Source organism: Rhizobium sp. MHM7A (assembly GCF_005862215.1).
GTDB lineage: Bacteria > Pseudomonadota > Alphaproteobacteria > Rhizobiales > Rhizobiaceae > Rhizobium > Rhizobium bangladeshense.
This window is the reverse complement of sequence record NZ_VCHT01000016.1, coordinates 57672-112919: the sequence shown is the minus strand read 5'-3', so window position 1 is coordinate 112919 and position 55248 is coordinate 57672. Positions and strand designations below refer to the sequence as shown.

At 61.4% G+C, this 55248-nt stretch carries 60 protein-coding genes (1 of these 60 cut by a window edge); 37 read left to right on the top strand and 23 right to left on the bottom strand.

From position 1 onward, the window contains the following. The 5 genes from dapF to FFR93_RS33705 form a co-directional block, all read left to right on the top strand. Window positions 1–862, top strand: the 3' portion of a protein-coding gene (gene dapF, locus FFR93_RS33725) for a diaminopimelate epimerase (protein ID WP_138396378.1). 44 nt of this gene lie to the left of the window's left edge; the window shows 862 of its 906 coding nt (coding positions 45–906); its start codon lies off the left edge, out of view; the stop codon is at window positions 860–862. Then, window positions 859–2130: a tRNA (N(6)-L-threonylcarbamoyladenosine(37)-C(2))-methylthiotransferase MtaB gene (gene mtaB / locus FFR93_RS33720; protein WP_138396377.1), complete on the top strand. Its 1272-nt coding sequence runs from the start codon at window positions 859–861 to the stop codon at window positions 2128–2130. Before dapF ends, mtaB begins: the two co-directional genes overlap by 4 nt. A 16-nt stretch (window positions 2131–2146) precedes the next feature. Beyond that, window positions 2147–3736 carry a signal recognition particle-docking protein FtsY gene (ftsY, locus tag FFR93_RS33715; RefSeq protein ID WP_138396376.1) on the top strand — a complete coding sequence of 530 codons (1590 nt, stop codon included), beginning with the start codon at window positions 2147–2149 and terminating at the stop codon, window positions 3734–3736. A 78-nt stretch (window positions 3737–3814) separates the two neighbouring features. Next, complete coding sequence (locus tag FFR93_RS33710) at window positions 3815–4459, top strand: septation protein A (protein ID WP_138396375.1); 645 nt, start codon at window positions 3815–3817, stop codon at window positions 4457–4459. Next, window positions 4456–5043 (top strand): DUF2585 domain-containing protein, encoded by a 588-nt coding sequence (locus tag FFR93_RS33705; protein ID WP_138396374.1) that lies wholly within the window; start codon window positions 4456–4458, stop codon window positions 5041–5043. The genes FFR93_RS33710 and FFR93_RS33705 overlap by 4 nt, the downstream gene beginning before the upstream one ends. Before the next feature lie 32 nt (window positions 5044–5075). Here the strand turns inward: FFR93_RS33705 and FFR93_RS33700 are convergent, their stop codons facing one another. The 5 genes from FFR93_RS33700 to ccmA are packed head-to-tail and all read right to left on the bottom strand — an operon-like array spanning window position 5076 to window position 8011. Next, window positions 5076–5684: a DsbE family thiol:disulfide interchange protein gene (locus tag FFR93_RS33700; protein ID WP_064708019.1), complete on the bottom strand. Its 609-nt coding sequence runs from the start codon at window positions 5682–5684 to the stop codon at window positions 5076–5078. After that, the gene (gene ccmD / locus FFR93_RS33695) at window positions 5681–5848 is read right to left on the bottom strand and encodes a heme exporter protein CcmD (protein ID WP_138396373.1); all 168 of its coding nucleotides are present in this window, start codon (window positions 5846–5848) and stop codon (window positions 5681–5683) included. The genes FFR93_RS33700 and ccmD overlap by 4 nt, the downstream gene beginning before the upstream one ends. Window positions 5849–5851: 3 nt before the next feature. Then, complete coding sequence (locus FFR93_RS33690; RefSeq protein WP_064708017.1) at window positions 5852–6613, bottom strand: heme ABC transporter permease; 762 nt, start codon at window positions 6611–6613, stop codon at window positions 5852–5854. A gap of 47 nt (window positions 6614–6660) precedes the next feature. After that, complete coding sequence (gene ccmB, locus FFR93_RS33685) at window positions 6661–7320, bottom strand: heme exporter protein CcmB (RefSeq protein ID WP_138396372.1); 660 nt, start codon at window positions 7318–7320, stop codon at window positions 6661–6663. Window positions 7321–7366: 46 nt separating this feature from the next. Then, window positions 7367–8011 carry a heme ABC exporter ATP-binding protein CcmA gene (ccmA, locus tag FFR93_RS33680; RefSeq protein ID WP_138396371.1) on the bottom strand — a complete coding sequence of 215 codons (645 nt, stop codon included), beginning with the start codon at window positions 8009–8011 and terminating at the stop codon, window positions 7367–7369. Window positions 8012–8272: 261 nt separating this feature from the next. On the opposite strand from ccmA, the gene acnA reads away from it, so the two are divergent. The 3 genes from acnA to FFR93_RS33665 all read left to right on the top strand — a co-directional run bounded on the left by acnA (window position 8273) and on the right by FFR93_RS33665 (window position 12653). Next, window positions 8273–10963 carry an aconitate hydratase AcnA gene (gene acnA / locus FFR93_RS33675; RefSeq protein WP_138396370.1) on the top strand — a complete coding sequence of 897 codons (2691 nt, stop codon included), beginning with the start codon at window positions 8273–8275 and terminating at the stop codon, window positions 10961–10963. A gap of 235 nt (window positions 10964–11198) precedes the next feature. Further along, window positions 11199–11939 carry a thioredoxin family protein gene (locus FFR93_RS33670; protein ID WP_064712536.1) on the top strand — a complete coding sequence of 247 codons (741 nt, stop codon included), beginning with the start codon at window positions 11199–11201 and terminating at the stop codon, window positions 11937–11939. A 312-nt stretch (window positions 11940–12251) separates the two neighbouring features. Beyond that, a complete protein-coding gene (locus FFR93_RS33665; RefSeq protein WP_064708012.1) occupies window positions 12252–12653 on the top strand; it encodes a DUF2794 domain-containing protein in 402 nt (133 codons plus the stop codon). A 5-nt stretch (window positions 12654–12658) separates the two neighbouring features. Here FFR93_RS33665 and FFR93_RS33660 read toward each other — a convergent pair whose 3' ends face one another. From FFR93_RS33660 to FFR93_RS33645, 4 genes are all read right to left on the bottom strand, one after another. Further along, entirely contained in the window at window positions 12659–13216 is a 558-nt protein-coding gene (locus tag FFR93_RS33660; RefSeq protein WP_138396369.1) for a GNAT family N-acetyltransferase, read from the bottom strand. Window positions 13217–13320: 104 nt separating this feature from the next. After that, complete coding sequence (locus FFR93_RS33655; RefSeq protein ID WP_064708010.1) at window positions 13321–14049, bottom strand: Bax inhibitor-1/YccA family protein; 729 nt, start codon at window positions 14047–14049, stop codon at window positions 13321–13323. A 179-nt stretch (window positions 14050–14228) separates the two neighbouring features. Further along, a complete protein-coding gene (locus FFR93_RS33650; protein WP_138396368.1) occupies window positions 14229–16772 on the bottom strand; it encodes an ABC transporter permease in 2544 nt (847 codons plus the stop codon). Then, window positions 16769–17476: an ABC transporter ATP-binding protein gene (locus FFR93_RS33645; RefSeq protein WP_088677533.1), complete on the bottom strand. Its 708-nt coding sequence runs from the start codon at window positions 17474–17476 to the stop codon at window positions 16769–16771. Before FFR93_RS33645 ends, FFR93_RS33650 begins: the two co-directional genes overlap by 4 nt. Before the next feature lie 72 nt (window positions 17477–17548). On the opposite strand from FFR93_RS33645, the gene FFR93_RS33640 reads away from it, so the two are divergent. Then, complete coding sequence (locus FFR93_RS33640) at window positions 17549–18193, top strand: arylesterase (RefSeq protein WP_138396367.1); 645 nt, start codon at window positions 17549–17551, stop codon at window positions 18191–18193. Between the two features lie 68 nt (window positions 18194–18261). After that, window positions 18262–18855, top strand: coding sequence for an RNA 2',3'-cyclic phosphodiesterase (thpR, locus tag FFR93_RS33635; protein WP_138396366.1), 594 nt, complete (start codon window positions 18262–18264; stop codon window positions 18853–18855). On the opposite strand, the gene FFR93_RS33630 is transcribed toward thpR, so the two are convergent. Further along, window positions 18762–19262 carry a low molecular weight protein-tyrosine-phosphatase gene (locus tag FFR93_RS33630; RefSeq protein WP_138396365.1) on the bottom strand — a complete coding sequence of 167 codons (501 nt, stop codon included), beginning with the start codon at window positions 19260–19262 and terminating at the stop codon, window positions 18762–18764. The genes thpR and FFR93_RS33630 overlap by 94 nt on opposite strands. Before the next feature lie 35 nt (window positions 19263–19297). Between FFR93_RS33630 and FFR93_RS33625 the strand changes: the two genes are divergently transcribed. Beyond that, entirely contained in the window at window positions 19298–19603 is a 306-nt protein-coding gene (locus tag FFR93_RS33625; RefSeq protein WP_138396364.1) for a 4a-hydroxytetrahydrobiopterin dehydratase, read from the top strand. Window positions 19604–19653: 50 nt separating this feature from the next. Next, the gene (locus tag FFR93_RS33620) at window positions 19654–20046 is read left to right on the top strand and encodes a YkvA family protein (protein ID WP_064708004.1); all 393 of its coding nucleotides are present in this window, start codon (window positions 19654–19656) and stop codon (window positions 20044–20046) included. Window positions 20047–20048: 2 nt separating this feature from the next. On the opposite strand, the gene FFR93_RS33615 is transcribed toward FFR93_RS33620, so the two are convergent. Beyond that, window positions 20049–20603: a sigma-70 family RNA polymerase sigma factor gene (locus FFR93_RS33615; RefSeq protein WP_138396363.1), complete on the bottom strand. Its 555-nt coding sequence runs from the start codon at window positions 20601–20603 to the stop codon at window positions 20049–20051. Window positions 20604–20938: 335 nt separating this feature from the next. Here FFR93_RS33615 and FFR93_RS33610 point away from each other — a divergent pair, with 335 nt between their 5' ends. From FFR93_RS33610 to FFR93_RS33590, 5 genes are all read left to right on the top strand, one after another. Continuing rightward, window positions 20939–21448, top strand: a complete 510-nt coding sequence (locus FFR93_RS33610; RefSeq protein ID WP_064708002.1) for an invasion associated locus B family protein — start codon at window positions 20939–20941, stop codon at window positions 21446–21448. 251 nt (window positions 21449–21699) lie between these two features. Next, a complete protein-coding gene (rlmN, locus tag FFR93_RS33605) occupies window positions 21700–22929 on the top strand; it encodes a 23S rRNA (adenine(2503)-C(2))-methyltransferase RlmN (protein WP_064708001.1) in 1230 nt (409 codons plus the stop codon). A gap of 93 nt (window positions 22930–23022) precedes the next feature. Beyond that, window positions 23023–23976 carry an ABC transporter substrate-binding protein gene (locus tag FFR93_RS33600; protein ID WP_138396362.1) on the top strand — a complete coding sequence of 318 codons (954 nt, stop codon included), beginning with the start codon at window positions 23023–23025 and terminating at the stop codon, window positions 23974–23976. Between the two features lie 120 nt (window positions 23977–24096). After that, window positions 24097–24975, top strand: coding sequence for an ABC transporter permease (locus FFR93_RS33595; RefSeq protein ID WP_138396361.1), 879 nt, complete (start codon window positions 24097–24099; stop codon window positions 24973–24975). Then, on the top strand, window positions 24972–25766 hold the full coding sequence (locus tag FFR93_RS33590) for an ABC transporter ATP-binding protein (protein ID WP_064712543.1): 795 nt from the start codon (window positions 24972–24974) through the stop codon (window positions 25764–25766). Before FFR93_RS33595 ends, FFR93_RS33590 begins: the two co-directional genes overlap by 4 nt. Before the next feature lie 60 nt (window positions 25767–25826). On the opposite strand, the gene FFR93_RS33585 is transcribed toward FFR93_RS33590, so the two are convergent. Both FFR93_RS33585 and FFR93_RS33580 read right to left on the bottom strand, forming a co-directional pair. Then, window positions 25827–26468 carry a LysE family translocator gene (locus FFR93_RS33585; protein WP_064712544.1) on the bottom strand — a complete coding sequence of 214 codons (642 nt, stop codon included), beginning with the start codon at window positions 26466–26468 and terminating at the stop codon, window positions 25827–25829. Window positions 26469–26650: 182 nt separating this feature from the next. Continuing rightward, window positions 26651–27502 (bottom strand): SDR family NAD(P)-dependent oxidoreductase, encoded by an 852-nt coding sequence (locus tag FFR93_RS33580; RefSeq protein WP_138396360.1) that lies wholly within the window; start codon window positions 27500–27502, stop codon window positions 26651–26653. A 179-nt stretch (window positions 27503–27681) separates the two neighbouring features. Here FFR93_RS33580 and FFR93_RS33575 point away from each other — a divergent pair, with 179 nt between their 5' ends. The 4 genes from FFR93_RS33575 (at window position 27682) to FFR93_RS33560 (ending at window position 31182) form a co-directional block, all read left to right on the top strand. Further along, the gene (locus FFR93_RS33575) at window positions 27682–28905 is read left to right on the top strand and encodes an argininosuccinate synthase (RefSeq protein WP_138396359.1); all 1224 of its coding nucleotides are present in this window, start codon (window positions 27682–27684) and stop codon (window positions 28903–28905) included. A gap of 275 nt (window positions 28906–29180) precedes the next feature. After that, window positions 29181–29783, top strand: a complete 603-nt coding sequence (locus tag FFR93_RS33570) for a TetR/AcrR family transcriptional regulator (protein ID WP_138396358.1) — start codon at window positions 29181–29183, stop codon at window positions 29781–29783. Between the two features lie 44 nt (window positions 29784–29827). Next, window positions 29828–30286: a cupin domain-containing protein gene (locus FFR93_RS33565; protein ID WP_138396357.1), complete on the top strand. Its 459-nt coding sequence runs from the start codon at window positions 29828–29830 to the stop codon at window positions 30284–30286. Between the two features lie 254 nt (window positions 30287–30540). After that, window positions 30541–31182, top strand: coding sequence for a LysE family translocator (locus FFR93_RS33560; protein ID WP_138396356.1), 642 nt, complete (start codon window positions 30541–30543; stop codon window positions 31180–31182). A gap of 68 nt (window positions 31183–31250) precedes the next feature. On the opposite strand, the gene FFR93_RS33555 is transcribed toward FFR93_RS33560, so the two are convergent. Next, window positions 31251–31682, bottom strand: coding sequence for a hypothetical protein (locus FFR93_RS33555; protein ID WP_138396355.1), 432 nt, complete (start codon window positions 31680–31682; stop codon window positions 31251–31253). 223 nt (window positions 31683–31905) lie between these two features. On the opposite strand from FFR93_RS33555, the gene FFR93_RS33550 reads away from it, so the two are divergent. The 4 genes from FFR93_RS33550 to ppa all read left to right on the top strand — a co-directional run bounded on the left by FFR93_RS33550 (window position 31906) and on the right by ppa (window position 37368). Beyond that, window positions 31906–33993 (top strand): M3 family metallopeptidase, encoded by a 2088-nt coding sequence (locus FFR93_RS33550; RefSeq protein ID WP_138396354.1) that lies wholly within the window; start codon window positions 31906–31908, stop codon window positions 33991–33993. A 159-nt stretch (window positions 33994–34152) separates the two neighbouring features. Beyond that, complete coding sequence (typA, locus tag FFR93_RS33545) at window positions 34153–35973, top strand: translational GTPase TypA (protein ID WP_064707992.1); 1821 nt, start codon at window positions 34153–34155, stop codon at window positions 35971–35973. Between the two features lie 199 nt (window positions 35974–36172). Continuing rightward, window positions 36173–36679 carry a GNAT family N-acetyltransferase gene (locus FFR93_RS33540; protein ID WP_064707991.1) on the top strand — a complete coding sequence of 169 codons (507 nt, stop codon included), beginning with the start codon at window positions 36173–36175 and terminating at the stop codon, window positions 36677–36679. Between the two features lie 152 nt (window positions 36680–36831). Continuing rightward, the gene (gene ppa / locus FFR93_RS33535) at window positions 36832–37368 is read left to right on the top strand and encodes an inorganic diphosphatase (RefSeq protein ID WP_064707990.1); all 537 of its coding nucleotides are present in this window, start codon (window positions 36832–36834) and stop codon (window positions 37366–37368) included. A 4-nt stretch (window positions 37369–37372) separates the two neighbouring features. Here ppa and FFR93_RS33530 read toward each other — a convergent pair whose 3' ends face one another. Further along, on the bottom strand, window positions 37373–37684 hold the full coding sequence (locus tag FFR93_RS33530; RefSeq protein ID WP_064712551.1) for a DUF167 domain-containing protein: 312 nt from the start codon (window positions 37682–37684) through the stop codon (window positions 37373–37375). Next, window positions 37681–37971, bottom strand: coding sequence for a YggT family protein (locus FFR93_RS33525; protein ID WP_011427104.1), 291 nt, complete (start codon window positions 37969–37971; stop codon window positions 37681–37683). The genes FFR93_RS33530 and FFR93_RS33525 overlap by 4 nt, the downstream gene beginning before the upstream one ends. Before the next feature lie 139 nt (window positions 37972–38110). Here FFR93_RS33525 and FFR93_RS33520 point away from each other — a divergent pair, with 139 nt between their 5' ends. Continuing rightward, window positions 38111–39343: an MFS transporter gene (locus tag FFR93_RS33520; RefSeq protein ID WP_064712552.1), complete on the top strand. Its 1233-nt coding sequence runs from the start codon at window positions 38111–38113 to the stop codon at window positions 39341–39343. A 21-nt stretch (window positions 39344–39364) separates the two neighbouring features. Here FFR93_RS33520 and FFR93_RS33515 read toward each other — a convergent pair whose 3' ends face one another. The 6 genes from FFR93_RS33515 to hemC all read right to left on the bottom strand — a co-directional run bounded on the left by FFR93_RS33515 (window position 39365) and on the right by hemC (window position 45244). Beyond that, window positions 39365–40138, bottom strand: coding sequence for a glutamine amidotransferase (locus FFR93_RS33515; RefSeq protein WP_138396353.1), 774 nt, complete (start codon window positions 40136–40138; stop codon window positions 39365–39367). Next, the gene (locus tag FFR93_RS33510; protein ID WP_064707987.1) at window positions 40107–40592 is read right to left on the bottom strand and encodes a TerB family tellurite resistance protein; all 486 of its coding nucleotides are present in this window, start codon (window positions 40590–40592) and stop codon (window positions 40107–40109) included. Before FFR93_RS33510 ends, FFR93_RS33515 begins: the two co-directional genes overlap by 32 nt. Window positions 40593–40609: 17 nt before the next feature. Beyond that, window positions 40610–42214, bottom strand: coding sequence for a heme biosynthesis protein HemY (locus tag FFR93_RS33505; RefSeq protein ID WP_064712589.1), 1605 nt, complete (start codon window positions 42212–42214; stop codon window positions 40610–40612). A 1-nt stretch (window position 42215) separates the two neighbouring features. Further along, on the bottom strand, window positions 42216–43484 hold the full coding sequence (locus FFR93_RS33500; RefSeq protein WP_171049296.1) for a COG4223 family protein: 1269 nt from the start codon (window positions 43482–43484) through the stop codon (window positions 42216–42218). A 115-nt stretch (window positions 43485–43599) separates the two neighbouring features. Continuing rightward, complete coding sequence (locus tag FFR93_RS33495; protein ID WP_138396351.1) at window positions 43600–44307, bottom strand: uroporphyrinogen-III synthase; 708 nt, start codon at window positions 44305–44307, stop codon at window positions 43600–43602. Window positions 44308–44314: 7 nt separating this feature from the next. Further along, window positions 44315–45244, bottom strand: coding sequence for a hydroxymethylbilane synthase (gene hemC, locus FFR93_RS33490; protein WP_138396350.1), 930 nt, complete (start codon window positions 45242–45244; stop codon window positions 44315–44317). A 72-nt stretch (window positions 45245–45316) separates the two neighbouring features. Between hemC and tsaD the strand changes: the two genes are divergently transcribed. The 5 genes from tsaD to FFR93_RS33465 are packed head-to-tail and all read left to right on the top strand — an operon-like array spanning window position 45317 to window position 48788. After that, window positions 45317–46414, top strand: a complete 1098-nt coding sequence (gene tsaD / locus FFR93_RS33485; RefSeq protein ID WP_138396349.1) for a tRNA (adenosine(37)-N6)-threonylcarbamoyltransferase complex transferase subunit TsaD — start codon at window positions 45317–45319, stop codon at window positions 46412–46414. Next, on the top strand, window positions 46411–47394 hold the full coding sequence (locus FFR93_RS33480; protein ID WP_138396348.1) for an NAD(P)H-dependent glycerol-3-phosphate dehydrogenase: 984 nt from the start codon (window positions 46411–46413) through the stop codon (window positions 47392–47394). The genes tsaD and FFR93_RS33480 overlap by 4 nt, the downstream gene beginning before the upstream one ends. 10 nt (window positions 47395–47404) lie before the next feature. Then, window positions 47405–47698 (top strand): YciI-like protein, encoded by a 294-nt coding sequence (locus FFR93_RS33475; protein WP_064707981.1) that lies wholly within the window; start codon window positions 47405–47407, stop codon window positions 47696–47698. 2 nt (window positions 47699–47700) lie between these two features. Beyond that, window positions 47701–48132 carry an EVE domain-containing protein gene (locus FFR93_RS33470; RefSeq protein WP_138396347.1) on the top strand — a complete coding sequence of 144 codons (432 nt, stop codon included), beginning with the start codon at window positions 47701–47703 and terminating at the stop codon, window positions 48130–48132. Window positions 48133–48137: 5 nt separating this feature from the next. Further along, complete coding sequence (locus FFR93_RS33465; protein WP_138396346.1) at window positions 48138–48788, top strand: methyltransferase; 651 nt, start codon at window positions 48138–48140, stop codon at window positions 48786–48788. A 39-nt stretch (window positions 48789–48827) separates the two neighbouring features. On the opposite strand, the gene FFR93_RS33460 is transcribed toward FFR93_RS33465, so the two are convergent. Beyond that, window positions 48828–49322 carry a hypothetical protein gene (locus FFR93_RS33460; protein WP_138396345.1) on the bottom strand — a complete coding sequence of 165 codons (495 nt, stop codon included), beginning with the start codon at window positions 49320–49322 and terminating at the stop codon, window positions 48828–48830. A 314-nt stretch (window positions 49323–49636) separates the two neighbouring features. Here FFR93_RS33460 and sdhC point away from each other — a divergent pair, with 314 nt between their 5' ends. From sdhC to zapE, 6 genes are all read left to right on the top strand, one after another. Then, a complete protein-coding gene (gene sdhC, locus FFR93_RS33455; protein ID WP_064707977.1) occupies window positions 49637–50032 on the top strand; it encodes a succinate dehydrogenase, cytochrome b556 subunit in 396 nt (131 codons plus the stop codon). A gap of 10 nt (window positions 50033–50042) precedes the next feature. Next, window positions 50043–50423 (top strand): succinate dehydrogenase, hydrophobic membrane anchor protein, encoded by a 381-nt coding sequence (gene sdhD, locus FFR93_RS33450; protein ID WP_020922476.1) that lies wholly within the window; start codon window positions 50043–50045, stop codon window positions 50421–50423. A 7-nt stretch (window positions 50424–50430) separates the two neighbouring features. Beyond that, window positions 50431–52272: a succinate dehydrogenase flavoprotein subunit gene (sdhA, locus tag FFR93_RS33445; RefSeq protein ID WP_138396344.1), complete on the top strand. Its 1842-nt coding sequence runs from the start codon at window positions 50431–50433 to the stop codon at window positions 52270–52272. Window positions 52273–52290: 18 nt separating this feature from the next. Then, the gene (locus tag FFR93_RS33440) at window positions 52291–53070 is read left to right on the top strand and encodes a succinate dehydrogenase iron-sulfur subunit (protein WP_004679254.1); all 780 of its coding nucleotides are present in this window, start codon (window positions 52291–52293) and stop codon (window positions 53068–53070) included. Window positions 53071–53304: 234 nt separating this feature from the next. Next, complete coding sequence (locus tag FFR93_RS33435; RefSeq protein ID WP_138396343.1) at window positions 53305–53820, top strand: protease inhibitor Inh/omp19 family protein; 516 nt, start codon at window positions 53305–53307, stop codon at window positions 53818–53820. A 97-nt stretch (window positions 53821–53917) separates the two neighbouring features. After that, window positions 53918–55081, top strand: a complete 1164-nt coding sequence (zapE, locus tag FFR93_RS33430) for a cell division protein ZapE (RefSeq protein WP_138396342.1) — start codon at window positions 53918–53920, stop codon at window positions 55079–55081. Window positions 55082–55248 lie beyond the last annotated feature (167 nt).

The following is a 55248-nucleotide window of genomic DNA, read 5'->3' as shown; positions in this document are numbered from 1 at the left end:
CAAGATCCTGGTCGTCGACATGCGCGGCCGGCCTGACAAGGTGACGCCCGCAGCGGCGGTGGCGCTCAATGCCGATCCGCAGACCGAGTTCGATCAGATCATGGCAATCCATGATCCGAAGGCCGAAGGTACCGATGCCTTCATCGATATCTTGAATTCCGACGGTTCGAAGGCGCAGGCCTGCGGCAACGGCACGCGTTGCGTCGTGCAGGCGCTCGCTGCTGAGACCGGCCGGAAGGCTTTCACCTTCCAGACGGTCGCCGGCATTCTCTATGCCGTCGAGCACGACGACGGGACGATCTCCGTCGATATGGGCAAGCCGGTCTTCGAATGGAACCGGATCCCGCTGGCGGAGGAATTCCACGACACCAGCCGTATCGAACTGCAGATTGGCCCGATCGACAACCCCGTCCTGCATTCGCCTTCCGCGATGTCGATGGGCAATCCGCATGCGATCTTTTGGGTGGACAAGGACGTGATGTCCTATGATCTCGCCCGCTTCGGGCCGCTGCTCGAAAATCACCCGATGTTTCCCGAACGCGCCAATATCACGCTTGCGCAGGTGACGTCGCCGACATCCTTGACGACGCGCACCTGGGAGCGTGGCGCGGGGTTGACGCTTGCCTGCGGCTCGGCCGCCTGTTCCGCCGCCGTCAGCGCCGCGCGTACCGGCCGTACCGGCCGCAAGGTGACGATCAACGTGGCGAGCGCCAAGCCGTCGGCGACACTTTCGATCGAATGGCGCGAGCGCGACGATCACGTCATCATGACGGGTCCTGCCGAATGGGAATGGTCGGGCCGGCTTGATCCCTCGACAGGCCTCTGGTCGCGTGATGGAACCCAAGAGGTCGAGGCGCAGTGAGCGGCATCGAGGTCATTTCCTTCGGCTGCCGCCTCAACACATATGAATCCGAAGTGATGAAGGTGCAGGCCGAGAAGGCGGGGCTCAACAACGCCATCCTGGTCAATACCTGTGCCGTGACCGGCGAGGCCGTGCGCCAGGCACGCCAGGCGATCCGTCGGGCGCGGCGCGATAATCCGCATGCCCGGATCATCGTCACCGGCTGCGCCGCGCAGACGGAAAAAGAGACCTTCGCCGCCATGGCGGAGGTCGACGCGGTGCTCGGTAACGAGGAAAAGCTTGCGAGCGCCTCATATCGCAGCCTGCCGGATTTCGGCGTTTCGGCCGAAGAGAAGCTCCGTGTCAACGATATCATGAGCGTCAAGGCGACGGCGCCGCAGATGGTCAGGCATATCGACGGCCATGTACGCGGCTTCATCCAGGTGCAGAACGGCTGTGACCATCGCTGCACTTTCTGCATCATTCCCTATGGCCGCGGTAATTCCCGCTCGGTGCCGATGGGCGCAGTCGTCGATCAGGCCAGCAAGCTGGTCGACAGCGGTTATCGCGAAATCGTACTGACCGGAGTCGATGCCACCAGCTATGGCGGCGATTTGCCCGGCGCGCCGACCCTCGGGCTTCTCGCGAAGACGCTGCTGAAGCAGATTCCGCATATCCGCCGTCTCAGGCTTTCCTCGATCGACAGCATCGAGGCCGACGCTCATCTGATGGACCTCATTGCCGACGAGCCCCGCTTCATGCCGCATCTGCATCTGTCGCTGCAGCATGGCGACGACATGATCCTGAAGCGCATGAAGCGCCGGCATTCGCGCGCCGATGCGCTGCGGTTCATAGAGGACGCGCGGCGGCTCCGCCCGGACATGAGCTTCGGCGCCGATATGATCGCCGGTTTTCCGACGGAAACGGAAGAGATGTTCGCCAATTCCGTGCGGCTTGCCGAAGAGGCCGGCATCGCGCATCTGCACGTTTTCCCCTACAGCCCGCGTCCCGGCACGCCGGCCGCCAGAATGCCGCAGCTCGACCGGTCGCTGGTCAAGGATCGCGCCGCCCGGCTGCGCGCCACTGGACATAGGCTGCACCAATCCCATCTCGATCGCATGGTCGGAACCCGGCAGTGGCTGCTTGTCGAAAACAATGGCCTGGCGCATACGGAGAATTTCACGCTGGTCGCAGCCCCCGGCCTTCGCCCCGGCGAGCTTGTGCCGGCGACGATCACCGGCCACAATGACAAGCATCTCGACATGCAATTGACGGCCGCAGCGGCCTGACTTTCACGGAATCCCCATGGCGCTCAGTTTCATCAAAAAGGTCTTCACCTTCGGCAAGCCGGCTGAAGAGCGCGTGCCCGAGGCTGTGGAGCGGGAACTTGAACCGCGCTCGCGCGACGAAGACCTACCGATCGCGGAAGACCCTGTTCGTCCCGAGGAGATGGATACGGCAGGCGGGCCGGCCGCCGATGTCGGCGAGGGCGGGGCCGAGGAGCCTGTTGGGGCCGAAACGGAAGTTCTGCTGCCGGCCGATCATTTGGGTGACATGGGTGTCGTGCCGCTTTCATTGCTGGAAGCTGAGGCGGTAGCGGAGGTGCAGGGCGAAATCCAGGCGCCTGTCGAAACCGTTGGGGAAACACCCCCCTCTGTCCCTCCGGGACATTTCCCCAACAAGGGGGGAGATCATTTGGAGCCTGACGCGCCGATTTCGGCTGAAAAAGTCGAGGAAGCCGCAGAAACGCCTCCAGAGGAGATTTCGCCTGAGATCGATGAGATACCAAACATCTCCGTTCAGCCGATCTCTCCCCTTGTGGGGGAGATAACCGGCAGGGCAGAGGGGGGTATCACACCCGCCGAACCCGTCGATGCGCTCCCAGAACAGCCGAAGCTTGAATCTCCCATCCTCCCCAAAGGCTTCGCCACCGGCCCGAAGGTTGCCGAACCCGAACCCGTTCTCCCCCAACCGAAGCTCAGCTGGTTCCAGCGCCTGCGCAACGGTCTCGCGCGCACCTCCTCGCAGCTCACCGGTCAGATCACCGCGCTCTTCACCAAGCGCAAACTCGATGACGAGACGTTGCAGGATCTCGAGGACTTGCTGATCCAGGCCGATCTCGGCGTCGAGACGGCAATGCGCGTCACCGATACGCTCGCTTCCGAACGCTACGGCAAGGATGTGACGGGCGAGGATGTCAGCCGCATCATGGCATCCGAAATCGCCAAGGTGTTGAAGCCCGTCGCCAAGCCGCTGCAGCTCGACCTCTCGCACAAGCCGCACGTCATCCTCGTCGTTGGCGTCAACGGCACCGGCAAGACGACGACAATCGGCAAGCTCGCGGCGAAACTTTCGGGCGCCGGGCTGAAGGTGATGCTGGCTGCCGGCGATACATTCCGCGCGGCGGCGATCGAGCAGCTGAAGATCTGGGCCGAGCGGACAAATTCCGAATTCATCGGCACCAAGCTCGGCGCGGATGCCGCCGGCCTCGCCTATGACGCCTTCGAACAGGCCAAGGCGAAAAAATGCGACGTGCTGATCGTCGATACAGCCGGTCGCCTGCAGAACAAGGCCGAACTGATGGCCGAACTCGAGAAGATCGTGCGCGTGCTCGGCAAACTCGATCCCGATGCGCCGCATACCGTGCTGCAGACGCTGGATGCCACGACGGGACAGAATGCGCTGAGCCAGGTTGAGATCTTCCGCAATGTCGCCGGCGTCAACGGGCTGATCATGACCAAGCTCGACGGCACTGCGCGCGGCGGCATTCTCGTCGCGATCTCTGCCAAGCACAAGCTGCCGGTCTATTTCATCGGCGTCGGCGAGGGTGTGGACGATTTGGAGCCGTTCGAGGCCGAGGATTTTGCTCACGCCATTGCCGGGCTTCCCCAATGATGCCACAGATATGCCGCCGAAAGCCTGCAAGGGACGGTCGGGAAACAGGTTTTCAGCAATAGCAGGTTTGAAGAGCGCATGACTACCGAAAGCGATATCACCCCGAGCGCGGCCGACCGCCATCATCCGATGCTGAAACTGGCGCTGGAACTCGGGCCGCTGATGATTTTCTTCTTTGCCAATCTTCGCGGTCAGTGGCTGGTGGAGAGATTTCCTGCTCTTTCGGAGCTGGGCGGTCCTCTGTTCGTCGCGACCGCTCTTTTCATGGCGGCGACGGTCATTTCGCTGACCGTATCGAAGATCGTGCTCGGCCATTTGCCGATCATGCCCTTTGTCTCTGGCATCGTCGTGGTCATCTTCGGCTCGCTGTCGATCTGGCTGCAGAATGAGACGTTCATCAAGATGAAGCCGACCATCGTCAATACGCTCTTCGGAGTGGCGCTCCTCGGCGGGCTTGCCTTCGGCCGGTCGCTGCTCGGCTATGTATTCAATGCGGCCTTCCAGCTCGATGCCGCGGGGTGGCGCAAGCTTACCATCCGCTGGGGCGTCTTCTTCCTGTTTCTGGCCGTGCTGAACGAAGTCGTCTGGCGCAATTTTTCAAACGATACCTGGGTCGCCTTCAAGGTCTGGGGCACGATGCCGATCACCATCATCTTCACGCTGGCGCAGATGCCGCTGGTGCTGAAACATAGCGTCAATCTGGAAACGGACGGCGAGACGTGAGCGCAGCAGACGCCGAATATCGAGCAAGACATCAGACCTTCTGGTTCGTCGCCTGCCTCGCGGTCCTGGTCGCCCAGGTCGTCGCCGAATATCTGATCGGCCGCGTACCGATCTGCGCCTGCGGCTATGTCAAGCTGTGGGAGGGCGGGGTCAATACCAGCGGCAATTCGCAGCATCTGTCTGACTGGTACACGCCGTCGCACATCATCCACGGCTTCCTGTTCTACGGGCTCGCTCACCTGGTCCTGCGCGGCAAGCCGCTTGCGGCAAGGCTGCTGCTGGCGCTGTTCATCGAATCCGCCTGGGAACTGTTGGAAAATTCGCCTCTTATCATCGACCGCTACCGCACGGCGACGATCGCGCTCGATTATTACGGCGACAGCATCCTGAATTCGGCGATGGACACCGTCTTCATGTGCCTCGGCTTCTTCTTCGCCTGGCGCGCGCCGGTCGCGCTGACGGTGGCGATCGCCATCTTCTTCGAGGTTTTCACCGGCTATGTGATACGCGACAACCTGACGCTCAATGTGCTGATGCTGATCTGGCCCGTCGAGGCTATCAGGGTATGGCAGGGTGGGGGTTAATTCCGGTTTGCGGGAGCCGCTCTCCAAAAAAACTACGACGCCTGCTTGCCCAGCGCCTTTTCCATCGCCGGAAACAGCCCTTCCTTCAGGCTGATATCGTCGAAGGGACCGACCCGCTTGTATAGGATGGTGCCGTCGGGGCCGACCAGATAGCTTTCCGGAATGCCGTAGACGCCCCAATCGATCGCCGCCTTGCCGTTCGGATCGACGCCGATCGCCTTATAGGGATTGCCGAGTTCGCCAAGGAAGCGCAGCGCGTTCTCGTTCTTGTCCTTGTAATTGATGGCGACGATGTTCAGCCGGCCGTCTTTCGCGAGTTCCTTCAGGATAGGGTGCTCGTCACGGCAGGGGATGCACCAGGAGGCGAAGACGTTCACGAGGGTCAGCTTGCCGACGATCGCGGCGTCGGTCAGCGGGGGCAGGTTGGCGCCTTCGAGCGGTGGAAGGTTCAGCGACGGCGCCTTGGTGCCGATCAGGGCGGAAGGAATTTCGGCGATGTTCTTGCCATGGAAATCCTGATCGTAGAGCATCTTCGCAGCCGTCGCGGCAATGCCGCCGAATACGATCAGCGGCAGAAGCGCCAGCGCGTAGCGGCCAAATCCGCGCGGCTTGGCAGTTCTGGTTTCGGGTGTCTCGGTCATTCGCCGTCCTTCGGCCGCGCCGAGCGGCGGCGGATACCGGCGGCCTCGAGCGCTGCAAGCTCGCGGCGGCACGCCCTGCCGTCGGCCCAGGTCCACAGGATGATGGCGGTCGTCACCAATGCGGCGGCGCCATAGGATGCATAGACATAGAAGGCGTGGGTCAAGGCCTATTCCTCCCGGCTGGCCATGCGGGCGGCGAGACGGCGCTGGGCGGCGACGCGGCGGCGCCAGATCTCGTTTCTCATTGCCATGATGTGCAGCGTGAAGAAGAGCAGCGTGAAGGCGATGGCCATGACGAGGAGCGGGCGCAGAAATTCCGGATCGATCGCAGGGCCGTCGAGGCGCATCACGCTTGCCGGCTGGTGCAGCGTGTTCCACCAGTCGACCGAGAACTTTATGATCGGGATGTTGACGAAGCCGACCAGGATGAGCACGGCGGAGACGCGCGCCGCTCTGGATGGGTCATCGATGGCGCGGCTCAACGCAATGAGGCCAAGGTACATCAGGAAGAGAATGAAGACGGAGGTGAGCCTCGCATCCCAGACCCACCAGGTGCCCCACATCGGTTTGCCCCAGAGCGAACCGGTGACGAGCGCGAGCAGCGTAAAGGCTGCACCGAGCGGAGCAGCTGCCTTGGCGGAGACGTCGGCCAACGGGTGGCGCCAGACGAGCGTACCGATCGCCGAGACGCTCATGATCGTGTAGCACATCATCGAAAGCCAGGCCGAGGGCACATGGATATACATGATGCGTACCGTCTCGCCCTGCTGGTAATCGCCTTCGGTGGCGAAGCTCAGATAAAGGCCGATCGCAAAACAGACGGCGGTGATGCCGGCCATCCAGGGAACGACTCGGGCCGCCAGCGCCAGAAACCGCGTCGGGTTGGCGAGATCGCTGATTTTGCTGATGGCAAGGCTGGTTTGGCTCATGCCCGCTTCCTTACCTTGATCCGGCCATTCCCGCAATCGAATGGCATTCAATCCGACGTGTTTCGCAGCGCCAAGGCGGCGGCGGCCGGACCGATGACCGCGAAGAAGAGCGTCAGTGCGATCAATATGAGGAAGGGCGGCAGGAATGGCGCCGGCTCCTCGACTGCGGCATAGGTGGCGCTGACGCCGAAGATCAGCACGGGGATGGTCAGCGGCAGCACGAGGATCGAGACCAGCAAGCCGCCGCGGGGCAGGGCGACGGCGACGGCAGCGCCGACGGCGCCGATGAAGGTGATCGCGGGCGATCCGACGAAGAGCGTCAGCATGGTGGCGCCGATCGACGTCTCGTTCATGTTCATGAAGAGGCCGAGCAGCGGCGAGGCGATGACCAGCGGCAGGCTGGTGGCGGTCCAGTGGGCGAAGCATTTGACCAGCACGGTGAGCACGAGCGGCGTTTCCTGCATCAGCATCAGATCGAGCGATCCGTCATCACGCTCGGCCTGGAACAGGCGGTCGAGACCGAGAAGGGCGGCGAGCAACGCGCCGATCCAGACGATGGCGGGGCCGATGCGTGAAAGCAGCTTGAGATCCGGCCCGACGCCGAAGGGGATGACGGCGACGACGGTCAGGAAGAACAGCACGCCGATCAGTGCGCCGCCGCCGGCGCGGATCGAGAGTTTGAGGTCGCGGAGGAAGAGGGCGGTCATGCGGGGCGGCTCTCTGCAGGTACGCAGGACGGGGCATCGACAAGCATCATCCCCATACCCTCTGATCCATGCCAGCAAAGCCCGTCATCTTCATCTCATGCACATTCTTCAATCCCAGAGGCTGATGCGTCGCCGCGAGCACGATTCCACCCTTGGCAAGATGGGTTTCGATCAATCCTGCAAACAGCCGGTCGGCGCTGGCGTCCAATGCCGCCGTGGGTTCATCGAGGATCCAGACGGGGCGGTGGGCGACGAGCAGCTTGGCGAAGGCGAAGCGACGCTGCTGGCCGGCGGAGAGATAACCGAAGGGAACGTGGGTGATTCCCGAGAGGCCGACTGCTTCGGCGGCGTCTTCGAGAGGGAGGACGGCGGCGGCAGGATGGCCAAGGAAGGACTGCCAGAATTCCAAATTCTCCGCAACCGTGAGCTCATCCTTCATCGCATTTCGGTGGCCGAGGTAGTGGCTGACCTCGCCGGGATGCCGGCCTTGCGGGCTCTCTTCATCGCGGAAGATGACAGTCCCTTTTTCGGGCTTGAGAAGACCGGCGGCAACGCGCAGCAAAGTGGATTTTCCCGATCCATTTTTGCCAGTCAGGACAAGCGTTTCTCCTGCCGTCAAGTGGAAGGAAACGTTTACGAAAATGAGATCCTCACCGCGTCTTGCAGCCAGATTTTCGGCGGTGAGTTGCATGCGTCGGTTCTTTCTTCGTTGCGGCTTTCGGAAGGCTCAAAAAATGTCTGGTTTTGGCAGTGCTCGGGTATGGCAAGTTTTTAGGAAATTATCTATAAGACCGGCAACCACGCCAGCGGTCGGCGTGAATTTCATCCTTGCGCCGAACTTGGAGCGTCTCCTCCACGTGCGGACAGCGGAAATGGCCGCACCCGCATCCTGATGTGCATTAAGTGCATAGGCGTTCGCACGACTGTGTTGGCTATCAGAACGGGGTCTCTCGTGTCTAAATCTCTTGACAGTTTCAATTGTCGTTCCACGCTTTCCGTGAACGGGAAGGACTATGTCTATTACAGCCTGCCCAAGGCTGAGGCAAACGGTCTGGCCGGCGTATCGAAGCTTCCCTATTCGATGAAGGTGCTGCTCGAAAACCTGCTGCGCTTCGAAGACGGCCAGTCGGTCACCAAGGAGCACATCCTCGCCGTCGCGGAGTGGCTGAACAACAAGGGTGCGGTCGAAAATGAAATCGCCTATCGCCCGGCGCGCGTGCTGATGCAGGACTTCACCGGCGTTCCCGCCGTCGTCGACCTTGCCGCGATGCGCGACGCGATGGTGTCGCTGGGCGGCGATCCCGAGAAGATCAACCCGCTCGTTCCCGTCGATCTCGTCATCGACCACTCGGTCATCGTCGACGAATTCGGCACGCCGCAGGCCTTCGCCAAGAACGTCGAGCTGGAATATCAGCGCAACGGCGAACGCTACCGCTTCCTGAAATGGGGCCAGCAGGCGTTCAAGAATTTCCGGGTCGTTCCTCCGGGCACCGGCATCTGTCACCAGGTCAATCTCGAATATCTCGGCCAGACCGTCTGGACCAAGGAAGAGGACGGCGAGACCATCGCCTATCCCGACACCTGCGTCGGCACGGACAGCCACACGACGATGATCAACGGTCTCGGCGTTCTCGGCTGGGGCGTGGGCGGTATCGAGGCTGAAGCCGCGATGCTCGGCCAGCCGGTTTCGATGCTGCTGCCGGAAGTCATCGGCTTCAAGCTTACCGGTAAGCTCAAGGAAGGTGTCACGGCAACTGACCTCGTTTTGACCGTCGTGCAGATGCTGCGCAAGAAGGGCGTCGTCTCGAAGTTCGTCGAGTTCTTCGGTCCAGGCATGGACAACATGCCGCTCGCCGACCGTGCGACGATCGGCAATATGGGGCCGGAATACGGCGCGACCTGCGGCTTCTTCCCGGTCGATGGCGAAACCATCAACTACCTCACCATGTCCGGCCGCACGCATGACCGGATCGCCCTTGTCGAAGCCTATTCAAAGGCCCAGGGCATGTGGCGCGAAGGCGATGGTTCGGATCTCGTCTTCACTGACACACTGGAACTCGACCTCGGCGACGTCGTACCGTCGATGGCCGGCCCGAAGCGTCCGGAAGGCCGCATCGCGCTCGAAAACATCGCTTCAGGTTTCGCGACGTCGATGGAAGCCGACTACAAGAAGCCGGGGCAGCTCAACAACCGCTACGCTGTCGAGGGCACCGATTTCGATCTCGGCCATGGTGACGTTGCGATTGCCGCCATCACCTCCTGCACCAACACCTCCAACCCGTCGGTGCTGATCGCTGCCGGCCTTCTCGCCCGCAACGCCGTCGCCAAGGGCCTGAAGACCAAGCCGTGGGTCAAGACCTCGCTCGCGCCCGGATCGCAGGTCGTCGGCGAATATCTTGCCAAATCCGGCCTGCAGGCCGACCTCGACAAACTCGGCTTCAACCTCGTCGGCTTCGGCTGCACCACCTGCATCGGCAATTCCGGTCCGTTGCCGGCGCCGATTTCCAAGACGATCAACGACAAGGGCCTGATCGTATCCGGCGTGCTGTCCGGCAACCGTAACTTCGAGGGCCGTATTTCGCCTGATGTCCAGGCGAACTACCTCGCTTCGCCGCCGCTCGTCGTCGCCTACGCTCTCGCTGGCACGGTTCAGAAGGACCTGACCAAGGAGCCGATCGGCGAAGACCAGAACGGCAACCCGGTCTATCTCAAGGATATCTGGCCGACTTCGCACGAGGTGCAGCAGTTCATCCAGAAGTACGTGACACGCGAACTCTACGAAACCAAATATGCCGATGTCTTCAAGGGTGACGTCAACTGGCAGGCCGTTCAGGTTCCGCCGGGCCAGACCTATGCCTGGGACGACAACTCGACCTATGTCCAGAACCCGCCCTATTTCGTCGGCATGGGCAAGAAGGGCACCGGCGTCTCAGACATCAAGGGCGCTCGCGTCCTCGGCCTGTTCGGCGACAAGATCACCACCGACCACATTTCTCCGGCCGGTTCGATCAAGGCGGCATCGCCGGCCGGCGCCTATCTCATCGGCCATGACGTCGCCGTTGCCGACTTCAACCAATACGGCACGCGGCGCGGCAACCATGAAGTGATGATGCGCGGCACCTTTGCCAATATCCGCATCCGCAACCACATGCTTGGCCCGAACGGCAAGGAAGGCGGCTACACCATCCACTATCCGTCGAAGGAAGAGACCTCGATCTACGACGCCGCCATGCAGTACAAGGCCGAAGGCGTGCCGCTCGTCATCTTCGCCGGTGTCGAATATGGCAATGGCTCTTCGCGCGACTGGGCTGCCAAGGGCACCAACCTGCTCGGCGTCAAGGCCGTGATCGCCCAGTCCTTCGAGCGCATCCATCGTTCGAACCTGGTCGGCATGGGCGTCATCCCCTTCGTCTTCGAGGAGGGCACGACCTGGCAGAGTCTCGGCCTCAAGGGCGACGAGCTCGTCACAATCGAGGGGCTTGATAAGATCAAGCCACGCGAGAGGAAGATCGCCAAGATCAGCTATAGCGACGGCTCCGTGAAGGAAGTTCCGCTGCTGTCGCGCGTTGATACGCTCGACGAGGTGATCTACCTCAACAATGGCGGCATTCTGCAGACGGTTCTGCGCGATCTCGCTGCCTGATTTTTAAGAGACCTGACTGATAATGGCCGCCGGGAAGCAGTTTCCGGCGGCTTTTTCTTTGCGGCGACAGTCTTTTCCGGAGGCTCACGATGATTTGTCTCAGGCGCGTTCCGGCCGGGTTGCGGTCTCACCCGTTCGTGATTTTTCGTTTGGAGCCGGAAGGATTATTCGTACGTTCATATCTCAGAGCCTTCGGTTCCAAACGCCGTCGGCGCTGAAAAAGAGGTGCAGGTGAATGTCCCCCCGTTTCTTGATTCCGCTGATCGCCGGTGTTGCTCTTGCAGGCTCGTTGCATGCCGAAGACGGCAAGCGCAGAGGCGTTGTCGAACTTTTCACGTCACAGGGTTGCTCCTCCTGTCCTCCCGCTGATGCCGCCTTCCGGAAACTGGTGAACCAGGGCGATGTCATCGCCCTCGCCTACCACATCGACTACTGGAATTACCTCGGCTGGGCCGATACGCTGAGCTCCAAGGAAAATACCGAGCGGCAGTACGGCTATGCCAGGACGATGGGCCGCAGCAACGTTTATACGCCGCAGGTCATCGTCAACGGACGCGGCCATCTGGCCGGCGCCGATCTGAACGGCATCAACAGCCGGATCGACAGCTACAGCAGCGAAGGCAACGGTCTGACCGTTCCGATCAGCGCGGCGATGCGCGGCGACGAGTTGGAGATCAAGATCGGCGCCGGACAGGGCAAGGCCAATGTCGTTATGGTCTATTTCGACAAGGAAAAGACGATCAACGTCGAAAAGGGCGAAAATAGCGGAAAGAAGATCTCCTATCTGCACAGCGTCACCAATGTCGAAACCGTTGGGATGTGGGACGGCAAGGCGACCAGTCTGACGCTGCCGGCGAGCGTCCTGCAGCGTCCGCAGCTCGAAGGTTGCGCTATCCTGCTGCAGACAGCGACGGCGGACGGCGACCCGGCGGCGATCCTCGGTGCGACCGTGGTGATGGCGGGAAAAAACATCTGACTTTCACCCGTTTACGGGTGGAATGCCGGGCGGCCCGGCCGAGCGTATTCGGGGCTGGGGTTAAGGTCGATACGCTCCGCCGGGCCCTTTGGCGCGCTGGCGCCAAACCGGGATGCATAAATCCCCCGCAAATGAGGCGCTGTTTTGACTGAAATGCGGCAGTGCGGAGAAAGCGTCCTTTCTCCCCAGGCCATCGTACCCGCCTGCATGGCGCCGCAGTGCGGCCTAAAGTGACAGGCCGCGCTCTTGCAATTTGCGGCGGCTCGGGCAAACTGTCACTCTCCTGTCACAAGCGGAGGCCTTGGAGACCTGATGACAGATCAGCCGGATTTGCGACACGGCGAAAGCCGCTCCGTCGACAATGGTTCCTCGGTCGTCGTCGATCTCAGGGAATACAAACAAAGCAAGGACCCGCTTCCGGTGACCTTCCACCGGCGCGAGCTGGATGCAATCCTCTGGATCTACGGCCGTATGGTCGGCGAGGGAGAATGGCGCGATTACGCCATCGATCATCTGAGGGACAGGGCGGTTTTTTCAGTCTTCAAGCGCTCCGGCGAGATGCCGCTCTTTCGGATCGAGAAGAACCCGAAGCTTGCCGCCAAGCAGGGCGCCTATTCCGTGATTAATATCAACGGCATGATCCTGAAGCGCGGTCACGAGTTGAACCAGGTGTTGAAGGTGTTCGACAAGGCCCTGAAGCTCGTCGACAAGTAGGCTTATCAACCCGCAAATAATGTGCCGGGATAGGCGGCCGCATCCGGATTGGTCGTCATGCCCTCGCCGAGGGCGCGCTGCATGAACATCGTGTCCAGCCAGCGCCCGTGTTTATATCCGGTGCCCCTCATCAGACCGACCTCCTCAAAGCCGGCTCCGCGATGAAGCGCGATCGAGGCGGGGCTGGCGCCGCCGATGACGGCAGCCATCTGTCGAAAGCCGAGCACGGTGCAGCGTTCGATCAGTTCGGTAAGGAGGGCCTTGCCGATACCTCGGCCGCGGGCTTCAGGCGCCAGATAGATCGAATCCTCCACCAGCCAGCGATAGGCGGGGCGCGTGCGAAAAGCCGAGGCATAGGCGTAGCCGAGCAGTATCCCGTCTCCATTTACGGCGGCGATATAGGGATAGTGCTGGCTGACGATCGCGGAGAAACGCTGGGCCATCTCGGCTTCGGACGGCGGTGCAATCTCGTAGCTCGCAACGCCATTTAGGACGGCTTCGCGATAAATACCGGCAATAGCGGAGATATCGGCTTCGGAGGCATCGCGCAACAGGAAGGACATTCGGCAACAAATCCATCGAGGGAGGTCTTTCAAACCACTCCGCTGAAGCCAGCGCAATAAAAAAGGCGGCCCGGAGCCGCCTTTTTCGATCGTGATAGACCTGCTTATTTACGGTTGCCCATGAACTGCAGCAGGAACATGAAGAGGTTGATGAAGTCGAGATAGAGTGTCAGCGCACCCATGATCGCCTTGCGGCCGGCAACAGCGACGTCATCAGCTTCGTAGTAGAGTTCCTTGATCCGCTGCGTGTCGTAGGCGGTGAGGCCTGCGAAGATCAGCACGCCGATTACCGAGATCGCGAACTGCAGCGCGGACGAAGCCAGGAAGATGTTGACGAGCGACGCGATGATCAGACCGAACAGGCCCATGATCAGGAACGAGCCTATCGCCGACAGGTCACGCTTCGTCGTGTAGCCGTAAAGCGACAGCGCGCCAAAGGAGGCGGCGGTCACAAAGAAGGTCTGCGTGATGCTTGACTGGGTGTAGACCAGAAAGATCGATGACAGGGACAGACCCACCAGCGCGGCATAGACCCAGAAGGTGGTCTGCGCGGCGGCCACGCTCATCCGGTGAATGCGGAAGCTCAGGAAGAAGACAGCCGCAAGAGGCGCAAGAATCACGACCCAGCGCAAGGGCGACTGGAACAGAAGCACGCCGAATTGGGTGAGCTGGCCGTCCTGGACCGCGAAGTTGAACCCAAGATATGCGGCCACGCCCGTGATCGCCAGGCCCAGCGCCATCAGGTTGTAGACCTTGAGCATATATGCGCGCAGGCCTTGATCAATCATCTCGCCGGTCTGGACGCGGCTTTGATAGTTACGAAGATCAGCCATAGTTTCCTCTTACAAGCTCCGATGGAGATACGGTGTCGGGTTTTCGACCCGGGCGCCGCTGCGGAGCTCCAGCATGCCTGCAGACAATATGAGGCCTTCACCCATCGCAAACAAGGGGCTTGCGGGGCTGCGCCGGTTAAATCGGCGTAAGGTGAAGGCTTTTCGGCCGCGCTATCTACCTAAAGCTCGCGCAGTACGGGCGCCGCCTTCTGTCCGAGGATGCGCCAGGTGCCGATGAGGCCGATGCCGACGGTGAGCACCAGTGCGGTGACGAGCGTCAGTCCCGCCACATCGGGCAGGAAGGTGGACGGCAGGCGCATGATGCGGGCGACGATGAACCAGGCAGCGGCGGCGCCGGCGATCAGCGAGAAAATCGCGGTCGCGAGCCCGAGGATCAGATATTCGTAGCTGAAGGCGCGGATCAGCATGGCGCGGGTGGCGCCGAGCGTCTTCAACACCACGGCGTCGTGGGTGCGCGCCCGATTTCCCGCGGCGAGCGCACCGGCAAGGACGAGGACCGAGGCGACGAGGGCCACGGAGGCTGCGGCACGGATCGCGGTCGCAAGCTGCGCTACCAGCCGATTGACGATATCGATCGCGTCCTTGACGCGAACGCTGGTGATCGTCGGGTAGGCGTTGGTGACGGATTTCAGGATCGCTGCATCCTCGGCCGGCGTCGAGGAGGGATCTGTCAGCGTCGCCAGCCAGGCGTGCGGGGCGCCGCGGAAGGTATTGGGCGAGAAGACCATGACGAAATTGATCGACAGCGATTCCCATTCGACACGGCGCAGATTGGCGATCTTCGCCGTGATGTTACGTCCGAGGACGTTGACGGTGACGGTGTCGCCGATCTTGAGGCCAAGCTCGTGCGCCTCTTCCGAGGAGAAGGATACAAGCGGCTCGCCGCTGTAATCCCTGTCCCACCAGCTGCCTTCGCTGAGGGCGGCATTTTCCGGAAGCGCGTCGGCGTATGTGATACCGCGATCACCGTTCAGCACCCAGCGACCGGCGGCCGGCACGTTCATCTTGGTGACGTCTTCGCCGTTGAAGGCGACGATCCGGCCGCGCAGCATCGGCACTTCCATCAGCTTGCCCTTCGGCGCCTGCGCCTGGACGAGATTGCGGAAGGCGTCGACCTCGGCGCTCTGTATATCGACGAAGAAGAAGTTGGGTGCACCCTCGTTCATGCGGCCGGTCAATTGCTGGCGAAGGTTGCCGTCGATCAGCGTCAGCGTCACCAGCAATGCCAGCCCGAGGCCGAGCGAAAGCACCACCGAGGGGGTAAGTGCGCCGGGGCGGTGGATATTGCCGATAGCAAGCCTGAGGGCCGGCGAACTGACGCGCGGGCTGCGGCGCGCGAGCCAGGCGATTAAGGCGGCGACGAGGCGCAGGACGACGAAGGCGAAGACGATCGCACCGACGAAGACGACGGCGATGAAACGATCATAGGCGGTGAGGATGGCGAGGCCGGCAAGGCCCACCATGAAGAGGGCGGCCAGCAAGATATAGGGCCAGGACGGCAGACGGCGGGTCTCGAAGCCCTGCTCGCGGAACAGTGCGGTCGCCGGCACTTCGCGGGCATGGCCGAGCGGCAGAATGGCGAAAGCCAGCGTCGTCAGGATGCCGAAGAGCGTCGCAAGCACCAGCGCACCGGGATAGAGGGTCGGCGCGGTCGAGACCGGCAGGAATTGCGCCAGGAACTGCGCCGCAAAGATCGGCGACAGGGCGCCGATGACGAGGCCGGTCACGATGCCGCCAAGGGAGATGATAGCGATCTGAAAGAGATAGATCAGAACGACGACAACTGCCGGAGCGCCGAGACATTTGAAGGTGGCGATTGTCGTGCGCTTGGAGTCGAGGAAAGCACGCACTGCATTGGCGACGCCGACGCCACCGACAACCAGCGCGGTGAGGCCGACCAGCGTCAGGAATTGCGAGAAACGGGTGATGTTTTCGGTGAGCGACGGTGCTGCGCGGTCGCTGGTACGGATCGCCCAGCCGGCGGAGGGAAACTCCCTGGATGCACGCACCTGGATGCCCGACATCGTGCTCCTGTCTTCCAATCGGATCTTGTAGGCATGTTCGACCAAGCTTCCGGTCTGGATCAGCCCCGAGGATTCGAGCGCCTGCCGGCTGACCAGCAGACGCGGCGCAAAGCCGAAGCCTTCAGACAGCGCGTCCGGCTCGGTCTTCACCGTCCCGGTGATACTGAGTTTGACGTTGCCGAGCAGCAATTCGTCGCCAACCGCAAGGCCAAGCCGATCGAGAAGCAGAGGCGCTGCCAACGCGCCGTAAGTGCCACCTTGGCCGGAAAGCAGGGCTGCAAGCGGATAGTCCGGCTCTGCCTCGAACCGGCCGTAGAGCGGATAGGCGTCGTCGACGGCCTTAACCTCGACCAGCGCCTGGTCCGAACCGTCGGGCTTGCGGGCCATAGAGCGCAGGCCCGTTGAAACCGAAACTGTCCCCAGGCCTTCGAGGAAGCTCATTTCCTGAGGCGTCGCCTCGCGGTTGTTGAGTTCGAAACGCACGTCGCCGGCCAGCAGCTCCTGGCCCTGAGAGGCGATCGTGTCGGTAATCGACTGTGAAACGGAATTGACTGCGGCGATCGCCCCCGTGCCGAGCGCGATACACGCGAGGAAGATGTAGAAGCCGCGAATGCCGCCGCGTAGCTCGCGGAGCGCCAGGCGAAAAGCGAGCGAAACACGCGGTGTAAGGATACTCATGCGAATGCCGCCTCGCTGTGGCGGGCGGCGCTGTCGCCTTCGATCCTTCCGGAGCGGACGCGGATCTGGCGCGAGCAGCGGTTGGCAAGCGAGACGTCGTGGGTGACGAGAAGCAGGGTCATGCCGCGTTCGGCCTGCTTGGCAAACAGCAGGTCGGCGATCTGGCGGCCGGTCTCGGTATCGAGATTTCCGGTCGGTTCATCGGCAATCAGCAAAGCGGGCGAGGGGGCGAGCGCCCTGGCGATAGCCACACGCTGCTGTTCGCCGCCGGAAAGCTGGCCGGGATAATGGTTCAGCCTCTGTCCGAGGCCGACCGAATTCAGCTCGCGATGAGCGATGTCGAAAGCATTGGGAACATTGGCGAGTTCCAGCGGCACGGCGACGTTTTCCAGCGCCGTCATATTGGCGATCAGGTGGAAGGATTGAAAGACGATACCGATATTGCGGCCGCGGAAATCGGCGACCTGATCCTCACTCAGGCTATGGAGCGGCGTGTCATTGATATTGATTTCGCCGCTGTCGAGCTTCTCCAGTCCGGCGAGCACCATCAGCAGGGTGGACTTTCCGGAACCGGAGGGACCGACGATGCCGACGGATTCTCCGGCGGCGATATCGAGATCGATGCCCTTCAGCACATGGACGGAGGCCGCGGCGCTGCCAAGGGTCAGATCGGCGCTCTTCAACTCGATGATAGTTTTTGCCAACGGAAATCGCCCTATATAAGCCCGTAATCAAATTGCCGCATAACGGCACCCCGCCAATCTAGGGAAAGCAGGATGAGATTTAAAGTTGCCGCCCTTCAATTCACCGTCATTGCCGTCTCGCTAATCTTTGCCGCCAGCGCAAATGCGCGGACGATCAATCTCGTCGGATTCGGGGACAGCCTGATGGCAGGCTATCAGCTGCCGCCCGGCGACGGCTTTCCCGAAAAGCTGCAGGCGGCCTTGAAGGGGAAGGGGTTCGACGTCGCTATCGCCAATGCGGGCGTCTCAGGCGATACGACGACTGGCGGCCTCGCCCGCATAGACTGGTCGGTGCCTGACGGCACAGATGGCGTCATCCTGGAGCTCGGCGCCAACGATGCGCTGCGGGGCATTCCGCCCGAAGAAAGCGAGAAGAATCTCGACCAGATGATAACTCGACTGAAGGAACGCGGCATTGCGGTGCTCCTCGTCGGCATGATGGCACCGCCCAATATGGGCGCGGATTATGCCGCACGCTTCAATCCGATTTATCGGAAACTTTCGGAGAAACACGGAGTTCGGCTTTATGCATTCTTCCTTGATGGCGTGGTGCTCGATGCAGGGCTCAAACTCAGCGACGGCATGCATCCGAATGCGAAGGGTGTCGACGTCATTGTCGAAAAGATGGAAGCCGATGTCACAAATTTCGTCGAAGCGATTTCTTCTGTGAAGAAATAGGGGCTTGCGCGGCTCTTGATTGCGTGATTCCGTGTGAGCACCTGCAAAAGATTCGGGGAGTGCTCGTTATGCCGAGACTGTTTACCGCCCTCGAAATTCCGCGCAATGCTGCAATGAGCCTTTCATTGCTGCGCGGTGGCCTCCCCGGAGCACGATGGATCGATGTGGAAAATTACCACATCACGCTACGCTTCATCGGTGATGTCGACGGTCGCACGGCCGATGAAGTCGTTGAACGCCTTGACCGGATCGACCGGCCGGAATTCCAGTTTCGGCTCGAAGGCGTTGGCTCCTTCGGCTCGAAGAAACCGCATTCGGTCTGGGCCGGGGTTTCCCAATCGCCCGAAATGTACGCCCTGCAGGCCGAGATAGAACGCATCTGCCAGCGCATCGGCCTGCCGCCGGATCCGCGCAAATTCACGCCGCATGTGACGCTGGCACGGCTCAAATCCTCGCGGCTCGACGACGTCGTGCAATATCTGACTGGACGTGGCAACTTCCACACCGCGACCTTCACGGCACCGCGTTTCGTGCTGCTTTCATCGCGCGAATCGGTCGGCGGCGGCCCCTATCTCACCGAAGAAGTGTTCCCGCTCCACGAGGGGCGCTCGGCGCCCAGCGTTCCCAGCAGGCTGCTGCAACCGGTCAAGAGCCTGGTATAGACCAGCTCGAAACCGTCTGGTCCGCCATAATAGGGATCGGGGATATTCTCTCCCGTTCCAAGCGCGGTATCGCCGAAAAGACCGATGTTCGCTCCGTCAGGCGCGATCCTCCCGAGCGCTGCCATGTTATCGCGGTCCATAGCCAGGATCAGACCGAAATCCCTGAAATCCTGCGGCTGGATGCGGCGGGCGCGTTGTCCCGAGATGTCGATGCCGTGGCTCCTCGCGATGGCGACTGAACGCCAGTCGGGCGGCTCGCCGTCATGCCAGCCGCCGGTGCCGGCGGAACCGATCGTGAAACAGCCGTTCAGGCCCGCCTCGGCGACGAGATGGCTAAATATTCCCTCCGCCAGCGGAGAACGGCATATATTGCCCATGCAAACGAAGAGGATGCTGATGCGTTTCATCGGTAGGCCTGTCGGATAGATGAGAGGAGCATGGCATGAAAGGGGAAAAACTGGAACGGGCCGCTGCCGAGGCGCAATTGGCTGATCTCAAGGGCTGGGCGCTCAATGACGCGGCTTCGTCGATATCGAAAACCTTCAAGTTTTCCAACTTCATCGAGGCTTTCGGCTTCATGACGGAAGCAGCAATCACGGCGGAGAAGCTCAACCACCATCCAGAGTGGTTCAACGTCTACTCCAAGGTGGAGGTAACGCTGAACACGCATGACGCCGGCGGACTGACGGAGCTCGATTTCAAGCTCGCCAAGGCCATGGAGAAGGCGGCGGCGCGGCGTCTTGTTTAAAAGCTGAAGCGCCATCACCATATGCTGGCATGGACGAAAGGATGTGAGGGATGGACGACGTCAAATTCGGAGAAATCCTATTGCCGGGAGACGAGGACACGCAGAGCCGCCGGGAGAAGACCGTCCGGCAGAAATTCTGGCCGACCTTCCGTCGGGCGGTGCGGCAGGTTCCGTTTTCGCGCGATGTCGTCGCCGGTTTCTACTGCGCGCTCGATCCGCAGACACCGACGAAGGTGCGTGGCGTGCTGCTGGCAGCGCTCGCCTATTTCGTCATGCCCGTCGACATGATCCCTGACATTTTCGCTCTCGTCGGCTTTTCCGACGATATCGCAGTGCTCTCAGCCGCCTTCGCCATGGTGCGCGGCAACATCCGGCCGAGCCATTACGAGGCGGCCGACCGCGTTCTCGCCGACGGACCCGAGGAAGCGATGAAGACGATCTAGATTCATTCCTGCTCCAGCATCTTGCGAAGCTTGCCGAAAGCCAGCCGGATGCGCGATTTCACCGTGCCGAGGGGCAGCCCGGCCGCTTCTGCGATCGCCGAATGCGATTGGCCGAGAAAGAAGGCGGCGCGGAGCATTTCGCGCTGTTCCTCCGGCAATTGTTCGACTGCGGCGCGTATCTTGGCGTCGCGGTCATCATTGGCGACCATTTCGTCTGCGGCGATCTCGGCCGGCGGCAGCAGGGCCGGGTCGGTTTCGTCGAAAATGCGGGTGCTGGTGCGGCGCCTGAGATCGATGCGGCGGTTGCGGGCAATGCGAAAGAGCCAGGTCGAAAGAGAAGACCGCGTGGAATCGTAGAGATAGGCTTTATGCCAGAGCACGATCATGATCTCCTGGACCAGCTCTTCGGCCTCGCTCGATGTCATCTTCTGGCGCATCAGCCAGGTCTTCATGCGCGGAGCGAAATAATCGAACAGGATAGAAAAGGCCTGGTGGTCGCGATTATCTGCGACGGCCTTTGCGAGGGCAGCAAAACGCTGTCTTTCCTCGGCATCCATGTCGTCTCACCAGCCCCCTGCGGCGAAAATTTCGTCCCGGATTTCCAAAGCCTTAATGAGGTACAACGGAATTTTGAAAGGTCAAACTCTTGCCTGAATCTTTGTGTCTTAAATTCAGCCGAACGGCCGGCCGGTGCCATCGGCGCACGGCATCGCAGCCGATTTCAGCAAGGGGCAAAAGTGATAGTCGAGCTGAAATGACACAGGCACATACAAATCGCAGCTATTGTTGACCATTTGGTAACCTGAATTAAGTCAAAATAAAGCAGATCGTGATTATGCGCTGCCCGCTATGATCGCTTCGGGCCTTGAATCGCAAGAACCGGCAGGAATCCATGTTTGTAAGAAGTATCGTATCCGCCCTCGCCCTCACCCTGACAATGGCCGGAGTGGCGGCAGCGCAGCAGGCCGCGCCGACCCGCATTCAGCAGTTCCAGGCATGGGGTGCCTATTCCTACAAGTCGGGCAACAGCACCGTGTGCTACGTACTGTCCGTTCCAACTGCCAAGCAGCCGGCAAGCGTCGATCACGGTGACAATTTCTTCATCGTCTCGCAGCGCCCGGGCCAGAACATCTCCTATGAACCGCAGGCGATGATGGGCTACACGGTGAAGGAAAATTCGAAGATCAACGTCGTTATCGACAACAAGACCTTCGTGATGTTCACCAAGGACAAAGCCGGATGGGTCGAGAATGCTGCTCAAGAGCCGGCTCTCGTCGCGGCGATGAAGACCGGCCGTTCGATGACTGTGAGTGCCGTTTCCCGGAAGGGCACCGGCACCTCCTACAGCTACTCGCTGTCGGGCATCTCAGCTGCGCTGAAGCAGATCGAAACCTGCAAATAAAAGGATTTGGTGGATAGAGTTCCAAACGGCCGGCCCTTGCGCCGGCCTTTGTTATTTTCCATCTATGGTGACGCGCGGGTAAAATGATGCTAAAGCCCGCGCAACAGCGGACAGATCGCGATACATCAGTCGCCATTCCGCCATTCAATTTCTGCCAATGTGCCGCCACGCGCCTCAAGTCTTCCGGCTTACTCCTGAAGTCTGCGGGGCTTGAGGGGCGGTTTACGTGTTCGAACTCGGGATCAAAAGCTATGTCCGTCATGGATGCGATCGTTGTCACCAAGCCGCAGGCCGCGCGCGCCTCTTCCGGCGGCGAGAAGCCTTCCTTGATCGGGCTGTCGCGCGAAGAGATGGCGGCAGCACTCCGGCAAAAGGGCGTGGCCGAGAAGCAGATCAAGATGCGCGTCTCGCAGCTCTGGAACTGGATCTATGTGCGCGGCGTTTCTGATTTCGATCATATGACGAACGTCGCCAAGGACATGCGTGAAATGCTGAAACAGCATTTCACCATCGAACGTCCCGAGATCGTCGAAGAGCAGGTCTCCAACGACGGTACGCGCAAATGGCTGCTGCGCTTTCCGCCACGTGGCGCAGGCCGCCCGGTAGAGGTCGAGACGGTCTATATTCCGGAAGAAGGGCGCGGAACGCTCTGCATTTCCAGCCAGGTCGGCTGTTCTCTCACCTGTTCCTTCTGTCACACGGGCACGCAACGCCTGGTGCGCAACCTGACGGCCGAAGAAATCCTCTCTCAGCTTCTGCTCGCCCGCGACCGGCTCGGCGACTTCCCCGACCGTCATGTGCCGGTCGGCGCCATGGTGCCTTCGGAAGGCCGCAAGGTCAGCAATATCGTGATGATGGGCATGGGCGAGCCGCTCTATAATTTCGAGAGCGTCAAGCAGGCGTTGCTGATCGCCACGGATGGCGACGGCCTGTCGCTGTCCAAGCGACGGGTGACGCTTTCCACCTCGGGCGTCGTGCCTGAAATCTTCCGTACTGGCGAGGAGATCGGCGTTATGCTGGCGATCTCGCTGCATGCGGTGCGCGATGACCTGCGCGACATCCTCGTGCCGATCAACAAGAAGTACCCCTTGAAGGAGCTGATCGACGCCTGCCGCGACTATCCCGGTCTTTCCAACGCCCGGCGCATCACCTTCGAATATGTGATGCTGAAGGACGTCAACGACAGCCTGGAGGACGCAAAGGGGCTGATCAAGCTCCTGAAGGGCGTGCCGGCGAAGATCAACCTCATTCCGTTCAATCCCTGGCCCGGCACCAATTACCAGTGTTCCGACTGGGAGCAGATCGAGAAGTTCGCCGATTTCATCAACTCGGCGGGCTATGCCTCGCCGATCCGCACTCCGCGCGGGCGCGACATTCTTGCCGCCTGCGGCCAGCTGAAATCGGAGTCCGAACGCATGCGCAAAACCGAGCGGCTGGCTTTCGAGGCGATGATGATCGCCAATCACGGTGCCGACGACTGATCAGCAAGTTTGATCCTTGCTACAATTCTCCTGGATTGATTTAAGCATGCGCTTTTCCTAATAGTGCCGCCAAAATCATTCAGGAGGACACCCATGCGCCCGATTCTGCTCGCTCTTGCCGCCACTTTGGCGCTTTCCCTTCCCGCCAGGGCCGATAATGTGACCGTTGCCGTGACGGCGATCGTCGAGCATCCCGCGCTGGATGCCGCGCGCAAAGGCGTTCTCGATGTGCTGACGGCGGCTGGCTACAAGGAAGGCGAGAATCTGAAATTCGTGTTCGAATCGGCGCAGGGCAATCCGGCGACGGCAGCCCAGATCGCTCGCCAGTTCGCCGGTGACGAGCCCAATGTGATCGTGCCGATTTCGACACCCTCGGCGCAGGCTGTCGTGTCGGCGACGCGCGACATCCCCGTCGTCTTTACGGCCGTCTCCGATCCGCTCGGCGCCCAGCTTGTCAAGAACATGGAAAAGCCCGGCGGCAATGTCACCGGCCTTTCAGACATGTCGCCGGTCGCCGAACACCTGGCGCTGATCAAGGAAATCGTACCGAGCGCTAAAACGATCGGCTATCTCTACAACTCAGGCGAAGCAAATTCCGTTTCGCTGCTCGCCGTGCTGAAGGCTGACGCCGAGAAGGCGGGCCTGACGGTTGTGGAATCGGCCGCCACCAAGTCGGCCGAGGTCCAGGGTGCTGCGCGCGCCCTCGTCGGCCGCGCCGATGCGATTTACATCCCGACCGACAACACGATCATCTCCGCGCTCGAAGGCGCCGTCGCAGTTTCCGAAGAGAGCAAACTGCCACTCTTCACCGCCGATACGGATTCGGTTTCGCGCGGTTCGATCGCCGCCCTCGGCTTCAATTATTACGACGTCGGCAAGCAGACGGGCGAGATCGTCGTTCGCGTGCTGAAGGGCGAAAACCCGGGAGAAATCGCGGTCAAGACCGCTGCCGGCAGCGACCTGGTCGTCAACAAGGCGGCTGCTGCCAAGATGGGCGTCACCCTGCCTCAGAGCGTGCTGTCGCGCGCCAACAAAGTCATCGAATAAACAGCCATCGTTTCTTCGAGCAATCACATTCAGCCGCTCCCGTTTGCACGGGGGCGGCTGTAGTATTACAAGGCTCCGGTTTCGCGACGGGCGGAACGGAAACAAAAGGGGCTGAAAGCCTTGAGCCAAATCGCATTCTGGGGGGCCGTCGAGCTCGGTCTGGTCTATTCCTTCGTCGCTCTCGGCGTCTATCTCGCCTTCCGCGTCCTCGATTTTCCCGATCTGACGGTGGACGGTTCCTTTCCGCTCGGCGCTGCGGTCACCGCGGTGCTGATCATTGCCGGCGTCAATGCCTGGCTTGCAGCCCTGATCGCCATGGCGGCAGGCGCGGCTGCAGGCATGGTGACGGCGCTTCTCAATGTGCGCTTCAAGATCCTCAACCTGCTCGCTTCGATCTTGACGATGATCGCGCTGTTTTCCGTCAACCTCCGAGTCATGGGAAAGCCCAACGTCGCCCTCATCAATGCCGATACGATGATCAGCCCGTTCTTCGGTCATGGTCTTCGCGATTTCTACGTGCGGCCGCTCTTCGTCGGCGTTCTTGTTATCGTCGCGCTGGTTCTGGTCTGGCGCTTCCTCGAAAGCGATGCCGGACTTGCCATGCGGGCGACCGGCGCCAATGCGCGCATGGCCCGCGCCCAAGGCGTCGATACCAGCCGGCAGATCTATCTCGGCATGGCGATCTCGAACGCGCTGGTGGCGTTCGGCGGTGCCTTGTTTGCCCAAACCAACGGCTTTGCCGACGTCACTTCGGGCGTCGGCACGATCGTCGTCGGGCTTGCGGCGGTCATTATCGGGGAAACGCTGCTGGGCCGGCGCGGTCTCCTGATTGCTCTCGTCGGCTGCGTGTTTGGTTCGATCCTCTACCGCATCGCGATTCAGCTGGCGCTGTCGAGCGACGTCATCGGCCTTCAGGCCTCCGACCTCAATTTCGTAACGGCGGTTCTCGTGACCTTCGCGCTCATTCTTCCCCGTCTTCGCCGAGGTGCCGCATCGTGATCAGCGTCAAGGACATCAAGGTCGTCTTCGGGCGTGGCACGCCGCTGCAGAAGCAGGCGCTGAACGGCGTCAGCCTGACCATCGAACAAGGCTCCTTCGTTACCGTCATCGGCTCCAACGGCGCCGGCAAATCGACGCTGCTCGGCGTGCTCGCCGGTGACGTCCTGCCGAGCGAAGGACAGGTGCTGATCGGCAAGAGCGACGTGACGCGCAAATCGACGGCGGCGCGCGCGGGCCTGGTTGCGCGCGTCTTCCAGGATCCGCTGACGGGCAGCTGCGGCTCGCTGTCGATCGAGGAGAATCTTGCTCTGGCTGCACGGCGCGGCGAGAAGCGCGGGCTTGCGCCGGCGCTCGGTGGTAACAGGCGCGGCTATTTCAGAGAGCGGATCGCCGAGCTCAACCTAGGGCTGGAAAATCGGTTGAAGGACCGCATGGACCTGCTCTCGGGCGGGCAGCGGCAGGCCGTGTCGCTCGTCATGGCGACACTTGCCGGGTCCGAAGTGCTTCTGCTCGATGAACATACGGCGGCCCTTGATCCTGGCATGGCCGAGTTCGTGATGAACCTCACGCAGAAGATTGTTGCCGAGCGCAAGCTGACGACGATGATGGTAACGCATTCGATGCGCCAGGCGCTGGACTACGGTCACCGCACGATTATGCTGCATGGCGGCGAGATCGTTCTCGACGTGGCAGGCGAGAACAGGAAGAACCTGCAGGTCGAGGATCTGATCGCTATGTTCCGCAAGATGCGCGGCCAGACGCTCGATGACGATGCTTTGCTGATTGGCTGAGCCGAACCGCGGGCTGACCGGTAGCGCCGACAGCGGGCTGACCGGCAAGCCAACGGCGGCCTATCTTGCCTGGGTCAGCAGGATCTTGGCGGCGAAGATCGAGAAGACGCCGGCAAAGGTGTAGTCCATGCCGCGCAGAACCTTCTTGTTGTTCTGCAGCCAGGACGCCAGCCAGTCGGCGGCAAAGACGACTGCGGCATTGACGGGCATGCCGATCAGGATGAAGCAAAAGCCGAGAAACAGCAGTTTCTGCGTCACGGAGGGATCGCCGGCGCTGACGAATTGCGGCAGGAAGGTCATGAAGAAGATGATAACCTTCGGGTTCAGGAGATTGACCCAAAAGCCGGATGAGATGTTGGCAAGTGCGGTGCCCTTCTGCGTCTCGACCTTGGCGACGGTGAGTTTCGAGCCGAAGCGGATCGCCTGCACCGCGAGCCAGAGCAGATAGGCGGCGCCGCCGGTCTTCAGGACAAGGAATGCGGTCGGCGAGGCAGTGATCAGCGCCGAGATGCCGAAGGCGACAAGCATGGTGTGGACGACAATGCCGAGGCTGGTGCCGACGACGACGAAAAGAGCCGCCTTCTTGCCCTGGGCGAGCGCGCGGCTGATCGAGAGCGTCATGTCAGGGCCTGGGGTCGCCGCGAGCAGCAGCGTCGCGGCAGCAAAGGCGAGAAGGGTGGGCAGGCTCGGCAGAAAATCCATGGCACACTCTGAAAGCCGGAAGTCTGGTGATCTCTTACCCGGCTTGGAGAAAATTACCAATCAAACCTTCTAATGCACGTCGCATTAAACTTGATTCATGCGACGCGCATTGGCCGTCTATTGCGGATGCCGTTATGCCGGAACCGCCATACGCCTCCGGGGCGGCACGCATCCGCCACCGATTACTTCTGTTCGAGGAAAGCCTTGAACTTCTCGGCATAATCCTTGTGCCAGCGCGACAGCGGCGGGCGGTTCTCGACGATATCGCCGGCCGCCCAGAGCATGCGGCGTTCGTCCACCGCGCGCGTCACGTCATTGTCGGGGCAGAGGATGTAGAAATCGCCGCGTTCGAGACTCTCGACCATGAAATCGACGGTCTGTTCCGGTGTCCAGGCGCCAGCCGGCTTTTCCGCGCGGTCACCCTTGGTGAGGCCGGTGAAGACGAAGCCGGGGATCAGCAGATGCGCGGAGATCTTCGACCCTTGGGTATTGCGTAGCTCGTGCTCGAGCGCTTCGGTAAAGACTTTCACGCCAGCCTTGGAGATGTTGTAGGCGGGGTTGCCCGGCGGCGTGGTAATGCCCTGCTTGGAGCCGGTGTTGATGATCAGGCCGGGCTCACCGTGGGACAGCATCTTGGGGCCGAAGACGCGGGTGCCGTTGACGACACCCATCAGGTTGACGGCGAAGATATGGTCCCAACTCGCTTGCGAACTGAAGATCGAGGTTTCCGGTCCGATACCGGCATTGTTCATCAGCACGTGCACGCGGCCGAAACGCTGGAGTACGGCGCGTTCGAGCGCCTCCAGGGAGTCCCGGCTGGCGACGTCGGTCTCGACCGCCATTACATCCTCTTCGCCGGCAATGGCTTTGAGCTCCTCGGCGGCATTGGCCAGCCGATCGCCGCCGAGATCGGCGATGACGACGCTCATGCCGCATCCGGCAAAATACTTCGCCGCCGCAAGCCCGATGCCGGAGGCGCCGCCGGTGATGACGGCAACATTGGACTTCTTGAAAATATCTTGAATATTGGTCACGGGGAAAGCCCCTCCTCGAGCGTTGTTCGCACGCAGCCGAATATGGGCGCCGCTTTCGCACTGTCAAACGCTATCGGCGCCATGCGCCGTTGCACTTGCCCTTGCGTCACGCGCCAATCTCGCTAAAAGTGCCGCGACACCGGGTTTTCGCCGGCCTTTATGCAACGGACCTCATCACCATGGCATCATACAAAGACGTGAAGAAAGTCGTGCTCGCCTATTCCGGCGGCCTCGACACCTCGATCATCCTGAAGTGGCTGCAGACGGAACTCGGCGCTGAAGTCGTCACCTTCACCGCCGATCTCGGCCAGGGCGAGGAGCTGGAGCCGGCGCGCAAGAAGGCCGAAATGCTGGGAATCAAGGAGATCTACATCGAGGACGTCCGCGAGGAATTCGTGCGGGATTTCGTCTTCCCGATGTTCCGCGCCAATGCCGTCTACGAGGGCGTCTATCTGCTCGGCACCTCGATTGCCCGGCCGCTGATTTCCAAGCATCTGATCGACATCGCCCGCAAGACCGGCGCCGATGCGATCGCTCATGGCGCGACCGGCAAGGGCAACGACCAGGTCCGCTTCGAGCTCTCAGCCTATGCCCTGAACCCCGACATCAAGATCATCGCGCCGTGGCGCGACTGGGCGTTCAAGAGCCGCACGGAGCTGCTGGCGTTTGCGGAACAGCACCAGATCCCGGTTGCCAAGGACAAGAAGGGCGAGGCTCCGTTCTCCGTCGACGCCAACCTGTTGCACTCCTCCTCCGAGGGCAAGGTTCTCGAAGACCCGGCGCAGGAGGCTCCCGAGTATGTGCATATGCGCACGATTTCGCCGGAGGCCGCACCCGACAAGGCGACCACCATCAAGGTTGGCTTCCGCAAGGGTGATGCCGTCTCGATCAATGGCGTCGAGATGTCGCCGGCGACCTTGCTGGCCACACTCAACACCTATGGCCGCGACAACGGCATCGGCCGTCTCGATCTCGTCGAGAACCGCTTTGTCGGCATGAAGTCGCGTGGCGTCTACGAAACGCCGGGCGGCACGATCCTGCTCTCGGCCCATCGCGCCATTGAGTCCATCACGCTTGACCGGGGTGCTGCCCATCTCAAGGACGAGATCATGCCGCGTTACGCAGAACTCATCTATTACGGCTTCTGGTTCTCGCCGGAGCGCGAGATGCTGCAGGCGCTGATCGACAAGAGCCAGGAGCATGTCGAAGGCGAAGTGACGCTGAAGCTCTACAAGGGCAATGTCATGGTCATCGGCCGCGAAAGCGAAAAGTCCCTTTATTCCGATAAGCTCGTCACTTTCGAGGACGATCAGGGCGCCTATGACCAGAAGGACGCGGCCGGCTTCATCAAGCTCAATGCGCTGCGCCTGCGCACGCTCGGCAAGCGGAACCTTGCGAAGTAATCGCGGACTTCGTCTTCGGACGGACATCAGCCCGCCGGCACTGCCGCGCGGGCTTTTTTATTGAGTGCGCGGCAAGCGCGCCAACAACCTCTCAGGGCGTTCAAGATGACCGAATGCGCCAACAACGGTCATCAATCGACTGAGTCGCTGTTCGCGTGCATTCGCCTGCGTCCGGGTCTTGCCGATACCCCACTCCGCGAACGGCCAACAAACCCAGTTGACATAATCGTAAAATAGAGTCACTACAAGTGACATTAATACATCATGAGAGACGCATGTCCCACCCGTCGCCCACACGAAAGTACAACTCTCCCTTACGGGAGTCGCAGGCCCAGGAAACACGAGAGCGCATCCTGCGCGCCACCTCAGACCTTCTCAACGGCAATGTCTTCGCGGACATATCCATGGACGATGTAGCGCGGTCTGCCGGGGTGGAGAGGCGAACCGTGTTCCGGCATTTTGCAACGAAGGAAGCGCTGTTCGACGCGTTCTGGGTCTACATTAACCAAAGTATGGATGCGGCGACCCTTCCTACGACCCTGGAGGAGCTTCTTCGCTCGCCGCTCGCCGCCTTTCCCCAGTTCGACAAGAACGAAGGTATCATTCGCGCCAGCCTTCATACGCCGACGGGTCACGCCATGCGGATGCGGACGGTCAAGGCACGACGCACCGCGTTCCAGACGTGCCTTGAACAGGCCAATCTGGATGTAAATTCCATGAGCGCCCGCAAGATCGAAGCGCTCTTCCACCTTCTCTACAGCGCCAGCGCCTGGGAAACGCTTAAGGACTACGGCGGATTGACAGGGAAGGACGCGGGACAGGTCGCCTCCTGGGCGATGCAGACGCTGTTGAAGGCTGCCGAGGCCGACGAGAACTGATCACACACATGCCGGCGAGAGCCGGCTCGACGATGGAGACGATGATGAATCAAGCATTCAAGACACGAGATACCGCGGACGCCCTTTGGGTCGTTCGCGACAAGGTGCAGTTCATGGGCGAAGTGCCGGAGAAGGGCTTGTCCATTCTGGAGGTGACCGTGCCTCCCGGTTCCAGTACGCCACCGCACAAGCACCAATCCGTCGAGATATTCCGGGTCCTGAGCGGCGAGATCACTTTCACTGTGTTCGACAGCGTGCCTCCCTCGCAAATGGTCGCGGGGCCGGGCGACGTTCTCATCCTGCGTTCCTTCCAGCCGCACAATTATGCCAACACCGGAAGCCTCCCTGCCCAGATGATCGCCATCGTGGAAGACTCCATGAACCACTTCTTCCGCGACGTCGGCCAGAGCGAAGTACCGCCAGACGGCCCCCCTTCGGCGGAGGAAATCGGCGCAGTATTGGCGGCGTGCCAGAGGCACGGAATTGAGATCCTGGGCACCTGATGGGTGGCCGGGCGAACGGCACATCCGTCGCCCCCCCGATCGACAAGGAGCCGTTGCGGAACCCCGGACGCGGCGGCGGGATCGAGCCCGGCCGACGCCAACCGGAAGGTGATGACAACGTGCAGATTGCGATTGGAGCAGTTCAGCCTTTTACAGAGCGCAGAATCGCTCCAACAATTTCATGGCAGTGAAATCGCCCTTGACGGATGCCTGCCATCGCTTAGTCTGCTGCGATCATTCTCCGGAGCATGTCCATGACGCAGTCCCTGCTCTTCGGCGCCTTCCTGGCGGCGCTGTTCTATGTGCTCATTCCAGGGCCTGCATTTCTGCAGTTGCTCGGCATCGGCGCCGGGCAGGGACGCAAGGCCGGTGCCTTGTTCATGATGGGGCATCTGGTCGGGGATCTCATCTGGTCGTCGCTGGCGCTGATTGCGATCGTCGGGGCAAAGACGATCGGAACCTTCGTCTTCGATCTGCTTGGGCTCGCCTGCGGCTTCTACCTCGCCTGGATCGGCTGGAGCGCCGTCAACGCCAAGGCGAAAGCGGATGGGCAGGCGCTTGTGGTGGTCGAGCGGCCGTTCCGGCGTGGCTTGATTTTCGGCGTCACCAACCCGAAGGGTTATCCGGTGGCGCTTGCCACATTCACAGCGCTGGTCGCAGGCTCGGCCGGCGCGCTCGATTTCGAGGCGCTGCCGGTGCTTCTCGTTGTGTCCTTCCTGGGTTTCGTGACCGCCGACGTCATCCTGATCGGCGTCATTGGTGCGGGGGCAGTTCGCCGCTTCTATCGCGCACATGAGCGGCTGATCGTGCGCACATCCGGCGTGCTGTTCATGGGCTTTGCCGCCCAGGCGCTATGGCATGCAACGCCCGGCCTCATCGGCTGGCGCAAGGCTTGACGCGCGTCGGTCGATGCCAGGCGCTTCAGCTCTGATGGATTGTGCAAGTCTCGGCGGCACGCGCTCGCTCAGCTGTTCAGGAAATTGACGATCGACTTCAACGTCTGAACTTCATGAGGATCGCCGATCGACATGGCGATCTGCAGCTGGTTCTTATAATAATCGAGGAAATTAAAACTCGTGCCGTCGGTGACGCTGGAGAGATCGATGATATTGCCGAGCGGATCGATCGCATGCATCGGCAGGGGTTCGGAGATCGCGGCGTAGGTGTTCTGATCAATCAGGCCACTATCGAAGCTTTGGCGGGCGTAGTTGCGCAGCTCGCCAGGGCTGACTGCAGTGAAATCAGGCCCCTCGTCAAGATTGGCTTCGATCTGGAAAGAGACCGAAGCCGGAGCCTTCGTCTCGATTTGAATGTCGGCAGTCTTCGAATTTCCTGCGTTATTAGGGTTGTTTTTGAACAGCAAACTCTGAGAAGACCGCAGGGAAAAAATTTCCATGGCGCATGTCCCCTGGCAGAAGATCATCCGGAAACTAGCGCTTGCGCGTGATTCGCGTCAATCGTAAACAAATGGTTAATTTTCAACTGTCAGATCTTGTCCACCGGCTTTGGCTGACGTGCGTCACGTCGCCAGACAAGGCAAAAGCCCTGTCGCGGCGACATACCAATTCTGTGGCGGCTCTCCTATATTGACCATCCCCGCATACAAAAGGAATTCTCCGATGCCTTCTCCACAGAATTTCAATCCGGCGCTGGTCAACTGGGATGGCCTCCACGGCCTGCCACGTTTTGATGCCATCGATGATGGCGATTTTTCCGCCGCTTTCGACGCGGCACTCGCCGCGCATGAACAGGAGATCGACGACATTGCCGCAAACGGCGACGCGCCGACGTTCGACAATACGGTGGTGGCGCTGGAGATTGCTGGCGATGCGCTCTCGCGAGTTTCGGCGCTGTTCTGGAACAAGGCAGGCGCGCATACCAATGAGGTCATCCAGGCGCTGGAGCGGGAAATCTCGCCGAAGATGTCACGGCACTATTCAAGGATCGGGATGAACGCCGCCCTCTTTGCCCGCATCGATACGCTTTGGGAGAACCGCGAGAGCCTCGGCCTGACGCTGGAGCAGACGCGGGTGCTGGAACGCCATTGGAAAGGTTTCGTCAAATCCGGCGCCAAGCTTGAAAAGGCAGAGCAGGAGAAGCTTGCGGCGATCAATGAAAAACTCGCGGGCCTCGGCACGCAATTCGGCCAGAACGTGCTGGCCGACGAGAAGGCCTGGGCTCTCATGCTTTCCGAAGGCGCGGAGCTCGAAGGGCTGCCGGAATTCCTCCGCGACGCCATGGCGGCTGCGGCGCGTGAGCGCGGCGCGGAGGGCAAATATGCGGTGACGCTGTCCCGCTCGATCATCGAACCATTTCTGACCTTTTCGGAGCGCCGGGACCTGCGCGAACAGGCGTTCAAGGCATGGGTCGCCCGCGGTGCAAACGGCGGCGAAACGGACAACCGTGCCGTCATCAAGGAAACGCTGGCCCTGCGCCATGAGGTCGCGAAGCTGCTTGGCTACCGCAATTTCGCCGAGTTGAAGCTCGACAACACCATGGCGAAGACGGCGGATGCAGTGAACGGCCTTTTGAGGGCTGTCTGGGCGCGGGCGGTCAAACGCGCCGGTGAGGAAGAGGTCGACATCACGACGCTGATCGCCGAGGAAGGCCGGAACCATGAGGTGATGCCTTGGGACTGGCGCCACTACGCCGAAAAGATCCGGGCGCGGAAGTTCGATTTCTCCGAAGCCGAGCTCAAGCCTTATCTGCAGTTGGAGAAGATCATCGACGCCTGCTTCGACGTGGCGGGCCGGCTTTTCGGCATCCGCGCCGTCGAGAAGAAGGACGTGCCGGCGTATCACCCCGATGTCAGGGTTTTCGAAATCAGGGATCGCGACGACAGGCTCCTTGCCCTCTTCCTCGGCGACTATTTCGCCCGCAGTTCGAAACGGTCCGGTGCCTGGATGAGCTCGCTGCAATCGCAGCACCGGCTGGAGCTGAAGAACGGCCGCCGCGGGGAATTGCCGATCATCTACAATGTCTGCAACTTCGCCAAGCCCGCCGAGGGCAAGCCGGCGCTTCTGTCGCTCGATGATGCCCGAACGCTGTTCCACGAATTCGGCCATGCGCTGCACGGCATTCTTTCGAACGTCACCTATCCCTCGGTCTCCGGCACCGCCGTCTCGCGCGATTTCGTGGAACTGCCCTCGCAGCTCTACGAGCATTGGTTGACCGTCCCTGCCATCCTCAGGGAGTACGCCATGCATTTCGAGACTGGCGAGCCGATGCCACAGGTTCTGCTCGACAAGGTCCTGGCGGCCCGCACCTTCAATGCCGGCTTCAATACCGTCGAATTCACCTCGTCGGCGCTTGTTGACATGGCGTTCCATACGCGTGAACCTGTCGACGACCCGATGGCGGTACAGGCGGAGGTGCTGGCCGAGATCGGCATGCCGAAGTCGATCGTCATGCGACACGCCACACCGCACTTCCAGCACATCTTCTCCGGCGGTTACTCAGCCGGCTATTATTCCTACATGTGGTCGGAAGTTCTCGATGCCGATGCCTTTGCCGCCTTCGAGGAGACGGGAGACGCCTTCAACGGCGAAATGGCGCATAGGCTCAAGGAGAATATCTATTCCACCGGCGGCTCAGTCGACCCGGAAGATGCCTACAAGGCTTTCCGCGGTAAGCTGCCGAGGCCGGATGCGATGCTCGTCAAAAAGGGACTTGCGACCTTCGAGGAATTGACAGGCAGCGACGCATAAGACAGTTTGATGACAGATACCCATGCGGCATGGCGGCGGCCATGCCGCAGCTTTCGCGCGCGACCCCCTTTCGCAATCGCGAAAAAAACGGTAAGAGCGCGCCAAACGTAAATGGCGCGTCCACTTGGCGTAGCGCCCCAGCCTCAGAGATTATGACATATGGCACTTCGCAACATCGCGATCATCGCGCACGTTGACCATGGCAAGACCACTCTCGTTGACGAGCTCCTGAAGCAGTCCGGCTCGTTCCGCGAGAACCAGCGCGTCATGGAACGCGTGATGGACTCCAACGACATCGAAAAAGAGCGCGGCATCACCATTCTCGCCAAGGCGACCTCCATCGAATGGAGGGACACGCGCATCAACATCGTCGACACGCCCGGCCACGCCGACTTCGGCGGCGAAGTCGAGCGCATTCTCTCGATGGTGGACGGCGCGATCGTTCTCGTGGACGCTGCCGAAGGCCCGATGCCGCAGACCAAGTTCGTCGTCGGCAAGGCCCTGAAGGTCGGCCTGCGCCCGATCGTCGCCATCAACAAGATCGACCGTCCGGACGCCCGTGCCGACGAAGTGGTCAACGAAGTTTTCGACCTCTTCGCCGCGCTCGATGCGACCGACGAACAGCTCGACTTCCCGATCCTTTACGGTTCCGGCCGCGCCGGTTGGATGAACTACGATCCGGCAGGCCCAACCGACGAAGGTCTCGCACCGCTGCTCGACCTCGTCGTCAAGCACGTGCCCGAGCCGAAGGTCGAGGAAGGTCCGTTCCGGATGATCGGCACCATCCTCGAGGCCAACAACTTCCTCGGCCGCATCATCACCGGCCGCATCGCCTCCGGCTCGATCAAGCCGAACCAGGCCGTCAAGGTTCTCGGTCAGGACGGCAAGCTGATCGAACAGGGCCGTATTTCCAAGATCCTCGCGTTCCGCGGTATCGAGCGCCAGCCGATCGAGGAAGCGCATGCGGGCGATATCGTCGCCATTGCCGGCCTCTCCAAGGGCACGGTCGCCGACACCTTCTGCGATCCCTCGGTGACGGAAGCCCTGAAGGCGCAGCCGATCGACCCGCCGACCGTTACCATGTCCTTCATCGTCAACGACTCGCCGCTTGCCGGCACCGAAGGCGACAAGGTCACGAGCCGCGTCATCCGCGATCGTCTGTTCAAGGAAGCCGAAGGCAATGTCGCTCTGAAGATCGAAGAAAGCGCCGACAAGGATTCGTTCTTCGTCTCCGGCCGCGGCGAACTTCAGCTCGCGGTTCTGATCGAAAACATGCGCCGCGAAGGTTTCGAGCTTGCCGTTTCGCGTCCGCGCGTGGTCATGCACAAGGACGAGAGCGGCCAGCTTCTGGAGCCGATCGAAGAAGTTCTGATCGACGTCGATGAAGAGCATTCCGGCGTCGTTGTGCAGAAGATGTCGGAGCGCAAGGCCGAAATGGTCGAGCTTCGTCCGTCCGGTGGCAACCGCGTCCGTCTCGTCTTCTACGCGCCGACCCGCGGCCTGATCGGCTATCAGTCGGAACTGCTGACGGATACGCGCGGTACGGCGATCATGAACCGTCTGTTCCACAGCTACCAGCCCTACAAGGGCGAGATCGGCGGCCGCGTCAACGGCGTGCTGCTCGCCAATGAAGCCGGTGAAGCCGTTGCCTACGCCTTGTTCAACCTGGAAGACCGCGGTCCGATGATTATCGATGCCGGCGAAAAGGTCTATATGGGCATGATCATCGGCATCCATACCCGCGACAACGACCTCGAGGTCAATGTGCTGAAGGGCAAGAAGCTGACCAACATCCGCGCCGCTGGCAAGGACGAAGCCGTCAAGCTCACTCCGCCGATCCGCATGACGCTCGAGCGCGCCCTCTCCTGGATCCAGGAAGACGAGCTGGTCGAGGTCACGCCGAAGTCCATTCGCCTGCGCAAGATGTATCTCGACGCCAACGACCGCAAGCGGTTCGAAAAGACCAAGGCGGCTCTCTAAGAGCTCAGTCGTGACCGGTTTTAAACCCCGGCCCTTGCGCCGGGGTTTTTTATTGTGCGCTGCGCCGATTCCGGCTTGTGACAATCGTTAAAAAAGCGTTAAAATTTGATCATCGTCCACATGTTAAGTCTGTGGGCAATCGAGCCGAATGCATCGTTGCATATGGTTAATTGCCCGCGGCAGGACCAGAGTAAACGTTATGAAGACGTTGTCGATCGATGTCCGGCGGGCCGAACCGCACGATGCCCGAGCCATTTCGGAAACGCACAGGCTCGCCTGGCAACACACCTATGCGGGCATCATTCCGCATCGCGCGCTGACGCAGATGATCGAGCGACGCGGCGAAAACTGGTGGCGCAAGGCAACACGCGGACCCGCGACATTGCTGGTTCTCGATGTGGCAGGAACGGTCGCGGGCTATGCCACGCTCGGTCTCAACCGTGCTCGCGCCCTGCCGCAAGAAGGCGAAATCTACGAGCTTTATCTTCGCCCTGAATATCAGGGCATCGGCCTCGGCCACATGTTGTTCGGCGAGGCGCGCCGGCTGTTGAAGTCGCTCGGCTGCAACGGGCTGGTCGTCTGGTGCCTTGAAGAAAACGAGGCCGCCAGCCGCTTCTACCGCCATCATGGCGGGACCGATTTCTGCGAAGGCATGGAAAATTTCGACGATAAGCAGTTGAAGAAAATTGGTTTCATCTGGAACTGATCCGCTTTTCCGATACCTCGCTCACCTTCCGCTAGAATTTTGATCCAGTTGGGGCGCTGGCCGCCATCACGCATTGGTGATCTCCAATGTTGCGTTGCCGCATGAAACCGATTAACTGGCTGCGACCAAATTCAACCTCCCAGGAGTTTCGTATGCGCATCGACGCCGTTTCAATCGGTAAGAATCCCCCTGAAGACGTCAACGTAATCGTCGAGGTTCCGGTCGGCGGTCATCCGATCAAGTATGAAATGGACAAGGAGGCTGGCACGCTGGTCGTCGACCGTTTCCTCTATACGCCGATGACCTATCCGGGCAATTACGGTTTCGTGCCGCACACCCTGTCTGAAGACGGTGACCCGATCGACGTCCTGATCGCCAGCACCCGTCCGCTAGTCCCGGGCTGCGTCATCAACGTGCGCCCGATCGGCGTCCTGAAGATGGAAGACAATTCCGGCAAGGACGAGAAGATCATTGCCGTGCCGTCGCCGAAGCTGACGCTGCGTTACGAGAAGGTGAAGGATTATACCGATCTTCCGGAGATCACGCTGAAGCAGATCGAGCATTTCTTCGAGCATTACAAGGATCTGGAGCCTGGCAAGTGGGTGAAGATCTTCGGCTGGGGCGATTCCAAGGAAGCCGGCCAGCTCATCATCGAAGCCGTCGAGCGCGCCAAGAAGGCGAAGGGCTGATCCCTCAGCCTAATAAAGCTTCAAGCCTTTTTACCAAATCCTCCGGGTCTCCGTCGATCCGGAGGATTTTTTTGCGCGCAGTCTCGCCCGAGACGAGACTGACGCTGGATTTGGGAATGCGCAGCGACCGGGCGACCAGAAGGATCAGCGCCTTGTTGGCCCTGCCCTTCTCGGGCACTGATGTGACGCGTGCTCTCAGCAGGGTCTCGCCGTCGCCATCGGCCTCGATGCCATCGATCGCGTCACGCCCACCATTAGGTGTCAGCCGCATGGCGAGGCGGACATGATCGCCGGAAAGCCGCCAGGGAGGGCTCAAGCGACCAGCGGGTATAGTGTGGTCCAAAGGAAAGTACGCAGGAAGAAGATAATCACCAGCAGGATGATCGGAGAAATATCGATACCGCCGAGATTCGGCAGCAGGCGGCGGATCGGCTTCAGCGCGGGTTCGGTGACATTATAGAGGAACATGCCGACCGAATTGACGAACTGGTTGCTGGAATTGATGACGTTGAACGCATAGAGCCAGGAGAAAACGGCACTGGCAATCAGTATCCAGGTGTAAATATTCAAAACCAAATCAATGGTTTGAAACAAGGCAAACATCGTCGTCTCCAATTGGTTGTTGACAGACATGTAGACATTGGCGACTAAACGGGCAAGTGCCGTGTCGAAACGCATGGCAGATCATGTTTAACGGGCGGCCTCACAGCCATTCCGGCGCCCGTTTCCTCGGACAAGGCCCATGTCGTTTTCGCCCACCGGAGACCGTTTTGCCGCGTTTCGGCATCAGTCCTACACGCGCTTCTTTTTCGCGCGTTTCCTGCTTTCCTTTTCGCAGCAGATCGTCAGCGTCGCCGTCGGCTGGCAGATGTACGACCAGACCGGCAAAGCGATCTATCTCGGCCTGATCGGGCTGGTACAATTCCTGCCGTCGCTGCTGCTCATCCTCGTCACCGGTTCTGTGGCCGACCGGCACAATCGCCGCGCCATCGCCGCTCTTTGTTCGCTGGTGAGCGCCCTCTGCACGCTGACGTTGCTCATCATGACGGCGACGGACACATTCGCGCCCTGGCCGGTCTTTGCGGTGCTTTTGATCTTCGGCGTCGAGCGCGCCTTCATGTCGCCGGCAGTGCAGTCTCTTGCGCCCAATCTGGTGCCTGAGCATGCCCTGTCCAATGCCATCGCATGGAACTCGTCGTCGTGGCAGCTCGCCGCAATCACAGGGCCAGTCATCGGTGGCCTACTCTACGGCGTAAGCGCTTCGACCGCCTATACGGTGGCAGTCATCTTTTCCATCCTCGGCGCGGCTCTTCTCTTCATGATCCCGAAGCCGGAACAGAAGACGACGGGCGAGGCCAAGAGCTGGGCGATGATCCTCGGCGGCTTCAGCTTCATCCGCGCGGAAAAGGTCGTGCTCGGCGCGATCTCGCTCGATCTCTTCGCTGTGCTGCTCGGCGGCGCCACCGCACTGATGCCGATCTTCGCACGCGATATTCTGACGCTTGGCCCCTGGGGGCTGGGATTGTTGCGCGCCGCACCGGGCCTGGGGGCCATCGTCATGGCGATCTTCCTTGCCGCCTATCCGCTCAAGCACCGCGCCGGCCTCTACATGTTCATCGGCGTTGCCCTGTTCGGTGTCGGCACCATCGTCTTCGGCGTTTCGACCAATACCGAAATTTCGATCGCAGCGCTGGCGGTGATGGGCGCGGCCGACATGATATCGGTCTATGTGCGCGAGAGCCTGATCGCGCTCTGGACGCCCGACCACCTGCGCGGCCGCGTCAATGCGGTCAATATGGTTTTTGTCGGCGCATCGAACGAACTCGGTGAATTTAGAGCAGGTACGATGGCATCGATCTTCGGCGCGGTGCCGGCAGTCGTCGTCGGCGGTGTTGGAACCCTTGTCGTTGCAGCGATCTGGGCTTCCAGTTTTCCGAAACTGCGCAGGATCGACACGCTCGACGCGCCCGCCTGACCTCATTAAGCGGGAGCGGGATTATGCGCGCAGAGGGATAGAGGGTGCCGCCTTCGCCGGTTTTCCCTCGAAGACGATATCGAGAAACTCTGTCAGCCAGGCTTTCAGCGGCGAGTCGAACAGCATGCGGCCTTCCAGATGTTCGCGGCCCTGCTGGGCGTTCGGAAGAATGAAGCGATGCGCGCCGTGCACGACCCAGCGATGCATCATCACCCGGGTGAGCTCGGCATGGAACTGTAGACCCCAGGCGTTGCCCCCGTATCGGAAGGCCTGGTTCGGGTAGGCATCGCCTTCGGCCAAAAGATCGGCGCCGTGTGGCAGCTCGAAGCCTTCGCGGTGAAAATGATAAACCATCTTCGGCCAGTGCATCAGCAGACGGCCCTTCTCGGTCGGGTGCAGCGGGTACCAGCCGATCTCTGTCGAGCCGTCGGCATTCGGCTGCACCTTGCCGCCGAGATGACGCACCAGCATCTGGGCGCCGAGGCAGATGCCGAGAAAGGGACGTCCTTCCCGCAGCGGAACCTCGATCCATGCGATCTCCTTCTTGACGAAGTCATCCGGATCATTGGCGCTCATCGGTCCGCCGAAGACGACGGCACCGGCATGGTCTTGGAGCGTCGTCGGAAGCGGATCGCCGAGGACCGGCCGACGGATATCGAGGCGGTAGCCTTTTTCAACCAGCAACTGGCCGACGCGGCCAGGACTGGACCGCTCCTGATGCAGGACGATGAGGACCGGGCGCCGGTCGCGGTTCGGGTTTTGCTCAGTCGGCATCATCTTGCGCAACCTGAACATCCGTGACCCTGGCGGCGGCCTCCTGCCGCTTCTGGATGCGTTCGCGTGAGGAAACCCCGAGCAGATCGGCTATGCGCCAGATGACGTGGTCTTCCATCTCGCTGCGCTCGCCATCGGCATAGACGATATCCCAGAGAATGCCGATCAGCTCAAGCCGTTGCTCGGTATCGAGATGGCGTTTCAGGTCGGCGGTGAAGCGATAGTAGTCGACGGCAGAGCTTTCGGCTTCGAAGCCGGCGGCCATCAAAGCATTGAGCTGCCTGCTGTCGAGCGAATACTGCTCCTTCAACAGCTTGCGTAGCCGCTTCTTTTCGCTTGCCTTGATCTGACCGTCTGCTTCCATGACCTGCATGCAGAGTGCCGCCACCGCGATGCGCGGATCATCGGGGGCAAAGCCTTTCTTTGGACGGTCGGCGGTGAGATTCTGGAAGAATGCCTGAAAGCGTTCGAACATGCGGGTTTCGTTCCGTCTCAGAAAAGGCGAAGCCGTGTCTTGGGTTCTGGTTCCGTCCTGGGATCGCGAACGCCGGGATCATCAGGCAGTCCGCCGAAAAAGGGCTTTGCTTCGTTCGGTAATGGCGCTTTGTCGCTGGCGGCGGGTTCGACGGGTTTCGGCTTTGCCGGTGCCGGGCGCACGGCCTCGGCGATCGTGGCGGCGCGTTCCAGCTCAATGATGCGGTGATCGTTGACCGGGCTTTCCGGTCTGACGTCACGCAGCGGCGGCAGCGTCTTCAGCGCAGTTTCGATCGAGGCGGGCGCTGAACCATCTTCGAGCGGCCCCTCGATCTGGCCGAAAGGCGCCTTCCATTCGAAGGCATCGAGGCGGCCGGTGACGGGCGACACCGGCAGCCATTTGTCGGACACGAAACCGTCCGCCACCCAGGCGGGATCGCGCGGGGCTTTCAGAGCCTGGGCCAGCCAGTGGCGCACGCGGCCCTGGTCGCCGGTTTCGGCTTCCTCTATGTCGGCCAGGAGCAGGAAGGCTGCTTCACGCGGCTCAATGCGCGCCGCCGCTTCCGCCTTGGCGCGGGCCTTGGCGAATTCCTGTGCGTCGAGCGCCGCCTGGGCAACGACGAGCAGGGATTCGACATTGTTCGGACGCATCGCTTCCAGCCGTTCGGCGCGCTTTAGCCGATCGAGCGTGGAATCGCCGCTGCGGGCTCTGACATAGGTCTGGCCAATCTCGGGATGAGGCGCCGATTTCCAAGCCTTTTCGAGGATCGAGGCAGCCTTGCGCAGGCCGCCTTCGCGGAACAATGCCTTTGCGCCAATGAGGGCGGCCGGAATGAAATCGGCGGCGAGCTTCAGCGCCTGGAGGGCATCATCGCGGGCTCCCGCCGGATTACCTTCCAGCTTCTCGGCAGCGCGCGCCGTCAGGAGCACGGCGTGCAGGCGGTTGGCCTCGGCCTTTTCGACGACGCGGGCGGCCTTCTGCTGTTCGAGCAGGCGGATCGCATCGTCCCAACGGCGGGCCTGGCTGCGATATTCGAGGGTCGCCTGGGCGGCCCAGGGCAGATAAGGGGCGTTGTCGGCGGCCTTTTCTGCATATTGGCGGGCGGCTTCGTTGGCTCCGAGACGGCGGGCTTCGAGATAGAGGCCGCGCAGGCCAAGTTCGCGAGTTTCCGGGTCGTTGGCCATGGCTTCGAACTTGGCGCGCGCCTCATCATGGCGGCCTTCGATCAGAGCAGCCTGAGCCTCGAGCAGGTTGATCAGCGGCTCCTGATCGGCGCGGATGAGGCCACGGGAGCGAGCGGCCATCTTGCGGGCGAGCAATGCATTGCCGGCGCCCGCGGCGATCAGGCCGGTCGAGAGCGCCTGATAGCCGCGGTCGCGCTTGCGGGCGCGGAAGTAGCGGGTCACTGAATGCGGCGACGTCCAGATCAGGCGGACGAACCACCAGGCGATCATCACGGCGGCGATGAGAGCGATGATCGCGCTGACTGCGACGATCAGCTTCGTCTGATAGATCTGGCCTTCCCATATCAGCGAGAGATCGCCCGGGCGATCGGCGAACCAGGAGAAGCCGTAGGCGAGAAGCAGCACGAGCAGGGCGAAGACGACGAGTCTGATCATGATCTCACCCTTCCTTGCCGGCACCGGCGACCGCCTTCGACAGCGCCCCGCCGACTAGTTCCTCGACGCGGATGCGCGCCTCCAGCGATTGTTTGAAGGCAGCGGAGGCCTGCTTGCCGGGAGCAGGAAGATTTTTCCATTCGGCAGAAGCGCCGGGCAGATCGCCGTTCTTCACCTTGTCCTCCAGGCGAGCGGCGATCGCTTCGACACTTTCGCCTTCGATATTGCCGACCGGACGGACGCTCACCAGTGATTTTGCACTCGCCATCAGCCGATCCGACCAGCTCTGGTTCGGATCCGGCTGGTTGACGGCTTCGACGATCGCTGTGGCAACGTCGGGAACCTGACGCATTAGCTCGGCACGCGAGGGAATGCCGGTCTCGGCGAAAGCGCGCAGGTCGGTAACGGCGGGATCGTCGGGTGCGACGCCGGCGAAGGTGTCGAGTTCGGCCAGGAAGGGGCCGCCGCGATCGATCGCCGCCTTTAGGGCGGCTGCCGCGATCGCCCGCGCGACGGCAACATCCTCGCGCGGCTCGTTGAGTTTCTTTTCGGCTTCGGCGAGACGCTTGGCGATATCGGCGTCGCTGCTCGTCTGCTGGTCGGAGGATTGAGCAATCGTCGAACGCAGCTGGTCGACTTGGCTGCTCAGCTCTGCAATCTTCTGGTTGAGCGCCTCGACATTTGCCGGGTCGGCCGATGGTGCCGCCGCGGAATTCGTTGCAGCCGTTTCAAGCGCGGCGACACGCGTCTCAAGAGCGCCGTCACCCGTGTTTGCGGGATTGGCGGCGAGGTTGGCCACGGTCTGTTTCAAGGCGTCGATCTCGCCGGTGAGATTGGTGATCTCGGGCGAGGTGGTCTGTGGGGCGGAAGAAGCGGGGAGGTAACCGGCATATTGAATGGCGCCTGCGCCGAGCAGGGCGACGAGACCACCGAAAATGCCGGCGGCGATGAGACCGGCGGTGCCCGCACCCCTCGGCGCGGGCCGGTCGGCAGATGGCGTGAACGAAGGTTCGGCGGTTGCCGGCGTCTCCTCCACCGCCTCCGCTTCCGGCTTGCTTTCAGGTTCGGGCTGCCACACCGCTTCGGTTTCGGGCGGAGGGCCGGCATCGGCGGGGGTGCTGTCGGCATCGCCGGCACCATTGTTCACCGGCTTTTCGGTATCGGCTGCGGAGGCGAAGTCCTGTGCATCAAGGTCGATCGTGACCGGCTCATCTGCGCTTTTCGAATGGCGTGGCGGGTTTCCCGATACCATGAGGTCCTCTTTATCCTGCATTGCAACGAAACTAGACAGTGATGCCAATTAAGGGAAGAGGTTAGATCAAATTTGGGCGGTTTGAGCCTTTCCTGGTCAGAATGCATCAATCTGACCAGGAAAGGCTCAATAGCATTCAAAGCAGCGACAAAAGACTTTGCTCATCCGGCATGGCCGAAATCGCCACGGTTTTTTTCAGGGACGCCGGAATGACCTGCGCCACGGCCCGGCTGAGGCAGAGAAGGCGGGTGTCGCTGTGCTCCGACAGGGCAGACCGCAGCTCAGCTACCTGAAAAAAATCCTCCGCTGTCTGCCGGGAATAGAAAAGAACGGCGTCCGGGCGGTGGTCCGAAAAAAGAGCTTCGATCTCGGCCGGGTTGGGAGCGACCGGCTGCATGCGATAGCACTCGGCGACGGAAAAGCGGATGCCGAGTTGGCGCAATCTTCCTTCGAAGGTTTCGGCGCGCGGCATGCCGGCAAGGTAGAGCAACTCATCTGCTGCCTCAGCGGCGGCGAGATCGGCGAGGTCGCGACCGTTGCCTGAGGATGCGGCGACGGACCGGAAGCCAAGGCGGCGGGCCTCTTCCGCCGTAATCTCACCGACCGCAAAAAGCGGTCGGACAAGATGCGGACGCAGTTTCTCGCCGAGAGCCGACATGACCCTGACGGCTTCGGCGCTGGTCACCGCGATCGCGCCGCTGGTGGTTTCGAGTGCGTTTGAGGCTGCCGCACTATCGTGCTGTGGCCGGCGCAGCGGCAGCAGCAGAGGCTCGTGGCCCATATCGCGCAGACGTTGTGCTGTTCTTGTCGCCGAATGCGCGGGGCGGGTGACGAGCACACGCATGGCCGCTTCAGCGCCAGTCGTCGAAGAAGGCGCTGCCGGCTCTCGCACGCACATCCTGGCCGGCGCGGGTTCCGAGTGCGGCCGCATCGCGGCGGTGGCCATCGGTCGTCACCGCATGCTGGCTGCGGCCGTCGGGCGTGATGATCAGGCCGGAGAATCGAATGAGGTCACCTTCGCAGACGGCATAGCCGCCGATCGGCGTGCGGCAGGAACCATCGAGAGCGGCGAGGAAGGCGCGCTCGCAGGAGACGGTGTCGAAGGTCGTGGCATCGTTGACCGCCGCCAGCAGGTCGTCGATCCTCTGATCGCCGACGCGGCTTTCGAGGCAGATCGCCCCCTGCGCCGGCGCCGGCGGGAACGTGTCGGGGTCGAGGATATCGGTCAGCACCTCGACCTTGCCGAGGCGTTTCAGGCCGGCAAGCGCCAGCAGGGTCGCATCCACCTGCCCTTCTTCGAGCTTGCGCAGGCGGGTTTCGACCGAGCCGCGGAAGGTGATGACATTGATATCAGGCCGCATGCGGCGGATCAGCGCCTGGCGGCGCAGCGAGGAGGAGCCGACGGTGGCGCCATGCGGCAGGTCGATCAGCTTGCGCGCGGTGCGGCCGACGACCGCGTCGCGAATATCCTCGCGCGGCAGATATGCGGAGAGGTGAAGGCCTTCCGGCAGGCGCGTCGGCATGTCCTTGGTGGAATGCACGGCAAAATCCAACTCGCCGCCGGCAAGCTTCTGTTCGAGCTCTTCGGTGAAGAGGCCCTTGCCGCCGATCTCGGCGAGCGATCGGTCGGTGATGCGGTCGCCCTTCGTCGTCAGGACGACGATTTCGAACATCTCTTCCGGCAGATGATGCGCCGCCATCAGCCTGTCGCGGGCCTCATGCGCCTGGGCAAGCGCCAGCGGGCTGCCCCGCGTGCCGATCCGGAAAGGTTTTGTTTGCATCCGCTCTGTTCCGTTGTTACCGGAATTCTCGTAAACCGGTTTCCGTTCCATCGCAATCAACGAACAGGCCTCATGGTTCCCTTTCTGCGCATCCTCGGCATCGAAACAAGCTGCGACGAGACCGCCGCGGCCGTCGTCGAGCGTGATGCGGAGGGGCATTGCAACGTCCTGTCGGATATCGTGCTTTCCCAGCTTGACGAGCACAGCGCCTATGGCGGCGTGGTGCCGGAGATCGCCGCGCGCGCCCATGTCGAGGCGCTGGACGAGCTGATCGAGCAGGCGCTGAAGCGCGCCAATGTGTCGCTGACAGATATCGACGCCATCGCCGCAACTTCAGGCCCGGGTCTGATCGGCGGGCTGCTCGTGGGATTGATGACCGGTAAGGCGATCGCCAGAGCCGCCGGCAAGCCGCTCTATGCGGTCAACCATCTCGAAGGCCATGCGCTCACGGCGCGGCTGACCGACGGGCTCTCCTTTCCCTATCTGATGCTGCTCGTTTCCGGCGGCCATACCCAGCTGATCCTGGTGCGCGGTGTCGGGCAGTATGAACGTTGGGGCACGACGATCGACGATGCGCTCGGCGAAGCTTTCGACAAGACGGCAAAATTGCTCGGCCTGCCCTATCCCGGCGGCCCGGCGGTGGAGCGGATGGCGCGGGACGGCAATGCCGATCGCTTCGATTTTCCGCGCCCGCTCGTCGGCGAGGCGCGGCTCGACTTCTCCTTTTCAGGTCTGAAGACGGCGGTGCGGCAGGCGGCACAAGAGATCGCGCCGCTCAGCGATCAGGATGTGGCTGACATTTGCGCATCGTTCCAGAAGGCGATTTCGCGCACACTGAAGGACCGCATCGGTCGCGGCCTGCAACGCTTCAAAACGGAGTTCCCGACGACCGGCGAGAAGCCGGCGCTCGTCGTTGCCGGCGGAGTGGCCGCCAATCTCAAACTGCGCGGCACGTTGCAGGCGCTCTGCGCCCGGAACGGTTTCCGCTTCATTGCGCCGCCGCTCAGCCTCTGCACCGACAATGCGGTGATGATCGCCTGGGCGGGGCTCGAGCGCATGGCGACCGGCGTAGAGCCTGATACGCTTGACGTGCAGCCGCGTTCGCGCTGGCCGCTCGATGCTAACGCCGAAACGCTGATCGGCTTTGGAAAGAGAGGAGCCAAGGCATGAGCGAAAAGATCGCCGTCATCGGATCTGGTGCCTTTGGGACGGCGCTTGCCGCCGTCATCGCCCTTGCCGGCCGCGGTGCCGTGACGCTCGTCGGGCGCAATCCATCGCTGATGGCCGATCTGAAGAGCGAGCGGCTGCATGATGCCGTGCTGCCCGGCATTATCCTGCCGGAATCGCTCGAATTCTCGGCCGAGGCGGAAGCGGTCACCGGCGCCTCAATCGTGCTTTTTGCGATGCCATCGCAGGCGCAGGCCGATGCGGCGCGGCAATATGGTCCCTATCTGTCGAAGGATGCGGTTGTCGTCACCTGCGCCAAGGGCATCGAGCGAACAACGGGCAATCTTTTGACCGACATGCTGGAGCGGGAACTGCGGGACCATCCGGTTGCGGTTCTCTCCGGCCCGGGATTTGCCGCCGATATCGCCAAAGGACTGCCGACGGCGATGGCGATTGCGGCTGACGACATCGAGACAGCGGAGCGGCTCGCTCAGGCGATCTCCGGGCGAACATTCCGGCTCTATGCCTCCACCGACCGCGTCGGCGTCCAGCTCGGCGGCGCGCTCAAGAATGTGCTGGCGATCGCCTGCGGCATTGTCGAGGGCCGCGGCATCGGCGAATCCGCCCGCGCGGCGTTGATTGCGCGCGGGCTGGCGGAAATGTCGCGCTTCGTCGTGGCCAAAGGCGGTCAGGCCGATACGGTGCGCGGACTTTCAGGTCTCGGCGATCTGGTACTGACGGCGACGAGCCATCAATCGCGAAACCTGCGTTTCGGCATTGCGCTCGGGCGCGGCGAAAAGACCGATCCCGTGCACGGCGCTCTGGTGGAGGGTGCGCTCGCCGCCTCCGTTGCCTCCCGCCTTGCCGCGGCGCTTTCGATCAGCATGCCGATCACCGATGCCGTTTCCGCCATCATCGAAGGCAGGCTCGACATATCAGACGCCATCGAGCAGTTGATGACGCGTCCAATCACCACCGAATAGGAGAATAGACATGCTTTTCGCCCTGCTCTGCAAGGACAAGCCGGGACATTCCAACGTCCGCATGGAGACGCGGCCGACGCATCTTGCCTATCTCGACAAGCTCAATGCCGAAGGCAAGCTCTCCATGGCCGGCCCTTTCCTCGATGATGAGGGCAAGGCCTGCGGCAGTCTGGTGCTCGTCAAGGCGGAGACAGCGCAAGAGGCAAAGGCGCTTGCCGATGCCGACCCTTACGCCAAGGCCGGTTTGTTCGAAAGCGTCGAGATCAAGCCGTTCAACTGGGTCTTCAATAAGCCGGAGGCGTAAACATGGCGCATTGGCTCTATAAATCGGAACCTGCCTCCTGGTCCTGGGAGCAGCAGAAGGCCGCCGGCGACAAGGGCACGGAATGGACGGGCGTGCGCAACTATTTGGCGCGCAACAACATGCGGGCGATGCAAATCGGCGATAAAGGATTCTTCTACCATTCCAATGACGGGCTGGAGATCGTCGGCATCGTCGAAGTCGCAGCCCTGTCGCATCCAGACTCCACCGCCAAGGGCGATCCGAAGTGGGATTGCGTCGATATCCGCGCCGTCATTGACATGCCGAAGCCAGTGACGCTGAAGGACATCAAGGCGAACGAGAAACTGTCCAAGATGTCGCTCGTCACCTCCATGCGCCTTTCCGTGCAGCCGGTGACGGATGATGAATGGGCCGAAGTCTGCCGCATGGGCGGGCTCGACAATCCGCCGCGCTGAAAACTTTGAAGACCGACCCGGAAGCCTTCATCCGCGCCAATACCAGTCTGATGCCGCCGCCGCACGTGCCGGAGATTTCTCTCTATCTGGCGAGCGAGGCGCATGAACTCTGGCTGAAGACGGAGGAGGAACTGGAAGCAATCGGCCTGCCGCCGCCCTTCTGGGCATTTGCCTGGGCGGGCGGGCAGGGACTGGCGCGCTACATCCTCGATCATCCGGACATGGTGCGCGGCAAGCGCGTGCTGGATTTTGCCAGCGGCTCCGGTCTTGTCGGCATTGCGGCCGTCATGGCCGGCGCCCGCGAGGTCATGGCTGCCGATATCGACCCCTGGGCGCAGACGGCAATCCGGCTGAATGCCGGGGCCAATCATGTTGCAGTCGGATTTACCGGCGCCGACCTGGTCGGTGCGAGCGTCGAGGCTGACATTGTGCTTGCCGGCGACGTCTTCTACGACCGCACGTTCGCCGATGCGCTCGTCCCCTGGTTCTCGAGACTGGCGGCCGAGGGCAGGCTGGTGCTAGTCGGCGATCCCGGGCGCAGCTATCTGCCTCGGGACCGGCTGGAATTCTGCGCCGCCTATCAGGTGCCGGTGACGCGGGCGCTGGAGGACAGCGACGTCAAGAAGACGACGGTATGGCGCTTCGTGGCCGGTTAATACAGAACTCTATAGCGCGTCGCGATTTTCCGACATGGTTTAAGGCCGGATGACGCAGACATTGGCTTCATAGGAGCAGGGGTCGTCCTGGATGGCAACGTCGATGACCTTCGCCTTCGGCGCGAGCGGCTCAGGCCGGATTGCGGGATAGTAGCCGTAGCTGTCGCCCCCGACATAGGTTCCGCCATCGGTCTCGTAAACATAGGAAGACCCGGAATAGGTTCCGCCGCCGTATCCGCCGGCTGCCTGGGGAAGGAGCACGACGAGACTGCCGCGGGCGATGCGACTGGCTCCCGCCGGCGAAAACTGCTTCAGCATCGGCATCCGCTTTCTGCCGTGTCGATGGCCATAGGCGCTGTCGAAACGAATGCCGCGGTCGCGCCAGCTCACCCTTTCGCCGAGTTGAAATCCGTCGTGGAAAGCACGGCGATGGCCGGAAAAGCGATGATCGCCTCGGCGCTCGCCCGCCATTGCGGGAAGTGCAGCCAGCGCGGCAAGGGCAAGCAAGATAACTCTCGACAGACGGGGAAACATGGATGCCGGCCTCTGGAATTGCGATCGTTAACAAATCGTTAACGCCAGATTGCGCCAAAAGCCGTGGCTTGTCCATGCGTGCCGGCGGAGTGGCTGAAATATTGAGCGCCAAAGATCAGTTTCGTTAGCCCGCAAACTTCGCGGTAACCCGAATCGATTAAATTAGAAGCAGACAGCAATTGTGCTTGTCGTATGGCTGTCCGGTGATTAAACGTCGCAATTGATGCAACGCACACAGAGGATTTTGTCATTCGTGTGGTTGACTGAGAATGCTCCGAAACCCGGGAGCGCAGAGAAGCCGCCGCGAGGTTCTGATGGCGAACGTGACAAATAACCGGCCCCTGTCGCCGCATTTGCAAGTCTATAAACTTATTCCCACCATGGTCATGTCCATCGTCCACCGCATCACCGGTGGCGCGCTTTACGTCGGCACGTTGCTCGTCGCCTGGTGGCTGATCGCGGCGGCAAGCGGCCAGAGCTCATACGACTGGGCAAACTGGGTGCTCGGCAGCCTGCTCGGCAAGCTCGTGCTGCTCGGCTATACCTGGGCACTGCTGCACCACATGCTCGGCGGCTTCCGCCATCTCATGTGGGACCTCGGCTACGGCTTCGAGAAGGAAGTCTCGACCAAGCTCGCCATCGCCAACGTCATCGGATCGCTCTGTCTGACCGTGCTGGTCTGGGCGATCGGCCTCCTCATTCGCTTCTGAAGGTCCTCTCATGGATATGCGCACCCCCCTCGGCAAGGTTCGCGGGCTCGGCTCCGCCAAGGAAGGCACGAGCCATTTCTGGCGTCAGCGGCTGACTGCGGTCTCCAATATTCCGTTGATCCTGTTCTTCGTCATCTTCATGATCGCCTATGCCGGCGCGCCCTACGCGGATGTGGTTCGCGCCCTGTCGAACCCCTTCGTCGCCGTCGTCATGGGATTGATGGTGATATCGGGCGTCATCCATATGAAGCTCGGCATGCAGGTCATCATCGAGGACTACGTTCATGGCGAATTCGGCAAGATCGCTCTGCTGATGCTGAACACCTTCTTTGCGATCGTGATCGCCAGTCTCTGTCTTTTCGCCATTCTGAAAATCGCATTCGTAGGATAAGCTCGACATGGCACCGACCTCACCCGCCCAGAATGGCAAGGCCTACAAATATGTCGATCACTCCTATGACGTGATCGTCGTCGGCGCCGGCGGCGCGGGCTTGCGCGCGACGCTCGGCATGGCCGAGCAGGGTTTCCGCACCGCCTGCATAACCAAGGTGTTCCCGACCCGCTCTCATACGGTTGCGGCCCAGGGCGGCATTGCCGCCTCGCTGCGCAACATGACGCCGGATAGCTGGCAGTGGCATCTCTATGATACCGTCAAGGGTTCCGACTGGCTCGGCGACGTCGACGCCATGCAGTATCTCACCATGGAAGCGCCGAAGGCGGTCTACGAGCTCGAGCATTACGGCGTGCCGTTCTCGCGTAACGAGGAAGGCAAGATCTACCAGCGCCCGTTCGGCGGCCACATGCAGAATTACGGCGAAGGCCCGCCGGTACAGCGCACCTGCGCTGTCGCCGACCGCACGGGCCACGCCATCCTGCATACGCTCTACGGCCAGTCGCTGCGCAACAATGCCGAATTCTTCATCGAATATTTCGCGCTAGACCTGATCATGTCGGAAGACGGCAGCCGCTGCACCGGTGTCATTGCCTGGTGCCTCGACGACGGCACGATCCATCGCTTCGCCGCCAAGATGGTGGTGCTGGCGACCGGTGGCTACGGCCGCGCCTATTTCTCGGCGACCTCGGCCCATACCTGCACCGGCGACGGCGGCGGTATGGTGGCGCGTGCCGGCCTGCCGCTGCAGGACATGGAATTCGTGCAGTTCCACCCGACCGGCATCTATGGTTCGGGCTGTCTGATCACCGAAGGCGCGCGCGGTGAAGGCGGCTACCTCGTCAACTCCGAAGGCGAACGCTTCATGGAGCGTTATGCGCCTTCGGCCAAGGATCTTGCCTCGCGCGACGTCGTCTCGCGCTGCATGACGCTGGAGATCCGCGAAGGCCGCGGCGTCGGCAAAAACAAGGACCACATCTTCCTGCATCTCGACCACCTCGATCCGGCCGTTCTTCATGAACGCCTGCCGGGGATTTCCGAGAGCGCCAAGATCTTTGCCGGAGTCGACGTCACGCGCGAGCCGATCCCGGTTCTGCCGACCGTTCATTACAATATGGGCGGTATTCCAACCAACTATTGGGGCGAAGTGCTGAATGCCGACGCCGCCAATCCGGAACGGATCATCCCCGGCCTGATGGCTGTCGGCGAAGCCGGCTGCGCCTCGGTGCACGGCGCCAACCGCCTCGGCTCCAATTCGCTGATAGACCTTGTGGTCTTCGGCCGCGCCGCCGCGATTCGCGCCGGCGAGGTGATCGACCGCGCCGAGCCGATTCCGCATCTCAACGTCGCCGCCTGCGACAAGATCATGGATCGTTTCGACGGCCTGCGTCACGCTAGCGGCGGCACGCCGACGGCGGCGCTGCGCGAGAAGATGCAGCGCGCCATGCAGGAGGACGCGGCCGTGTTCCGCACGCAGGAATCGCTGGAATCCGGTTGCCGGCGCATTTCGGCGATCTGGCAGGAAATGCGCGATCTGAAGGTCACCGACCGGTCGATGATCTGGAACTCCGATCTCGTGGAAACGCTCGAGCTGCAGAATCTGATGGCGAACGCCATCACGACGATCTACGGCGCCGAGGCCCGCAAGGAGAGCCGCGGTTCGCACGCCCGCGAGGATTATACCGAGGGCGCATTCGCCGGCCGCGACGACCTCAACTGGCGCAAGCATACGCTCGCCTGGGTGAACGACGCAGGCGAGGTGAAACTCGACTACCGGCCCGTTCACACCGAGCTGATTGCCGAAGGCATCGATCCGTACAAGATCGAGCCGAAGGCGCGCGTCTACTGATCTCAAGAGGAACCTGGCATGGTTGAACTCGCTCTTCCGAAGAACTCCCAGATGCGCGAAGGCAAGGTCTGGCCGAAGCCGGCCGGTGCGACGAACACGCGCGAATTCCGCGTCTACCGCTGGAGCCCGGACGACGGCCAGAACCCGTCGATCGACACTTTCTACATCGATGTCGACGATTGCGGCCCGATGGTGCTCGATGGCCTGCTCTACATCAAGAACAAGATCGATCCGACGCTGACGCTGCGCCGTTCCTGTCGCGAGGGCATCTGCGGCTCCTGCGCGATGAACATCGACGGCACCAATACGCTCGCCTGCACCAAGGGCTTGGATGATATCAAGGGCGCGGTAAAGGTCTATCCGCTGCCGCATATGCCAGTCGTCAAGGATCTGGTGCCCGATCTCAGCAACTTCTACGCCCAGCATCGCTCAATCGAGCCCTGGCTGAAGACGGTGTCACCGACGCCGGCCAAGGAATGGAAGCAGAGCCATGAGGACCGGCAGAAGCTCGACGGCCTCTATGAATGCATCCTCTGCGCTTGCTGCTCGACCTCCTGTCCGAGCTACTGGTGGAACGGCGACCGTTATCTCGGTCCGGCCGTTCTGCTGCAGGCCTATCGCTGGCTGATCGATTCCAGAGACGAGGCGACCGGCGAGCGTCTCGACAATCTCGAGGATCCGTTCCGCCTCTACCGGTGCCACACGATCATGAACTGTGCGCAGACCTGCCCGAAGGGCCTCAACCCGGCCAAGGCAATCGCCGAAATCAAGAAGATGATGGTCGAGCGCCGGGTCTGATCATTGCGGGAGCTCGCAAGGACTCGGGCGGAGATCCACGCGCGCAACACGTTCCTGACAAATTCTATGTGCAGGAAGTTTTGCAGCGGGGCAGTTGAACTGTATCGTTTTTCGGTTAGTTGTTGTCACGGGCAATTTATGCAGCCCGACTTGATTAACCAAAGCGAATTACGATAATCGGGCCTATCTCACGCCCGTTTCTTTGCGGCTATAGCCGAATTCAGGAGTATGATGATGCAGTTGCGATATGCGATAACAGGTCTGGTGGTGGCTCTCGCGCTAGCCGGTTGTCAGCGTACGGCATATGATTACAGCTCCAACTCGAATGCCGGGCCGGCGCCGTTGACGGCGCAGCCTGTCCCCTCGGTGCAGGGCGGGCAGCTTCCCCCGCCGACCGGCAGCGCGCAGTTTCCGGCCGCGCCGACGGCGACGGCACCGATGCCTGGGGCACAGTCCGGCGCCATGGCTGCGAATGCACTCGACGTCACCAAGGAATCGATGGTCGGAAGCTGGCGCGTCAACGGCAGCTGCGACATGTTCCTGACGCTCACCAATCTCGGCAGCGGGTCGCGTGGCGGCACGCGCGGCTGCGTCGGCGAACTGACGGCGATGGGCTCCTGGGAGGTGGCGGGCAAGCAGGTGCTGCTCAAGGATCGTTCGGGCAACCAGATCGGCAGCGTCTACAAGACGGCCGACAATCGCTTCCAAGGCCAGACGAATACAGGTCAGCAGATCAGCCTCAGCCGGTAAATGAGCTGGCGCGGTAAATGAACCGGCCGGCAAATGAACCGGCGGGGGTAAGCGATCCGGCGGCGCCCGCCGATGACTGACAGGCGGACATGCCCTCATGCAGCCAATGCCAGATTATGCGCTCAGCGTTTGCGAACAGCTTAAATCGCTGACGCTGGCCGGTGCGTTGCAGGTCGATTCCGCCCAGATGGACGTGGCCAAAAGCCTGGATCGCGTGCTTGCCGGGCTGAAGCAGCTGCGGCCGGCGGCAAAGGCGAGCGCGCTTGGCTGGCTGTTTGCCAGGAAGAAGAAGTCCGCCGACGGCATCAAGGGGCTTTACATCCACGGCAGCGTCGGACGTGGTAAGACCATGCTGATGGATATGTTCTTCTCGATGGCGCCGTGCAGGAAGAAGCGGCGGGCGCATTTCCATGAATTCATGGCGGATGTTCACAGCCGCATCGCGGCGCACCGGCTGAAGCTCAAGAACGGCGAGACGAAGCAGGCCGATCCGATGCCGCCGGTCGCCGCAGCCCTCTATGAGGAAGCGGAACTGCTCTGCTTCGATGAATTCACCGTCACCGACATTGCTGACGCGATGATCCTGTCGCGGCTGTTTTCCGAACTCTTCGCGCGGGGATGCGTGCTGGTCGCAACTTCGAATGTCGAACCGGACAATCTTTACAAGGATGGTCTCAATCGCGGCCTGTTCCTGCCCTTCGTCGCCCTGCTCAAACAACATGTCGATATTGTTACCCTGGATTCGCCGACCGATTACCGGATGGAAAAGCTGAGCAGCCAGCCGGTCTATCTGGTGCCGATCAACGACCACAATGACATGGCGATGGAAGCGTCCTGGACGCAGGCGCTGCATGGACGCAAGGCGCAACCGCTCGACATTCCGATGAAGGGGCGCTCCATCCACGTGCCGCTTGCCGCCGACCGGATGGCGCGGTTCTCTTTCGCCGATCTCTGCGACAAGCCGCTCGGGGCTGCGGACTTCCTGGCCATCGCCGAACGGTTCGATACCGTCTTCCTCGACCACGTTCCCTTGCTCGGGCCGGAGAAGCGGAACCAGATCAAGCGATTCATCATTATGGTCGATACGTTCTATGATCATGCCGTGCGGCTTTATGTATCGGCGGCGGCGATGCCGGAGGAACTGCTCGTCACCCGCCGGGGTACCGAGGGGTTTGAATTCGACCGCACGGCATCACGACTGTTCGAGATGCGAAGTGCCGAATATCTTGCGCTGCACCATGCGAAACGTGCCGCCGAGTAACAATCAAGTGACAAACTCTCTTACGTTTACGTAAGAAATTTGTTATCTAAACGATTGAAAATGCTGCATCAAAATTAATGGATTGCCATTTTTGGGCTTTGGGTCTATGCGATTGCGTCATTGAGCGGCCTTGCAGCGTCGTTCGACGAATTTGATCGCAAAGGAAA

Bases quoted from the DNA above. Each gene is read 5' to 3' on its own strand.
- ftsY (WP_138396376.1), top strand. From the start codon at position 2,147: ATGGCGCTCAGTTTCATCAAAAAGGTCTTCACCTTCGGCAAGCCGGCT.
- FFR93_RS33710 (WP_138396375.1), top strand. From the start codon at position 3,815: ATGACTACCGAAAGCGATATCACCCCGAGCGCGGCCGACCGCCATCAT.
- FFR93_RS33700 (WP_064708019.1), bottom strand. From the start codon at position 5,684: ATGACCGAGACACCCGAAACCAGAACTGCCAAGCCGCGCGGATTTGGC.
- FFR93_RS33690 (WP_064708017.1), bottom strand. From the start codon at position 6,613: ATGAGCCAAACCAGCCTTGCCATCAGCAAAATCAGCGATCTCGCCAAC.
- ccmB (WP_138396372.1), bottom strand. From the start codon at position 7,320: ATGACCGCCCTCTTCCTCCGCGACCTCAAACTCTCGATCCGCGCCGGC.
- ccmA (WP_138396371.1), bottom strand. From the start codon at position 8,011: ATGCAACTCACCGCCGAAAATCTGGCTGCAAGACGCGGTGAGGATCTC.
- FFR93_RS33670 (WP_064712536.1), top strand. From the start codon at position 11,199: ATGTCCCCCCGTTTCTTGATTCCGCTGATCGCCGGTGTTGCTCTTGCA.
- FFR93_RS33665 (WP_064708012.1), top strand. From the start codon at position 12,252: ATGACAGATCAGCCGGATTTGCGACACGGCGAAAGCCGCTCCGTCGAC.
- FFR93_RS33660 (WP_138396369.1), bottom strand. From the start codon at position 13,216: ATGTCCTTCCTGTTGCGCGATGCCTCCGAAGCCGATATCTCCGCTATT.
- FFR93_RS33655 (WP_064708010.1), bottom strand. From the start codon at position 14,049: ATGGCTGATCTTCGTAACTATCAAAGCCGCGTCCAGACCGGCGAGATG.
- FFR93_RS33650 (WP_138396368.1), bottom strand. From the start codon at position 16,772: ATGAGTATCCTTACACCGCGTGTTTCGCTCGCTTTTCGCCTGGCGCTC.
- FFR93_RS33640 (WP_138396367.1), top strand. From the start codon at position 17,549: ATGAGATTTAAAGTTGCCGCCCTTCAATTCACCGTCATTGCCGTCTCG.
- thpR (WP_138396366.1), top strand. From the start codon at position 18,262: ATGCCGAGACTGTTTACCGCCCTCGAAATTCCGCGCAATGCTGCAATG.
- FFR93_RS33630 (WP_138396365.1), bottom strand. From the start codon at position 19,262: ATGAAACGCATCAGCATCCTCTTCGTTTGCATGGGCAATATATGCCGT.
- FFR93_RS33625 (WP_138396364.1), top strand. From the start codon at position 19,298: ATGAAAGGGGAAAAACTGGAACGGGCCGCTGCCGAGGCGCAATTGGCT.
- FFR93_RS33620 (WP_064708004.1), top strand. From the start codon at position 19,654: ATGGACGACGTCAAATTCGGAGAAATCCTATTGCCGGGAGACGAGGAC.
- FFR93_RS33615 (WP_138396363.1), bottom strand. From the start codon at position 20,603: ATGGATGCCGAGGAAAGACAGCGTTTTGCTGCCCTCGCAAAGGCCGTC.
- FFR93_RS33610 (WP_064708002.1), top strand. From the start codon at position 20,939: ATGTTTGTAAGAAGTATCGTATCCGCCCTCGCCCTCACCCTGACAATG.
- rlmN (WP_064708001.1), top strand. From the start codon at position 21,700: ATGTCCGTCATGGATGCGATCGTTGTCACCAAGCCGCAGGCCGCGCGC.
- FFR93_RS33600 (WP_138396362.1), top strand. From the start codon at position 23,023: ATGCGCCCGATTCTGCTCGCTCTTGCCGCCACTTTGGCGCTTTCCCTT.
- FFR93_RS33585 (WP_064712544.1), bottom strand. From the start codon at position 26,468: ATGGATTTTCTGCCGAGCCTGCCCACCCTTCTCGCCTTTGCTGCCGCG.
- FFR93_RS33575 (WP_138396359.1), top strand. From the start codon at position 27,682: ATGGCATCATACAAAGACGTGAAGAAAGTCGTGCTCGCCTATTCCGGC.
- FFR93_RS33570 (WP_138396358.1), top strand. From the start codon at position 29,181: ATGTCCCACCCGTCGCCCACACGAAAGTACAACTCTCCCTTACGGGAG.
- FFR93_RS33565 (WP_138396357.1), top strand. From the start codon at position 29,828: ATGAATCAAGCATTCAAGACACGAGATACCGCGGACGCCCTTTGGGTC.
- FFR93_RS33560 (WP_138396356.1), top strand. From the start codon at position 30,541: ATGACGCAGTCCCTGCTCTTCGGCGCCTTCCTGGCGGCGCTGTTCTAT.
- FFR93_RS33555 (WP_138396355.1), bottom strand. From the start codon at position 31,682: ATGGAAATTTTTTCCCTGCGGTCTTCTCAGAGTTTGCTGTTCAAAAAC.
- FFR93_RS33550 (WP_138396354.1), top strand. From the start codon at position 31,906: ATGCCTTCTCCACAGAATTTCAATCCGGCGCTGGTCAACTGGGATGGC.
- typA (WP_064707992.1), top strand. From the start codon at position 34,153: ATGGCACTTCGCAACATCGCGATCATCGCGCACGTTGACCATGGCAAG.
- FFR93_RS33540 (WP_064707991.1), top strand. From the start codon at position 36,173: ATGAAGACGTTGTCGATCGATGTCCGGCGGGCCGAACCGCACGATGCC.
- ppa (WP_064707990.1), top strand. From the start codon at position 36,832: ATGCGCATCGACGCCGTTTCAATCGGTAAGAATCCCCCTGAAGACGTC.
- FFR93_RS33525 (WP_011427104.1), bottom strand. From the start codon at position 37,971: ATGTTTGCCTTGTTTCAAACCATTGATTTGGTTTTGAATATTTACACC.
- FFR93_RS33520 (WP_064712552.1), top strand. From the start codon at position 38,111: ATGTCGTTTTCGCCCACCGGAGACCGTTTTGCCGCGTTTCGGCATCAG.
- FFR93_RS33515 (WP_138396353.1), bottom strand. From the start codon at position 40,138: ATGTTCAGGTTGCGCAAGATGATGCCGACTGAGCAAAACCCGAACCGC.
- FFR93_RS33510 (WP_064707987.1), bottom strand. From the start codon at position 40,592: ATGTTCGAACGCTTTCAGGCATTCTTCCAGAATCTCACCGCCGACCGT.
- FFR93_RS33500 (WP_171049296.1), bottom strand. From the start codon at position 43,484: ATGCAGGATAAAGAGGACCTCATGGTATCGGGAAACCCGCCACGCCAT.
- FFR93_RS33495 (WP_138396351.1), bottom strand. From the start codon at position 44,307: ATGCGTGTGCTCGTCACCCGCCCCGCGCATTCGGCGACAAGAACAGCA.
- hemC (WP_138396350.1), bottom strand. From the start codon at position 45,244: ATGCAAACAAAACCTTTCCGGATCGGCACGCGGGGCAGCCCGCTGGCG.
- tsaD (WP_138396349.1), top strand. From the start codon at position 45,317: ATGGTTCCCTTTCTGCGCATCCTCGGCATCGAAACAAGCTGCGACGAG.
- FFR93_RS33480 (WP_138396348.1), top strand. From the start codon at position 46,411: ATGAGCGAAAAGATCGCCGTCATCGGATCTGGTGCCTTTGGGACGGCG.
- FFR93_RS33475 (WP_064707981.1), top strand. From the start codon at position 47,405: ATGCTTTTCGCCCTGCTCTGCAAGGACAAGCCGGGACATTCCAACGTC.
- FFR93_RS33470 (WP_138396347.1), top strand. From the start codon at position 47,701: ATGGCGCATTGGCTCTATAAATCGGAACCTGCCTCCTGGTCCTGGGAG.
- FFR93_RS33460 (WP_138396345.1), bottom strand. From the start codon at position 49,322: ATGTTTCCCCGTCTGTCGAGAGTTATCTTGCTTGCCCTTGCCGCGCTG.
- sdhC (WP_064707977.1), top strand. From the start codon at position 49,637: ATGGCGAACGTGACAAATAACCGGCCCCTGTCGCCGCATTTGCAAGTC.
- sdhD (WP_020922476.1), top strand. From the start codon at position 50,043: ATGGATATGCGCACCCCCCTCGGCAAGGTTCGCGGGCTCGGCTCCGCC.
- sdhA (WP_138396344.1), top strand. From the start codon at position 50,431: ATGGCACCGACCTCACCCGCCCAGAATGGCAAGGCCTACAAATATGTC.
- FFR93_RS33440 (WP_004679254.1), top strand. From the start codon at position 52,291: ATGGTTGAACTCGCTCTTCCGAAGAACTCCCAGATGCGCGAAGGCAAG.
- FFR93_RS33435 (WP_138396343.1), top strand. From the start codon at position 53,305: ATGCAGTTGCGATATGCGATAACAGGTCTGGTGGTGGCTCTCGCGCTA.
- zapE (WP_138396342.1), top strand. From the start codon at position 53,918: ATGCAGCCAATGCCAGATTATGCGCTCAGCGTTTGCGAACAGCTTAAA.